The organism is Acidithiobacillus sp. YTS05 (assembly GCF_024396695.1).
Taxonomy (GTDB): domain Bacteria; phylum Pseudomonadota; class Gammaproteobacteria; order Acidithiobacillales; family Acidithiobacillaceae; genus Igneacidithiobacillus; species Igneacidithiobacillus copahuensis.
Genome location: NZ_CP094359.1, coordinates 2300642 through 2356660, shown reverse-complemented (window position 1 = coordinate 2356660; position 56019 = coordinate 2300642). Strand labels below are relative to the sequence as shown.

Below are 56019 nucleotides of genomic sequence, written 5' to 3'. Positions count from 1 at the left end.
GCGGGAGTCCCAGCTCGGGGGCCAGCCAGTGCACCCAGAGGTGCGGTCCAGGCCAGCCGGGCGGAAACTGCAACCAGCCAATGCCAATGCTTGCCGCCGCCAGGAGGGCCAGGGGGATCTTCATCCCCCAGCCCATCTGATACGGCCCTTCCAGTTCCGAGGGCTTGCCCTCGAAGACCAGAAAATACAGACGGAAGGCGTAACCCGCCGTCAATACCGCGCCGCTCAGGCCGAGGGCGTAAGGAACGCCACCGCCCGCTACCAGGAAGCTGGCGTTGATGATCGCGTCCTTGCTGTAGAAGGCCGCAGAAATCAGAGGCACGGCGGCGAGCGCAAAGACCCCGGCGAGAAAGGTCCAGCGCAGGAAGGGCTGGCGGTATTTGAGCCCGCCCATATGGCGGATGTCGTGATCGTCGGCGTAGATCAGGATGATGGCGCCGGAGGCCATGAACAGCAAGGCCTTGAAACAAGCGTGCACGAGCAGGTGAAAGAGCCCGAGGCTGGGGGCACCGATGCCCACCCCCATGAACATATATCCCAGCTGACTGATGGTGGAATAGGCGAGGACGCGCTTCACGTCGACTTGTGCCAGACCGCAGGAGGCTGCAAAGAATGCCGTCCAGGCGCCGAGCACGGCAATGGCCTCGAGCATGCCGGGGACGGCAGCAAAGAGCCCCAGCAGACGGATACAAAGGTAGACCCCAGCGGTCACCATGGTCGCCGCGTGGATCAGCGCGGATACGGTGCTCGGGCCGGCCATGGAATCCGGAAGCCAGATATGGAAAGGGAACTGCGCCGACTTCGCATAGGCGCCGATCAGGATCAGGATGCTCGCCGCCAGTAAGAGGGCAGGCGCAGGTTGCGCCGTGACCAGAGGTAGAAGGGTACTGATGCTCAGGGTATGGTACTGGGCAAAGAGCAAAAAGATGCCCAGCAGCAGTGTGGTATCACCAATGCGGGTGACGACGAAGGCCTTGCGCCCCGCCCAGGCATTCTCCGGTTCGCGGTACCAATGCGAGATCAATGCATAGGAACACAGACCCACGGTCTCCCAGCCCAGATAGAGCAGCAAGAGATTGTTCGCCATGGTCAGGATGAGCATGCCGGCAACGAAGAGATTGAGATAGAAATAGTAGCGTCGCTCGCCGTAGTCGCCGCGCAGATATTGCTGGGAAAACAGGTGAATCAGAAAACCGACGAAACTGGCGATGGAAATCATCACCAGGGTCACGTCATCCACCCGCAGGGTCAGATCCACACGAAAATCGCCCACCGCCATCCAGGTCCAGAGCCGATCGAGCAGGGCGGGCTCGGCGCCCGGGCCGAGCCAGATAGCGAGTACCACCAGAGAAGAAAGTAAGGGCATGGTGGCGGCCAGGCGTCCACACCAGCGCGGCCCGAGCCGTTCGCCAAAAAGGGCGTTGATCAGGGCGCCGAGTAGGGGAAAGCCCGGGATGAGAAAGAGCCATTCAGTCATCTTGCTTCTCCCGTTCGCGCAACAGACGCAGGCCATCGACGTTGAGGGTGCCGAGTTCCCGGCGGACGCGCAGCAGCAAGGCGAGGCTTGGTGCCAGGGCGGCGCCGCTCAGGGCCATGATGAAGAGCGCCAGTACCTGACCGCTGATGGCGTGCCAGCGGGCACCCCCCGCCAGAGCCACCAGCAGGGCGGCGTTGAACAGCAGTTCTGCCCCGAGTAGCCAGAAAACCAAGCTGCGACGCAGCAGGATCAGGGCCAGACCCACAAAGAAGAGCAGGGCGGCGGCAGCCAGGGCGATCTCAATCATGATCTTTCTCCCCGGCGTGCAAGACCAGTACTGCGCCAATGACCACAAAGAGCAGCACCGCTACCGCTTCGCTCCACCATAGATTGGGACCGAAGAGGGCACGCCCCAGCAGGGCCGGCCCCAAGGCATGGATCGCAGTGGTGATGGGTTGCTGTTGCCAGAGCAGGGCCGCCAGCGCCAGGGCGAAGGCCAGCAGCAGCAGGGCGCCAAGGGGCCAGCCGCTACGCCAGCTCTGGCGGGCGGCGGCGGCCCGGGCCTCGGGCCCGATGAGCATGAGGGTAAAGAGAAACAGCACCAGGATGGCGCCCAGATAGAGTAGGATCTCCATCGCCGCCAAAAAGGGCGCACCGAGCAGATAAAAAAGGATGGCGAGGATGCCCAGGGCGGCGGCAACGGCGACTACCCCGTACATGGCGTCGCGCAACAAGAGCACCCCCAACAGCAAGGCGGCGAGCACGACGAGCAAGAAAAAGCCGAGGAAGATCATGGCAGGTTGCTCCGCGGATCGCAGTTTCTCGGCTCTGGGAGGGCTTGGGTGCGTACGCCGGCGTGGTCGTAATAGCGGTACTCGGGATGCTTGCCGGTGCCGTCGATGAGCAGGGCCTCTTTGTGGTAGACGAAATCACCACGTTCGGTCTTGGCAAAGGCGAATTCCGGCGAAAGCTGGATCGCTACCGTCGGACAGGCCTCCTCACAGAGTCCGCAGTAGATACAGCGGGCAAAATTGATGCGAAAGCTCTGCGCAAAGCGGCGACCATTCGGGCGATCTGCCCCTTCCAGGGCAATGCAGTGCGTTGGGCAGACCGCCGAACAGAGTTCGCAGGCCACGCAGCGTTCCTCGCCATCGGGATCGCGGGTCAGGATCGGGCGACCGCGCCAGCGCTCGCCCAGTTTGGGCTGCTGCTCCGGATATTGCAGGGTGTCCCGGCGGCGAAGCTGTCGCAGGGTCGTCCACAAGCTCGCCAGCAGGCCGTGCCACAGTCTCATAGCGTCCCCCACAGGGCGGCGGCGATGGCCGTCAGCAGCAGATTGAGGATGGCCAGCGGCAGCAAGGCGTTCCAGCCCCAATGCAGCAACTGATCGTAGCGTGGCCGGGGCAGGCTGGCGCGCAGCCAGAAAAAGATCCCAATGACGAAGCCGGTCTTGAGCAGCATCCACAACCAGCCCGGCAACCAGGGACCGCTCCAGGCACCCAGATAGAGCAGGCTGATCAGGGCGGCGATGAGCACCAGCCCAAGATACTCTCCCAGGAAGAAATAGCCGAAGCGCATACCACCGTACTCGGTGTGATAACCGGCGACGAGCTCACTCTCTGCCTCCGCGAGATCAAAGGGCAGACGCTGGGTCTCGGCAATGCCGGCAATGAAAAAGATCAGAAAGCCCAGTGGCTGATAGACGATCAGCGGCACCGGTTGACCCGCCGCACCGAGCCCCTGCAGGGCGAGACTGCCGGCCAGCAGGACCAGGGCGAGCAGGGCAAGGCCCATGGGCAGTTCGTAGCTGATCAGTTGGGCCACGGCCCGGATGGCACCATAGAGGGCAAACTTGTTGTTGGACGACCATCCCCCAAGAAATACCCCGTAGACGTGCAGGGAGCTGAGGGCCAGGATGAGCAGAAGACCGATCTCCCAGTCGCCCGCCCAGGAAATGCCCGGGGCCAGGGGAAGCACGGCAAAGCCCGCCAAGGCACTGAAGGCGACCAGAATTGGGGCCGTGCGATAGAGCAGGCCGCTGGCAAAAGGCGGGACGAAATCCTCCTTGCAGAGCAGCTTCAGCGCGTCGGCCAATGCTTGCCCAACTCCCAGAGGACCCAGGCGGTTGGGCCCCAGGCGATTTTGCAGCAGGCCCAACACCCGCCGTTCGGCAAAGACGAGAAAGCCAGCAATGCCCAGCAGCACCAGCAGGGTGACGAACATGGCGACGATTTGCGCAAAGAACAGCATCAGTCCAGCCACTCTGGATCGACGCCGTCGCCCGGGCGCAGGCCCAGGAAAACGAGTTCAGCACGCGGGATGGCGAGGACCTTCGCCGCCATGTCCGGCAGTTCGCGCAGCGGCAGGGTTCGGCTCGTGCCATCAGCGGCGCGGAGTCGCACCTGTCGTGCCTCTTGCTGCCCGGGAGCGATCCAGGCAGCACTGGCGGGGGCCAGGCTGTGCAGTTCCCGCGCGCCGTTGGCGAGCTCTTCCTCGCTGTAATGGCTGAAGCGGCAAACGCTCCAGCCCTGGTCCGTGGCGCGGGGTGGGGGCGCCGAGTGCAGACGGAAGCGGGCGCGCAGCTCTGCGGGCAGAAACACGCCAGGGTCCCCCGGCCGAGGTTCGGAACGCAGCAGAAAATCACGATGGAAGCGCAGACGCTCCTGCCAGCGTTCGGAAAGCCCGAGGCGCTCGGCAAGGGCGCGACAGAGCTCTACGGGACTGGGCAGGAGCTCCTCGCGCAGGGCACCCCCCGCCGCCAGCGGGAACGGCCCCAGCTCCGAGCGCCAGTGACGCTCTTCCCGGGCCGGGGTGTAGGCCACTGCCGCCGCTTGCAGCCGCCCCTCACCGTTGTAGTACAGCCCCGGGCGCTCGCTCAACGCCGCGCAGGGCAGGGTCAGCCAGGCATCGTCCCAGGATAGGCTGCGGCGGTGATCGATGAGGCTGAGATCGATGTCGCCGTGGCTCCGCCACCAGGGCCCATCCATTTCCTGCGGGTCCTGGCCGAGGGCCAGCAGATGGTCATAGTCGTGCCCGGCAAGGGCAGTACGCAGACGGCTGGCGTGACCATCGACGGCGTAAAAGGAGGCGCCCGGAAGGTTGCCCTGGCGATAGACCGGCAGGATGCCACTGCCATCCGGCCAGGTGCCGATTTCCCGGCGCAACAGGTGCAGAAGTTCGGGCCCCACCGACTCGCTGTCGATGAGCAGCAGGAAAGGCCGATGATGGCGTTGTCCCAGCCAGTCCCAGGCAGCATCGAGCAGATCCGCCGGGGGTAACAGACGATCCTCGCCAGCCAGCGCCGTCAGTGGACTGGGCAGGCAGCGCAGGAGGCTGATGGCCGCGCCGCGGTCGTGCGCCGCGCGCAGAAACAGAGGCAGGGTGGGCGCGACCCGATCCACCGCGCCGATGACGAGAATCTCTGCATAGGCGGAAATCCTGGCCGGTGCCGGCGGGTGTGGCAGGGCCAGGATCTCGCGTGCCTTGGCTTCCTCCCAGGGCTCGAAAAAGGCGGCGAAGGGGGCATCGAGGACACGCGCGAGGGCAAAGAGGGCCAGATTGCTGTCGAGATCCTCTCGCGGCGAGCCGAGGAAGGCGCTACGCCCTTCCGCCAGGCGTGCCGCCAGTCGGTCGAGGACGCTGTCGACATCCTGGCGGCGCCCCCCGGCCTGGGCCTGCCGCGGCCGATCCTCGGCGGCGACGTAGCGAAAGCCATAGCGTCCCCGGTCACAGAGAAAGTGCGGATTGATTTCGCCATGGGAGCGCTGGCGGACGCGCCGCAGGCGGCCGCGGGCGGCACCGGGTCGGGTATTGCAGCCGATACTACAGTGTGGGCAGATGCCGGCGCTTTCTTCCAGATCCCAGGGGCGCAGGTAGTCCTGATGGTAGACCTTGTCGGTAAACACCCCGGTGGGGCAGACCTCGGCGAGATTGCCGGCGAGGGGGCTTTCCAGTGGACCATCCTCCAGACGACCGAAAAAGACCCGATCGCGTGAGCCGAAAACGCCAAAGTCTTCGCCGCCCGCCAGATCCTGATAGAAACGCACGCAGCGATAGCAGGTGATGCAGCGATTCATCTCCTGACGGATCAGGGGACCCAGCTCCTGGCTCTGGTAGCGGCGCTTTTCTGGTTCGTATTCGCGGTAGGCATGGCCACTCGCCACCGTCATGTTCTGCAGATGGCACTGGCCCCCTTCGTCACAGATCGGGCAATCATGGGGGTGGTTGCGCATCAGCAGTTCGCTGATCAGTTGGTGTTCGTGCTGTACCTTGGCTTCTGCTCGCCCCAGTTGCAGATCGCGGCTGGCGGGCAGCAAGCAGGCCATGGTCAGGCGCGGGGGATGCTTGCCGTCGTGGGGATAGACCATCACCCCGCACTGGCGGCAGGCTCCCAGGCTGCCCATGGCCGGATGAAAGCAGAAATAGGGGATGCTGCTTTCCTGCCGATGTGCGAGGACGGCCTCCAGGACATTCTGCCCCGCGCGGAAGGGGATCGCCTCGCCATCCAGGTAAAAGACCTCAGCCATGGCGCACCGCGTAGGGACAATGCCCTTCTTGCACATGCGTGGCGATCTCGTCGCGGAAGATCACCATCCCCGATAGCAGCGGCATCAGGGCACCCGGGGCCAGGGCACAGAAGCTGTTGGGGGCGATCTCCTTGCCCAGAGTTTCGATTTTTTCGAGATCGCGCATTTCGCCTTCTCCTCTTTCGATCCTCTCCAGTAACCATAGCAGATAGGGCAGGCCTTCGCGGCAGGGGGTGCAAAAGCCGCAGGATTCGCGGGCGTAGAAGCGGGTGGTGGCGACGAGAAAATCGAGGGGGCAGTGTTGATCATCCAGGACGATACAACCACCGGTGCCCAGGCGCGAGCCGATTCTCGCCATGGCATCGAAATGCATCGGGGTGTCGAAATCCTGGGGCTGGACGAAGGGCGTCGAGGCGCCCCCGGGCAGTACGCCGCGAATTTCCCGTCCTGGCAGCGGCCCGCCCGCATGTTCGTAGAGAATCTCGCGCAGGGTCGTACCCATGGGTAGCTCAAAGAGCCCCGGCTTCTGCACTGGCCCACAGACGCTGTAGAGCTTGGTCCCCACCCCGCCATTGGCCCCCCAGCCCTGATAGGTCTCGACGCCCTCGCGCAGGATCCCAGGCAACTGGGCAAAGGATTCGGCATTGTTGACGGTGGTGGGTTGCTGCCAGAGTCCTTTCTGGGAGATGTGGGGTGGTTTCTTGCGGGGGTTAGGGCGGCGTCCCTCGATGGCGTTGAGGATGGCGGAGTCCTCCCCGCAGATGTAGCGTCCGAGGGAGAGATGGATGTCCAGTTGCAGCCGGCCGGCGGGCAGGTCCAGCAATTTCGCCGCCTCGGCAGCGGCCAGGGCGCGGGCGAAGACCTCGGCACCGGCCGTATATTCGCCGCGGATGAAAATGACCGCCTCCTGCACCCCCAAGGCATGGGCGGCGATCAGCATGCCTTCGAGAATCTGCTGGGGGGCACCAAAGAGCAGGGCGCGATCCTTGAAACTGCCGGGCTCGGTCTCATCCAGGTTACAGACCAGATAACGGGGCTCGGGGGCATCGAGGCCGCGCAGGCGCCATTTCACACCGGTCGGAAAGCCCGCGCCACCACAGCCGCGCAGACCGGATTTTTCCACCAGGGCAATCAAATCTGCCGGAGACATCTGCAGCGCCTGCGTGAGCCCTTGGTAGCCCCCCACGGCGCGATAGGCGTCGAGATTGGCCGGATCGTCACTCGCAAAGAGCATACTGAGGGGCTGAATGCTCATGACTCGCGCTCCCAGCCCTGGAGTAGCTGGCGCAGGGCCTCGGCGCTGAGGGGCGCAACCGTGTTCTTGCCATCGACAAAGGCCGCTGGCGCGCGCTCGCAGAGGCCCAGGCAGACATGCGGCAGGACGCTGTAGTGCCCGTTGCTCTGGCCGAGGGGCACGCCGCTCTGCGCCACCGCCATCCGCAACAATCCGGGTGCGCCGGCAAGATGGCAGGCGATGCTGTCACAGATGCGCAGCACATGGCGTCCGGGATCCTCGCGCAACACCAGGGGATAAAAGGTGCAGAGTTCCTCCACCCGCACCGGGCTGATGCCGCAGAGACGCGCTACCAGCTGCAGTCGCTCGTCATCGATCCAGCCGTGTTCCGCCTGCAGGATGCGCAACAGATCGCAGACGGCGGCCTCCGGATGGCTGCCCGCATGTTCCACCACCTGCTGCAAGCGGCTGAGCAGGGTTGTGGGTACGCTTTCAGCGGTCGAGGTCGGCGAGGACATAATCCAAGGATCCAATACTGGCGATGAAGTCGGGAATGGCGAGACCCTGCCCCAGCTCGGTGATCATCTGCACATGCGGAAAGGAGCCTGTGCGCACCCGCAGGCGCTGCGGGCGCGGGCCACCATCGCTGCAGACAAAATACCCCAGCATCCCGCGCGCCGACTCCCCCAGCCCCAGGGCCACCCCGGCGGGTGGGCCAAATTCCGCCGCCATCTGCTCGAAGTGGTGGATCAGGGTCTCGATGTCTTGCAGGGTGCGGTCCTTGGGCATCAGCGCCTCGGCAGCATCGCGCGCGAGCACCGGGCCGGAGGGCATCATCCTCAGCAGCTGGCGCAGGATAGTGATGCTCTCGTGAATCTCTTCCAGGTGCAGGGCGGTGCGGCTCCAGGCGTCGCCGTCGCTGGCGGTGGGCACGGCAAACTGCAATTGCGGATAGAATCCGTAGGGTTCGGTTTTGCGCAGATCCCAGGCGCTGCCGGTGCTGCGCAGGACGATACTGGTCGCTCCCCAGCGCTCGGCCATGGCGGTACTCACCTGGCCAATGCCGCGGGTGCGGGCGCGGAAGATGTCATTATCGATGCTGAGCGCTTGGGTATCGCGCAGGCCGGCTTCGACGCGATCAAGGACTGGGCGCAGCTTTTCTTGCCAGTCCTCCGGCAAATCCTCGGCTACCCCGCCAATGCGAAAAAACTGCGGATGCAGGCGTCCGCCGGTGAAGTCTTCGATCAGATCGAGGAGCAGGGAGCGGTCGCGAAAGGCATAAAACGCCGGACCCATGGTGCCGAGGTCATTGCCATAACTGCCCAACCAGACTAGATGCGACTCGATGCGGCAAATCTCTGCCAGCAGGGTGCGGATCCCTTCGGCGCGTTCGGGCACGCGGATGTCCGCCAGGGTCTCGACGGCGCGCAGGTAGGGCCACTCGCCGAGTACGCCACCCAGGTAATCGACGCGATCGGTATAGGGGATGAAATTGTGGTAGCTGTGTCCCTCGGCAATTTTTTCGACGCCGCGATGGTGATAGCCGATGTCGGGATCGACGCTCACGACGCGCTCGCCGCGCAGACGCAGGCGATAGCGCAGGATGCCGTGGGTGCCGGGATGGTGCGGCCCGACATTGAGCAGCATTTCTCCTTCGCCGGGGGCGTCTTCGGGATTGTAGACGGCGAGCTGCTCCTGCAGGCAGCCGCGCTCAAAGCGCAGGGGCGGGCGCTCGGTGGCGCGGAGAGGCTCGGCCTTGCGCAGGGGGTGTCCCTCCCAGTCTGGGCTCAGCAGGATGCGACGCAGATCGGGATGCCTGGTGAAGACGATGCCAAAGAGGTCATAGATCTCCCGCTCATACCAGTTGGCCGCGGGATAGATCGCACAACAACTGGGCGCCTTTTCGCCCGTCAGGGACACACGCAGACGCAGCCAGTCGCCGGGCTGCAGGCTGTGCAAGTGGTAGATCAGGCAGAGCTGACTTCCGCTTGCAGTCTCCTCTTCCCGCGCGGTCAGGTCGAAGAGAAGGCGCATGGCGGGCTCGCGCTCCTGCCGGAGGTAGGCCAAGGCGGGGAGGATCTGACTTTCCGGTAGCCAGAAATCCGGCAGCTCGTCGCGCGCGTCACCGGCAGGATGAGCGGCGAAGCGGCGCTGCAGGATCTCGGCGAGCAGCATCAGTTCTCCTGCGCCAGAACCCGGGCCGGGCGGGCGCGAATCTTCCGCTGCAAGAGCAGCAAGCCATCCATCAGGGCCTCGGGGCGCGGCGGGCAGCCCGGCACGTAGACATCCACCGGCAGGATCTGATCGAGCCCCTGTACCACGCTATAGACGTCATACATACCCCCGGAATTGGAGCAGGAGCCCATCGAAATTACCCACTTGGGTTCCAGCATTTGCTCATAAAGTTCGACGATCATCGGCGCCATCTTGGCAAAGACGGTACCGGAGCAGATCAGCACGTCCGCCTGCCGTGGCGAACTGCGGATCACCTCGGCGCCAAAGCGGGCCAGGTCGTGTCGCGGGGTAAGCGCCGCCACCATCTCGATGAAGCAGCACGAGGTGCCAAAGTTGAGCGGCCACAGCGAACCAGCGCGACTCCAGGCAATGATCTCATCCAGTCGTCCGGCAAAGAAGGCCAGTGGCCCACGCTTCATGTCCATCGTAGGCCTCCCATCGCCCATTCGTAGAGCCAGCCCAGGGCAAGAATGACGAGAAAGGCGATCCCACCCCAGAGTGCCGCCGGTGGCAGACCATGAAAAGCGACCGCCCAGGCGTACAGAAAGGCGCCTTCGAGCTCAAAGACCAGGAAGGAAACCGCCAGCAGATAAAAACGAATGGGAGTAGCGGGATGCGTGGCCGTACTGACGCCCAGGCCGCTTTCGAAAGGGATGTCCTTGTTGCTACTCGGATGGCGGCCGCCCAGGTAGCGTGCCAGCATCAACAGCCCGAGCAACAGGCCCAGTGCGAGCAGGGCAAATACGGCAACGGCGGCGGCATGGTGCAGGGGCATTCGGCTCTCCTTGCGACTTTGCTAAGAGTATAGTCAAGAAAAACGTGCCTGGCAGATCCGTCGCGCCGAGGCCTGGGATACGGATCTAGGCAAAGAAAATCGCCCACGACTGCACTATGCTGAAAGCAGCGGAGAAGCGAAGTGGGGCTTTCGTCCCAAGGAGATGACTATGGCGCTGTGGGATGAGTCGCAGGTGCAGGAGAGAATCCTGGATTATCTGGATGCGCACCAAATGCTGGCCAGCTTTACCAGTATTGGCGGGGTGGCCGTGCGGGATGGCGCCCACTGCCAGTGTCGATTGGTAGAAAGCGGTCAGGACCAGAATCTGCTCAGCTGTCTGGTCGATTTCGAGGAAGAAATCGGTTTTGGTGCCGCCGAGCGGCAACGCCTGCGTCAGCAGGGCGAGTTGCATGTGGTTCTGGGTAGTGATGGGGTGGTGCGCGATGCCTGGCTGTGCCGTGGGGGAAGCTGCTGAACCCTCACTCCGAGGCGTTTTCCTGCAACGCCCGCTCGATGCGGCGATCGGGGACCAACCAGAGGAATGCTACCAGCACATACATCGCCAAAGCCGGCCAGGGGTGACCCAGCGCCGCAGCGCCGATGCCTAGCGTATAGAATACCGGCGAAGCGTTTCCCTTCCAGTCGCGGCCAAGGACCGCGCGCAGCTGCGATTGCGCGCCCTGAAAGGCGATGATCTGGCGCTGGAGCAGCCAGTAGGCCAGGGCGGCGGCCAGCAAGACGATACCGTAGAGTAGCGCGGGCAGGGCGGCAAAGTGGTTTTCCCCCAGCCACGCGGTCATGAAGGGGAAGAGAGACAACCAGAAGAGCAGGTGCAAATTGGCCCAGAGAATGCGGCCATTGACCTTGGGGCACAGGTGCAACAGATGGTGGTGGTTGTTCCAGTAGATGCCGATGTACACAAAGCTCAGGATGTAGCTGACGAACACCGGTAGCACGGGCAGCAGGGCGCCGAGGGTCGGGGTCGAAGGTGGCCGCAAATCCAGCACCATGATCGTGATGATGATGGCGATGACGGCGTCGCTGAAGGCCTCTAACCGGGTTCTGCCCATAACGAGTCACGACATTCCATGGCAACAGATAGCCGCAGTGTCTCACCACTATTGCTAGCAAGCCAAGCGCGAAACACATAGATTATAGTAAATATAATAATTTATAATAAAAAATTATATTCTATATATGTATCTTGGATACTCTCTGCTCGTGCCCAATATCGGGTACAAGCAGGAGATCCTCCATGAATACCAACCTCTTGACTGCCGTCACGGGCGGTCTGTTGTTGATCACACCGCTTTTGTACATCTTGGCTGCCCTGCCCAAGGCGCTTCCCGGAGTGGTCTCGGCGCAGCGCTATCGGGCGCGGATCCAGTTTGTCTCCATCGCCGGATTTTTGCTTGCGCTGGCAGCAGTCGTGGGCTACGCCCTGGGCGCACAGGGAGACTTTGTCCTGTTCGCACTGCCCTTGCCGGCCACTGCGGCGCATCTCGACCTGTCGGTGCAGCTCAACGCCATGACCATGTTGCTGGCGCCTTTGGTGTCCTTTGTGTTGATGATCCTGGCGCGATTCAGTGTCGAATATCTGGACGGCGACCGGGCGCAGGCACGCTTCTTTCGTCTCCTTGCCCTCACCGGCGGTTTTTTTCTGCTGGTGACTATTGCCGGTAACCTGGGATTCTTCACCCTGGCGATCATTGCCACGGGCTTCAGCCTGCACCGTCTTCTCGATTTCTATGACGACCGGCGCAAGGCGATCATGGCGGCGCACAAAAAATCACTGTTCAGTCGTGCTGCCGATCTTTTTCTGCTGCTCGCCAGCGGCCTGACGGCGATTGGCGCGGGAACGCTGGAGTTCAGCAAGATCGCTGTCCTTGCCCAGTCTCCAGCCTTCCCCTGGCAGTTGCAGCTGGCGGCCTGGTTCCTGGTCTTTGCGGTGATCCTGAAAAGTGCCCAGTTCCCCTTCCATGGCTGGCTGATCCAGGTCATGGAAGCGCCAACCCCGGTTTCGGCCTTGATGCACGCCGGTGTGGTCTATAGTGGTGCCATTGTCGCCATGCGCATGAGTCCGCTGCTCCTGCGCGAGGAGTCTGCTCTGCTCTTTTTGGGAGTCATTGGCTTGCTGACCCTGGCGATTGCCTCGCTGGTCATGATCACGCAAACGGCAATCAAGTCCTCTCTGGCCTGGTCGACGGTGGCACAGTTGGGTTTCATGTTGCTGGAATTGGGTTTGGGGCTCTTTTATCTGGCCCTGTTGCACTTGTTGGGACACTCCTTGTACAAGGCGCACGCCTTCCTCAGTTCCAGTAGTGGGGTGGACCAGTTACGGCAGCTGAAGCCGCAGGCAGAGAAGGGCGGCTTTGCGACCTGGCTTCTCGGTACGCTGTTGGGTTTGGCGGCGTCTATGGGGTTGGCCCTGGCTTTTGCGCTGCAACCTCTCGGGCACCCGGTGACCCTCGCGATTGTGGTCATCATTGGTATCGCCATGTCGCAGATCTTCATCAAGGGGGCGCTGTTTCCCAGCTGGGGTAGCCGTGCCGGCGCAGCCGTTCTGGCGGTACTGATGATGCTGGTCTACTACGTGCTGCACATACTCTTTCATGGCTTCTTTGGGCCGGATTTCGCTGTCACCGTCAGCAATTCCGTCCACTACCAGGTCTTTGCCGCCTGGGTGATGCTGACCTTTCTGTTCCTCTCCTGGATTCAGGGGCCGGGAAGGATGCAGCTGCCGGTAGCCTGGCAACAGAGTCTCTATGTGGCCCTGTATAACGGCCTCTACGTAGACCTCTGGATCGAGAGGATTGCCTATCGGCTATGGCCAGAGAAGTTTGCCGTCGAAAAACAGGGACCGAGGATGGAGTTTGCGACCCTGGAGTCTGATGAGATCACGAATACTGCGGGAGGTGGACGATGAAAGAAGAGATCATGCAGAAGCAGTGGGAAGAGGCTGTACAGCAAGCCTGTGCCCGCATCGCGCCGGTTTGGCCTTTGGACTCCTTTGTTGCCGTCAACCCCTATTGGGGCTTCGTGGAACAGGATTTTGCCGAGACGGCGGTATATCTGCACCGTCTCTCCGGTGAAAAACTCTTCCTCGACCGCTCCTGGTTTCGCCAGCAGTGGGAAGCCGGCAAGATGCGCATCGAGGACGTGCAGGCGGCGGCCGCGGATTTCGCTCAGACCCTGAGCAGCAGTGAGGTGCATCGCTATCTTCGCCGCGAGGAGACGCCACCGACGCAGCCGCTGGCCCTGCTCAGCAATGTCCTGCACCGACCGGATGCCCCGGCCCTGGAAGACTTCCTGCTCGATCAGATCGGACAGTTTCTGGCGGCGTACTATGATCGCGGCCAGGCGGCCTGGACGCGTCCTGGTGCGGCGGACGAACAGGGGCTCTTCGATGCTTGGCGGCAGTATGCACTGCGCAATCGCAGCGCCAGTGTCATCGGCATTGGCGATATCCGCCGGATCCTGCTGCAGGTACCGAGGGAATCCGCGGCGGCGCGCCAGTGGGCCCTGGAAATTCTGCAGATCCCCGATGGACTGCTCTCCGACTACCTTCTCGCCTTGCTGAAGTCCATCGGTGGTTGGGCCAGTTGGTGCCGCTACCAGGTTTGGCAGGCGGAGTTGCAGGGGAAAAGTCGCAGCGATCTGCCGGAGCTCTTGAGCATCCGCCTGGTCTGGGAGGCGATGCTGCACGCCTTTGCCAGCCCAGAGAAGCGCAAGCAGTGGCGTAACGGGCTATGTCGTTGGCAACATGGTGAGATCCAGCCATTACAACGGGAGATGGATCTGCGCGAGGCGTGCCTGCGTGCCTTGGAAAAGAACTTTCGCCAGGGGATTGCGCGGCAGTTCCATCGCCGTCGGGAGGACTCACCGGTATCGTCTGCCACGCGTCCCCGCTTGCAGGCGGCCTTCTGCATCGACGTGCGCTCGGAGGTCTTTCGGCGCCACCTCGAGTCGGTTATGGAAGATGCGCAGACCATCGGCTTTGCCGGATTTTTCGGGGTGCCGTTGCAGTACCAGCGGGCGGGAGAATGCCATGCCCGTGGTCATCTCCCGGTCCTGCTGCCCGCCCAGATGACGGCGCAGGAGTCGCTGCCCGGCAATCTCCAGAAGAAGCGCCTCGGACGCCTGCGTCGGCGGGCGGAATGGAAACAGTTCAAGACTGCGGCAGCGTCCTGCTTTTCCTTCGTGGAGTCCTCTGGAGTGGCCTATGGCTTCCGTATGTTGAGCGAAAGCCTAGGCTGGCAACAACCCTCCCAGGCACCGGATCAGGCGGGGCTGAGCGCGGACGAGATGCGCCAGGTGCATCCGGTGCTTGCCGATGCGGCTTTCACCGGTAACGCGGAAGCCAAGGCGGAGGCCAAGACGGAGCTTGCCGAAAAAATCCTGCGCGGCCTGGGGCTGACGCAAAGCTTTGCCGAGCTGGTACTGTTGTTTGGACATGGCAGCACGACCACCAACAATGCCCACCGAGCGGGTCTTGACTGTGGCGCCTGTGCCGGCCAGACCGGGGAGGTCAGCGCCCGGGTGACCGTCGACCTGCTCAACGATGCGGCGGTACGCAGCGGGTTGCGGCAGCGAGGGATAGCTATCCCCTCCGACACCGTATTCCTGGCGGGTATGCACGACACTACCCTGGACCAGACGCAGTTGTATCCGTCTTCGCTGGCACCAGCACCGGAGTTGTTGCAGGAGGTACGCGAGGCCCTGCAGCGTGCTGGGGATCTCACCCGCCTGGAGCGGATCACCAAGCTCGTCCCCGGGGTAAGTGACTCGCAACAGGCCGAACGCTTGCTGACCTGGCGGGGCAAGGACTGGTCGCAGGTGCGTCCGGAGTGGGCCTTGGCGGGTAATGCGGCCTTCATCGCCGCACCGCGCTGGCGCACGGCGGGCGCCAATCTGGCAGGTCGCGCCTTTCTGCACGACTACGACGCGAAAAAGGACGCCGATTTTGCCGTCCTGACCCTGATCATGACCGCACCACTGGTGGTGGCGAGCTGGATCAATCTGCAGTACTACGGCTCGACGGTGGACAACCTGCGCCAGGGTAGCGGTAACAAGGTGCTGCACAATGTCGTCGGTGGGCTGGTCGGCGTTCTCGAGGGTAACGGTGGCGATCTGCGTGTGGGTCTGGCCGTGCAGTCGCTACTCGATGGCTACGAGCTGCGCCACGAGCCGCTGCGCTTGTCGGTGTTCATCGAGGCGCCGCAAGCGGCTATGGATCAGATCATCGCTGCCCACGCGGTGCTGACGAATCTGGTCGATAAACGCTGGATCATCCTCTTCCAGATCAATGAAGACAGCACATTGCACGAGCGGTTGCCGGGAGGGGGATGGCAGACACGCGCCATGTAAAAAAGCCAGATTACGTTCCTGATCCCTCGACGCCCGGCGCGAGGGATTTTTTTATGGTCGGCCAGATCTGTTCCAGTCGTTCCCCGATTTCCCCCTCCTTTTGCCGGGCGAACTGCAGGAATGCCTGCGTCGCCAAGGAGAGTGGCCTTTCCTTGGAATAGACCAGGTACCATTGCCGCAAAATCGGAAAGCCCTGGACATCGAGAACGCGAACGGGCCCTTGCGTGCCTTCCAGCGACAGCGAGTGCAAGGACAGGACGGCAATCCCCAGATGGCCGATGATGGCGTGCTTGATCGCCTCGTTACTGCCCAGTTCCATGCGCACATGGGGGTGAAAATCCTCTTGCTCGAAGACGCGCATGGTGGCTTTACGCGTACCAGAGCCCGGTTCGCGAAAGAGAAAGGGCTCGTTTGCCAGATCTGCCAGGGGAATGGAAATCCTGCCTACCAGAGGGTGATTGGCCGGCGCCATGACCACGATCGGGTTCAAGGCAAAGGCGATGGATTCGATGGAAGAATCCTCCTGCGGTGGCTCGCCCATGATGTAGGCGTCGTCCTCGCCCGCTTGCATGCGCTCGAGGATGCGGTCGCGGTTGGTAACCTGCAGGAAAAGATCGATTCCGGGATAGCGTTCGCCGAAGGCGCCCAGCAATTCTGGGGCAATGTATTTGGCCGTACTGACGACGGCAAGACGCAGATGGCCACGCGCCAGACCGTGACGTTCGGATATGGCCGTCTCCAGGTCGTCCAGACTTTGAAAGATGCTGCGGCAGCAGGCGTATAGGTCCTCGCCGACGGGGGTCGGGCGCAGGCCCCGTCCGACTTTTTCAAAAATCGGCTCCCCCAGAGTTTCTGCCAGGGTTTTCAGCTGGATCGATATGGTGGGTTGGGAGACAAAGAGCTCCTCTGCCGCCTTGCCAACACCACCAAGCCGCACTACCGCTGCAAAAATCTGTAACTGACGCAGACTCAGATTGCGTAGCAGCCTGTTTGCCATGCCGATTACCGGCTAACGGTAGAGTGCCGCTTGGCCCTGGCGTTGCCGGGTCTGGCTGGGGCGGGCACCCTTGGCTGCTGCTTGACGGACGACCTCGTCCGGATCCTGCAAAAGCATCTGTCGTTGGGTTTCGTTGAGAAGAGGATTGCGGGCGATCGCGTAGCGCACATTGGGGTCTCTGTCGCTACAGAAGGCCGCGACCTGCTCGGGGCTCAGATCGGGGCGCTTGGCAATGCACAGACGAATCACATAGTCGTCGTCTGCGGCAAACTGAGCCACTTCGCTGGGCCGGAGATCCTGGCGCCGGGCAAAGTAGCAGCGGGTTTGCACCCACTGCTCCCGGGCCAGGGCCTGCCGGTACAGATCAGGAATTTCTGGGGCCAAGGCCCAGCGCAGCCGGGCCTCCAGATCGAGACTACGCCAGGGTGGCAGATCCCATGTGTCGCATTCCTGCATCCGTTACTGCGGGTTGCAGGTGTAGCCCGGCGGGCAGGAGGGGGGTGGGGTATTCTGGATACAGTTGTATCCCGGTGGGCAGTTGGCCGGCTGTTGCTGTTGGTTTTTGGAGACTGCATAGCCTGCCAGCCCCCCCAGTCCGGCACCAATCGCCGCTCCCGTCAGGGGGCTGCCGGATTGGTTGCCAATCACAGCACCGGCAACGGCACCCAAGGCGGCGCCTGCAGCAGTGTCGGTGGTGGTTTTGCTATTGCCCAAAGGGCTGCTGTTGTACCCATAGGGGTTGCCATAGGGATTGTTCGCACAACCGGCCAGCAACAACGTAGCCAGCATCATGCCCAACCATTTTTTCATCGTCTTTCTCCTCGTTCTCTTTGTCACCAGTTGACGTTGAGGCGCTTAGCACGAAGCGTGCCCGATATGCATCTCTGAAAAATCAACGTATTTGCTCGCGTCAAAACGATCTGTTGTCGGGACTTGGCGACATTAGCCCACAGAACTGGCCATCCGCTTGCGATACTGGCTCAGATCCTTGGCGCTGCGAATCGGTACGTCGAGGAGCGCCGACAGATTGCGCAGGATGCCATTGACCACCTTGCCCTCCCAGATCGTGTCGAAGTGAATCTGATTGTCGAGCCAACGTTCCAGCCAGCCGGGATCGGGGAGATGACTCTGCACGCTGTCCTGCGGATACATCTCCTTATTGACGTGCAGGTTGGTGGGATGCAAGGCCTTGGCGGTCTTGGTATTGGCCATGAGCACACCAATCTTGGCAAAGGCCAGGCGGGCTGAGTCGCCCACACGCTCCACCGCCCGACGCATGTACTTGAGGTAGATGCCGGCGTGCCGTGCCTCATCCTTGGAAAGCGTTTCATAGATGAACTTGATGACTGGTTCCTGGTGCCACTCGGCAGCGGCCTTGTACCAATGCGTCAGACGAATCTCACCGCAGAAATGCAGCATCAGGGTCTCCATTGCCGGCGCTGGATCAAACTCGAAGCGCACCTCATGCAGCTCTTCCTCGGTGGGCAGGTATTCGGGCGCGAAGCGGCGCAGATATTCCATGAGCACCAGGGCATGCTTCTGTTCTTCATAAAACCAGATCGACATGAAGGCCGAAAAATCCGAATCGTCGCGATTGTCGCGCAGAAACATCTCCGTGGCAGGCAGGGCCGACCACTCGGTAATGGCGTTCATCTTGATGGTTTGTAGATGCTCTGGGGCGATCTTGCTGGCGTCGAACTGATCCCACGGGATGTCCTTCTCCATATTCCAGCGGGCGGCCTCCAGGGCTCTGAACATTTCGGGGTATAGCATGGTACCAACCTCTCTCGAAAAACCTTGCCTGTCAAACAGGAGTATTTCTCATTCTACGGCAAAGTGCCGGTAAAGAAATACCCCCAAATTGCACAATGGCAAAGAAAAAACCCCGCCAATGGCGGGGTGGAGTGTCAGCACCGCGGGCTTTAGTCGGCTTGCCGGCGCAGAAAGGCAGGGATGTCGAGATCGGCATAATCTGCCACCGGGCGTGGGGCGCTGCGCTGGTCAGTACTGGTTGCGGCACTGCGCGTCGCTTGCTGGCGCAGGGCTGCAGGGCGATCCAACTGGCGCCAATCGACGGCGTTGGCGGGCGTGGTCACTTCCGGGCGCAGACGGTTGTTTTCTACCGCCAGCCGCACCGGCTCGCGCTGCAGACCGGTGGCGACCACAGTGACGCGCATTTCCCCTTCCAGGTTTTCGTCGATCACGGTGCCCACCTTGACGTTGGCATCGTCCGAGGCGTAGCTGCGGATCAGCTCACCGACTTCCTCGAATTCACCAAGAGACAGGTCGTTGCCGGCGGTGATGTTGACGAGAATGCCACGTGCGCCGGAGAGGTTGATGTCATCCAGCAGCGGGCTGCTGGCGGCGCGGTTGGCGGCATCGCGGGCGCGGCTTTCGCCACGGGCGGCGGCCGTACCCATCATCGCCAGTCCCATGCCGGACATCACCGTGCGCACGTCGGCAAAATCGAGGTTCATCAGGCCGGGACGGGTGATCAGCTCGGAAATGCCCTGCACTGCCCCCATCAAGACGTTGTCGGCAGCGAGATAGGCATCGCGCAGGCTGATCTGCTTGCCTAGTACCGCCAGCAGTTTTTCGTTGGGGATGATCACCAGCGAATCGACATGCTGCGCCAGTTCATCGATACCGGACAGGGCATATTGCTGGCGCTTTTTGCCTTCAAAGTTGAAGGGTTTGGTGACCACGCCGACGGTCAGGATGCCCATGTCGCGGGCGATGGAAGCGACCACGGGCGCTGCACCGGTGCCGGTCCCGCCACCCATACCCGTCGTGATGAAGAGCATGTCGGTATTTTCGAGCACGCCGCGGATCTCCTCGCGGCATTCCTCCGCCGCCTTGCGCCCGATCTCGGGGTTGGCACCTGCGCCCAAGCCGCGGGTCAGTTCACTGCCCAGCTGCAAAGTGCGCTGGGCATGGGAGTTGCGCAAGGCCTGGGCATCGGTATTGGCGCTGATGAATTCCACGCCTTCCAGCCCGGTCAGGGCCATGTTATTGATCGCGTTGCCACCACCGCCGCCTACCCCGATGACCTTGATGACGGCTCCTTCCTGCTGCATTTCGTTCAATTCAAACATTGTCGATTCCTCTTGCTGGATCTGTGGGATGGGGGACTCAGCCGAAGCTGGTCTGTACCCAGTTGCGCAATTTGCCAAAGACGCCGCCCATGGCCGCGGCGCGATGTCCTTCGTCGCGCACCGTACTGGTGGCGGCAGCGGGCTGTTGCACCGGCTCGGCCTGGCCGGCCAGCCCGTTGTGCATGCCATACATGACCAGACCGACGCCGGTGGCATGCCAGGGGGCGCGCACCACCGTTTCCATCCCGGCCAAATGCATGGGCTCGCCGGTGCGCACCGGCAGGTGCAGAATTTCCTCGGCCAGTTCGGCCATGCCCTGCAGGCGGCTCGAGCCACCGGTGAGTACGACGCCGGCGGCGACGAGGTCTTCAAATCCGGTGCGACGTAGTTCGGCCTGAATGAGCTCGAAGAGTTCGCGCACGCGCGGCTCGATGATGTCGTTGAGCACGCGACGGGAAATGGTGCGCGGGGGACGGGCACCGACACTCGGCACCGGGATGTCGTCGTCCTGTTCGATCAGGTCGCCCAGGGCACAGCCATAGAGCTTCTTGATCTGTTCGGCCTCGACGGGTGGGGTACGCAAGCCCAGAGCGATGTCGTTGGTGATCTGGTCGCCGGCAATGGGAATGACCGCGGTATGGCGTACGGCGCCATCGCGGAATATGGCGATGTCGGTGGTGCCGCCACCGATGTCGACCAGGCAGACGCCCAGCTCCTTTTCATCCGCGGTGAGCACGGCATCGGCGGAAGCCAGTTGTTCGAGCACCAGGCCCTGCACCTGCAGGCCGCAGCGTTCGACGCACTTGGCAATATTCTGCGTGGCGCTGATGGAGCCGGTGACGATGTGGACCTGCGCTTCCAGGCGCACTCCCGACATGCCGATGGGTTCGCGTACCCCTTCCTGACTGTCGATGGTGAATTCCTGGGGTAGCACATGGATCACATTCTGGTCCTGCGGAATGACGATGGCGCGCGCAGCGTCCATCACCCGACCGAGATCATCATTGCTGACTTCCTTGTTTTTGATGGCGACGATGCCGTGGCTGTTATAGCCGCGGATGTGTCCGCCAGCGATACCCACGACCGCGCCGTGGATCTGTACCCCGGCCATGAGTTCGGCTTCCTGTACCGCGCGATTGATGGCCTGCACGGTAGATTCAATGTCGACGACCACGCCCTTTTTCAGGCCACGGGAGGGGTGCTGGCCAACGCCGATGATTTCTGCCTCGCCCGTGGAGCGTGCTTGCGCCACGATACAGGCGACCTTGGAGGTACCAATGTCCAGACCAACGATGAGTTCTTGATTGCCGCGTTTCATTTCCTTTCACTCCTTGGGGCTGCCGACCCCTCACTGACACTCGTAGAAGCCGCCTCCGGCAAGGCGACCGCGAAACCGTTGTTGTAGCGCAAATCCATGCTGGCGCCGGGCACCAGGTACTGCTTGATTTCCGGGGCGACGCTGACCCAGCGTTGCACACCTTCCATGATCTTTTCCCGACCAAGCACCAGTCGGACCCCATTACTGAGGATGCAACGCCAGCCACCGCGTGGGTCGAGCTCCAGGGCGCGTACCTGCAGATGCAGAGGTGCCAGGGTCTGATCCAGCTTTTGCCGTTCTTGTAGCATTTGTAGTCCTGCATCCGCCGGACCAAAGAGGGCAGGGAGCTGTTGCGGGATCTCGTTTGCGGGTACCGGATAGACTTTACCGTCTTTCCCCAGGACCTCGCCGGCGCCCCCCAGCCAGCGGGCTACTGGCTGCACCCCCTGCAGGTCGATCGCGATGCGATCGGGCCAGACCCGGCGTACATCGGCATTGGCTACCCAGGGCACCTGCTGCAGGGCGTCGCGCACTTGCGTGAGATTCACCCAGAGAAACCCCTGTCCGAGGAATGGCGCAATGGCGCGGTTGATTCGATACACCGGGATCTTGGATGACAGTCCTTCGATGTGGATGGTAGCGATGGGCATCAGCGCGGGCTGACGTACCCAGTCCCAGGCCTGCAAGGCGCCGAAGCCAAGAGCGAGCAACAGCCCACCCCCGAGGCTTGCGCGTAGGGTCTTGCCCCAGGGAAAGGGCCGGCTGGGAGCGATGGCCGCAGCTGGCTTTTGACTCTCTTGTGGTGGCGGCGCCTTGGCGACCGGTTCCCGTCGGTATCCTTGCAAATCGCGAATGGCACTTACCATGATTTCACTCCCTTCCCCGCGTTGAGGATACGTCTGCATAACTGGCCAAAATCCCAGCCGATGGCCTGTGCCGCCATGGGCACCAGACTGTGACTGGTCATACCGGGAACGCTGTTGATTTCGAGCAAGGCCGGCGCCCCGTTTGCATCCACCAGGAAATCCACCCGGCCCCAGCCGCGGGCACCGATTTCGCTGAAGGCCTGCAAGGCAAGATCCTGCAATTGGCGGTCCAGGACATCGCCGAGACCCGAAGGCAAGAGGTAGCGGGTGTCGTTGGCAATGTACTTGGCGTGGTAATCATAAAACGGGCCATTGGCCTCGATGACGATCGGTGGCAGAGCCTCGCCACCGACGATGGCGACGGTGACTTCCTTGCCGCTGACGGCGGCTTCCACCAGCACTTCGCTGTCGTGGGCGAAGGCCGCGCCGAGGGCGCTTTCCAGCTCCTGGGTGTTGCCAGCGCGGCTGACGCCAATGCTGGAGCCGCCGCGGTTGGGCTTGACGAAAAGCGGCCAGCCCCAGCTGGACAGACTGTTGGGCAGGGCGTCATCGGCGCGCAACAGCATGCCGCGGGTGGTGGGGAGGCCAGCGCTTTGCCAGAGACGTTTGCAGCGCCACTTGTCCATCGACAAGGCGCTGGCGAGTACCCCGCTGCCGGTATACGGGATGCCCAGGTTGTCGAGATTCGCCTGCAGATGTCCATCTTCGCCGAAGGCACCATGGCAGACGTTGAAGGCCATGTCGACGCCCGCATCGCCCAGTTGCGCGGCGATGTAGTGCGGCTCGACGTCGATGCCGCAGGCGTTCAAGCCCGCATCCTGAAGGGCTCGGAGTACCGCCGTGCCACCGCGTAGGGAGACCTCGCGCTCCTCCGAGGGGCCGCCGTAGAGTACGCCAATACGCTGCTTTTTCGACATCCTGTCCTCATTCATCAAAATCTTCTCCCAGCACACGCATTTCTGGCTGCAAGACAACGCCGAAGCGACGGCGCACCGTTTCCTGCACTTCCATGACCAAGCCCTCGATTTCCCGTGCGCGCGCCTGTCCGCGATTGAGAATGAAATTGGCGTGTTGCGTGCTCACTTCGGCATCGCCGATGCGACGTCCCTTGAGTCCTGCCGCCTCGATCAAACGCGCCGCATGGTCGCCAGGGGGATTGCGGAAGACCGAGCCGCAACTCGGCCAGGACAGGGGCTGGGTCGCCGCCCGCTGGCTCTGCCAGGCGCGCAGCTGAGCGCGCAGTGCATCGGGTTCTCCGGCGGATAGACGCAGCCCGGCGCGCACAAAGCAGGCATCGCCCTGGCCGCGTACGGAGCGATAGCCCACCTGAAACGCGGCTGCAGGACGGCGCTCCAGCTCACCGTTGCGATGGAGCAGTTCGACCCACTCCACCAGGGGCCAGGTTTCTCCCCCATGGGCACCGGCATTCATGGCCAGACAACCGCCCAGGGTGCCGGGAATCCCGGCGAGAAATTCCGCACCGGCGAGACCATTGCGGGCGGCGAAATGGGCGAGTTTGACCGCCGAAATCCCGGCCTCGGCAACCAGTTCGCTATGCTCGCCGATCGTCATTTGATCCAGTCCATGGGCAAGACAGATGACCGTCCCGCGCAGGCCGGCGTCGCGCACCAGGACGTTGCTACCGAGGCCCAGCCAGGTGATCGGCCCGTGGGAAAAATTCCGCAAATAGCCGACCAGATCTTCTATGGTGTCGGGGATATAGAAACGCTCTGCTGTACCCCCTACCCGCCAGCTGCTATGGCGTGCCAGAGACTCACCGAGACGCAGACGACCACCGATCATGCCTGCGCCCCCTTGCCAAAAATCGCATCCCAAGCCCCGGCAAGCTGGCTGATATTCCCTGCTCCCATACAGAGCAGCACCGCATTCTCGGGTAGCAGGAGCGGGATTTGTGCTGGCTGCTGCAGGGCGCCGGGGAGATGTATGGCATCGGCTCCCTGCTGTTGCAGGGCGGCTACCAGGCCGGCACTGTCGGCGCCGCTGATGGGGGCCTCTCCCGCCGCATAGACATCGAGCAAGATACTGCGGTCGGCCTGCGCCAAAACTTCCACGAAATCGGCGAAGAGATCTCGAGTACGGGTAAAGCGATGTGGCTGAAAGAGCAGTACCAAGGGGCGTTGCGGCCAGATCCGGCGCGCCGCGGCGATGGTGGCGGCCAGTTCCCGCGGGTGATGACCATAGTCATCGACAATGGTGTACCCCTGCCAGTCGCCGAGCAGCTCGAAGCGCCTGGCCACCCCCCGGAACCCAGCCAGGGCCTCGGCGATGACTTCCTGGCTGACTCCCACCTTGCTGGCGATGCCAATGGCTGCCAGGGCATTGAGGACATTATGCTCGCCGGGGATATTCAGTTGCAGGTCGAACCAGTGCACCGCCTGACCATCCACGCGGCGCCAGATCTCGACCTCGCTACCCAGACCGCGATAGCGAATGTTGCGTGCCTGCAGGTCACTATCCTCGGCCAGTCCATAGCCCAGCACCGGCGTGCGCAACTCCGGCAGCAAGCCGCGCACCATGGGCTCATCAGTACAGAGTACCGCCAGGCCATAGAACGGCAGACGCTGCAGAAACTGCAGGAAAGCGGCGCGCAATTGCCCCATGGTATTGCCGTAGGTCTCCATGTGGTCAGCATCGATATTGGTGACCACTGCCATTACCGGAGACAGGTACAAAAATGAGGCATCGGACTCGTCCGCCTCCGCCACCAGATACTCACCGCTGCCAAGAGCAGCGTGGGTTCCGGCACTTTTCAGACGTCCGCCAATGACAAAGGTGGGGTCCAGCCCTGCTGCCCCGAGGATGCTGGCCACCAGACTGGTGGTGGTGGTCTTGCCGTGGGTACCAGCGATGGCGATCCCCTGCTTGAAGCGCATTAGCTCCGCCAGCATCTCCGCGCGACGGATGACGGGGATACGCTGTTCCCGCGCAGCGACGATCTCGGGGTTGTCATCGTGGATGGCGGAGGAGACGACCACCACATCCGAACCGCGCACATTGGCGGCCGCGTGACCACTGAAGATGCTCGCGCCCAGATCGCTGAGGCGCAGAGTCGCTGGGCCGGGACGCAGATCGGAGCCGGAGACGGCGTAGCCCAGATTGAGCAGGACCTCGGCAATACCGCGCATGCCGGCACCGCCGATGCCCACCAGATGGATTTGCCGCACCCAGTTACGCATGTGCAATTCCTCCGCAGGCATCGGCGACATCTTGGGCGGCGTTTACCCGCGCCTGACGGCGGGCCGCCTCGGCCCAGCGCAGTCGCAGTGACGGATCCTCGAGCAGTGGCAACAGAATGCTGTGCAATTGCGCCGCGTCGAGTCCCTCCTGACGCAGCATGCGACCGGCTCCGGCGTCTTCCAGAAAGCGGGCATTGGCCGCCTGATGATCATCTACGGCAAAGGGGAAGGGAATCAGCAGACTGCCAAGGCCGGCGGCGCATAACTCCGCCACCGTGGCCGCGCCGGCCCGGCAAATCGCCAGATCGGCCCAGGCGAGGGCCGTGGCCATATCGTCGATGAAGGCATCGACCCGCGCCGGGACATTTGCGGCAGCATAGGCTGCCTGGGTCTTTTCCAGATGCGCCTTGCCGCATTGGTGCCAGATTTCCGGCCGCTGCGCCGGCGGCAGTTTGATCAGGGTGGCGGCGCAGATCTCGTTCAGCACCTGGGCGCCCTGACTGCCCCCCATGATCAGAATCCGCGCTTTGCCCTGATGTTGCGCAAAGCGTAGCGCTGGCGCGGGTAAAGCGGCAATTTCCGCGCGTACCGGATTACCCACCCAGCGGGCCTTCTTGAGCCCGGTATCGGGAAAGCCGGCAAAAATCTGGGTAGCCAGGGGCGCGAGCAATCGATTGGCGAGTCCGGGAATGGCATTTTGCTCATGCAGGCAAAGGCGCTGGCCCAGGCTCCAGGCGGCAATCCCGGCAGGGGCCGAGACGTAGCCCCCCATGCCCAATACCGCTTCGGCGCCGCACTGGCGGAGGATCCTGCGCGCCTGTAGTACCGCTCGCCCCAGGCGCCAGGGTGCGCTCAGCCAACGCTTCCATCCCTTTCCGCGCAGGCCCTGCATGTCCAGTTGGTGGAGAGGATAGCCGGCGGCGGATACCAGCCGCTGTTCCATACCCTGCGCCGTGCCGATCCAGTCGACGGCGACGCCTCGCGCACGCAACTCCTGCGCCACGGAAAGGGCGGGGAAAATGTGTCCGCCGGTACCGCCGGCAGCGATGACGACGCCCCTAGCCATGTGCCACCTCCTCAGCCTTTACTTGCTGCACCTTCGCCTTTTTCGCCAGCGGCGGATAGCGGCGGCTCACCGCGAGCACCACTCCCAAGGTGGCGCAGAGGAAAACCAGGGCGCTACCGCCATAACTGATCAAGGGCAGGGCAAAGCCCTTGGTCGGCAGGGCCCCGAGGTTTACGCCCAGGGACATCACCGCCTCGCCACCAAACCAGATCAGGGTGCCGTAACAGAACAGGGCATAAAAGGCATCACCGGCGGCGGCGGCGCGGCGACCAACGCGATAGATGCGCCAGCAGGCCACCGCATAGAGGAAGATCAGGGCCCAGATACCGATCATCCCGAGTTCTTCGCCGATCACCGCCGGGATGAAGTCAGTGTAGGACTCCGGCAGGTAAAAATACTTCATGATGCCGTTGCCCAGTCCCACTCCAAACACACCACCGCGACCAAAAGCAATCAGAGATTGCACCAACTGGAAGCCGCTGCCATAAGGATCGGCCCAGGGGTTGGAAAAAGAGGTAATGCGGGCAAGACGATAGGGAGCAGATACGGCAAGTACCCCCAGGGCCGCACCGGAGGCGATGCCAGCAATGAGCACGTAGCGCATCGGCAACCCACCCAGGAAAAGCAACGTGCCGGTGATCGCCACGACCATGAAGAAGGAGCCAAAATCCGGTTGTAAAAGTAGCAGTACACCGAGGACAAAAAGCAGGATGAAGATCGGCCATAGGCCGTCCTTGACGCTGCCGAGCAGCTCGCCCTTGCGCACCACATAGCGGGACATGAACAGGAGCAGGGCAAACTTCAGCAGCTCTGAGGGTTGCAAGCGGACGATCAGAAAATTGATCCAGCGGTGTGAACCATTCACCCCCACGCCGATGACCGGCACAAAGACCACCAGCAGGGCAATGAGGGAGATGCCCATGAGCGGAAAGGTCATCCGCTCCCAGAATTCCAGCTCGACGCGGCTGATGTAGTACATCCCAGTGAGTCCGAGGATGGCATAGAGCACCTGCCGTTCCGCAAAAAACAGTGGGTTGCCGGTTTCCTGTTGGGCCACCGGAGCGCTGGCCGAGTAGACCATCACCAAGCCAAAACAGAGCAGGATGATCAGGATCCACCACAATACGGTGTCGGCTTTGCCGTTTTCCGCCAACCACCAACTCGGCTTATGCATGGGAAGCTCCTGCCAGGGCATGGACGGCAGCGGCAAACTGCTGTCCGCGGTCATGATAGTCCTGGAACATATCGAGGCTGGCGCAGGCCGGCGAGAGCAGTACCTGATCTCCAGGTCGGGCGAGGGCGGCGGCCTGCCGCACGCATTCCGCCATGCCGCTGCGCCCGGTACGCCGGATGGGCAGCTTGCCAGCCAGGATTCTGGCCAGTTCCTCTTCCGAATTTCCCAGCAGCACAGCGCCACGCTGTCCGACACAGGCTGCCGTAAGAGGCTCGAGATCAGCACCCTTGGCGTCACCGCCGAGGATCAGGACCAAGGGGCCGGAAAGGGCCTCGATGGCGCGCAGACTGGCGCCAAGATTGGTGCCCTTCGAATCATCGAAATAGTCGACACCATCTGCCGTCGCCACCCACTGCAGGCGATGCGGCAGACCAGTGAAATTCTGCAAAGCCTGTCGGATGGCCGCCTGCGGAATCCCTGCCGCGCGTGCCAACAAGGTCGCGGCCAGGGCGTTCTCCTGATTGTGGCGTCCGGGAATACGGAGTTCATTGACGGGAAGGAGCACCTTGCCGTCGATGACGATCTGCCCGTCGACAATCTCGCCTGCGGCACCGGGCCCAAAACGGCGTACTGTGACTTGTGTCGAAAACTCGCTGGGAAGCCTTTGCAACTCCGCATCCTGGCCAGGCAGTACCAGAGTGTCGCCAGCACCCATGCACCGAGCGATGCGCCACTTGGCGGCGACATAGCGGGCAAAATCGCCATGCCAGTCCAGATGATCCGCGCTGATGTTGAGGATGGTCGCGGCACGCGGGCGCAGGCTCTCACAGTATTCCAGCTGGAAGCTGGACAGTTCGAGAACGTAGAGTTCCGGCTCCGTGCCTCCTTCCTGCAGCAGCAACTCCAGGGCCGGGGTGCCGAGGTTCCCCCCCACCGCCACCTGCATCCCTGCTGCCCGCGCCATTTCGCCGACCAGGGTGGTGACGGTGCTTTTGCCGTTGCTGCCGGTGATGGCGATGACCGGCCCCTGCGCCTCTTGCGCGAAGAGCTCGATATCGCCCCAGAGCGGAATCCCCGCGCGCCGCGCTGCCGCCAGGGCTGGGGTCAGGGGTGATAATCCCGGACTGCAAAGCACGTGCTCATACGGCAAAAAGGCATCTTCCGGCCAGTCACCAAAATGGATCTGGACTCCAGGATACCGTTCCCGCCAGGCTTGCGCGTCCAATGTTGCGCGGGTATCCCACAAGGAGCAATCCGCTCCTCGCGCCAAGGCAAAACGGAGCAGGGATTCCCCAGTCTTGCCCGCCCCTGCTATCGCCATCTTGCGTGCTCGCCAGTCGGTCTTCTTCATCGGATTTTCAAGCTCGACAGGCCAATCAGCACCAGGATCACGGTGATGATCCAGAAACGGACGGCAACGCGCGGTTCCGGCCAGCCTTTCTTTTCGTAGTGATGATGGAGCGGCGCCATGCGGAAGACGCGCTTGCCGGTCAGGCGGAAAGATGCGACCTGGATCATTACCGATAGCGTCTCGACCACGAAGACCCCACCCATGATCACCAGCACCAACTCCTGCCGGGCGACGATGGCAACGATGGCCAAGGCGGCTCCCAGGGCCAGGGCGCCGGTATCGCCCATGAAGACCTCGGCAGGATAGGTATTGAACCAGAGAAAGCCCAGTCCTGCTCCCACCAGCGCGCCGCAGAAGATGATCAACTGGCCTGCACCTGGGACGAAGGGAACCTCGAGATAGTTGGCGAAAACCGCGTTGCCTGCCACATAACTGAAGATGCCCAGAGCCCCAGCCACCATCACCGTGGGGACAATGGCGAGTCCGTCGAGACCATCCGTAAGGTTGACGGCATTGGAGGTACCGACAATGACGAAATAGCTGAAGACGATGAAGCCGATGCCCAGTGGAATCAGTACGTGTGGGACGAAAGGCACGATCAGGCTGTGGGGTAGACTCCCCTGGCCCCAGAAATACAGGGCCGTGGCAGCAGCGATGGCGAAAAGCGACTGCAGGCCATATTTGCCGCGCGCCGAGAGGCCCTTGCTGTTTTTGCGGCGCAACTTGCGCCAGTCGTCGATGAATCCCACGAAGCCAAAGGCGAGAGTCGTCAGCATGGCAATCCAGACCATGGGATTGCCGAGGTCGGACCAGAGGAAGGTGGTCAACAGTACGACCAGCAGAATCAGCGCCCCACCCATGGTCGGGGTGCCTTGTTTACTGAGATGAGTCTCCGGCCCGTCGTTGCGCACCATCTGTCCAATCTTGTACTGGCGCAGTCGGGAAATGACGATGGGACCCAGACCCAGGGACAAGACCAGGGCGGTGAGGATGCTCAAGACCCCGCGCAGGGTCAGGTAAGAGAAGACGTGAAAGCCGTGATAGACGCCTTGCAGCTGGAGCAGGAGATAATAGAGCATTTCAGCCAGCCTCCTGCCGCAGGGCCGTAACCACCCTTTCCATATGAGCGGCACGAGAACCCTTTACCAGCACCGTGACATCGCCCGCCAGCACTGGCTGCAGGGCGGTAACGAGGGCGTCGATCTCGGCAAAGTGGCTGGCGCCGCGGCCGAAGGCCTCCACTGCTGCCGCGCTCAGGGGGCCCGTGGCGAAGAGCCCATCAATGCCCAGTTCGCGCAGGCGTTTCCCCGCCTGGGCGTGGTAACTGCGCGCCTCCGGGCCCAATTCGCCCATATCCCCTAAAACCAGAAAACGCCGACCTGGTTGCTGCGCCAGGACCTGCATCGCTGCCTCCAGGCTCGCCGGGTTGGCGTTGTAGCTGTCGTCCAGGAGACGGCTGCCCTGCCGCCCCGCGACCCACTGCAGGCGCCCAGAGACGCCGCGCAGCTGGGCGACGCTACGCACAATGGCAGCGATCGGGGTGTCGAGGGCCAGGGCAGCAGTAACCGCCGCCAGGACATTGGCGCCGTTGTGCCGGCCGGGCAGGGGAATCTGCAGATCAAAGGTTCCCTGCGGTGCCCGCACCTGCATCTCTCCGCCCGTCGCACTCGCCTGCCAGGCGCCGCGAACGCGCGCAGGCCGGTCTTCCAGACTGAAACGCCAGACCTCTCCAGGCGCCTGCGCTGCCCATTCCTCACAAAAGCGATCATCTCCATTGAGCACGGCGATACCGTGGGGGCCCAAGCCCTCGAGGATTTCCCCCTTGGCCGCCGCGATGGCCTCTACCGTCCCCAGGTTTTCGAGGTGCGCCGTTCCGGCATTGTTGATGAGCACCAGGTCCGGTGCCGCCAGACGGCTCAGCACCCGAATCTCTCCGGCATGGTTCATCCCCATTTCGACTACCGCGTAGCGGTCCGTCTGACTGAGGCGCGCCAGGGTCAGGGGAACGCCGATATGGTTGTTGAGGTTGCCCTGGGTGGCGATGCCGTGACCGGTTTCCTGCAGGATTGCCGCCAGAATCTCCTTGACCGTGGTCTTGCCGCAGGAACCGGTGACGCCAATGACCTTGGCGGGACAACGCTGGCGCCAGGCGGCGGCGAGGTCTTGCAGCGCCTGCAGGGTATCAGTGACCAAGACCCCGGGCTCCGCCATCGCCCGGCTGACGAGCACGGCCGCGGCGCCGTTGCTGCGTGCCTGGGCAACAAAGTCATGGGCATCGAAATGTGGCCCAGAGAGGGCAACGAAGAGCGCGTCGGGTTGCGCGCTGCGGCTATCGCTACTGAGTCCGCGAATCCGCAGTTCTGCCGGGCTACCAGGGAGGGTTTTCCCATGACAGATCTTGGCGACTTCCCGGAGACTCAGCTCGATCATTGACGTAACGCCTCCTCTGCGTGCTGCGCGTCAGCGAAGGGCTGTTTCTGACCGCCGCGATCCTGATAGCTCTCGTGACCCTTGCCAGCGATCAGTACCCAGTCGCCAGACTGGGCATCGGCGATCGCCAGCTGGATGGCGCGTGCCCGATCATGTTCTACGGTCGCCCGACCGCTCGGAATTCCGGTCAGAATCTCGTTGGTGATTTGTTCCGGGTCTTCCATGCGTGGGTTGTCGTCGGTGACGATCACCCGATCCGCCAGACGCGCGGCAATGGCGCCCATCTGCGGACGCTTGCTGCGATCGCGATCGCCGCCGCAACCAAAGACCAGCGTGATCTTCCCCTTGGCAATGGCACGCAGGTCTTGCAGGACGGCATCCAGGGCATCCGGGGTGTGAGCGTAATCGATCATCACCCGCGCCTTGCCCGGTACGGCCGGCAGGCACTGGTAACGTCCTACCGGCAGGCTGAGGCGGGCAATCTGCTCGTCTTCGATCTCCCAGCCGAGAGCTGCAGCGCAGGCCAGGGCTGCCAGCAGATTGTAGGTGTTGCTGCGCCCGAGCAGAGGACTGCGCAGGCGGCGTCTGCCCTGGGGTGTATCCAGCTCCAGCAGTGTACCGCTGGCCCCCGGATGGTAGTCGCGCACCTGGATGGCAGCCGCGCCAAATCCATAATCCAGTACCTTTACCTGCGTTGCGATGGTTTGCCGCAGTTGCGCAGTGAAGGGATCATCGGCATTAAGGACGGCGTATTGCAGTTCCGGCGTCTGAAAGAGCCGCGCCTTGGCTGCCCCATAACTCGCCATATCGCCGTGAAAGTCGAGGTGATCCTGGGTCAGGTTGGTGAAGACCGCAACGTGGAAGGGGACCGCAGCTACCCGGCCCAGGGCAAGGGCGTGGGAGGAAACCTCCATACTGACCGTCTGCGCCCCGGCAGCACGCGCCGCGACCAGCAGGCGCCATAACTCGACCGCTTCGGGGGTGGTGTTGGGCAGTGCCCGCAGCGCATCCACCGGCCCATAGCCGAGGGTGCCGATGATCTGCGCTGGTGCTGGCGCCAGCTGGGCGATCAGCCGCGTCACACTACTCTTGCCATTGGTCCCGGTCACGCCAATAAGCCGGGGGGCGGCGTCCGCGTCCCAGCAGTAATGACGCCGCAAAGCCAGCCCCAGGAGGGCGCGGGCATCGGGGCGCGACCAGAGCGGTCCGGCTTCGGTGTCGCGAAACCCTTCCTGTTCCGCCTCGACGATGGCAGCGGCGGCGCCCGCCTGCCAGGCCTCGGGCAGAAAGTGCGCCGTGGGTCCATGGCGGGTCTCCAGAGCGACAAAGAGCCCCCCTTTGGGCAAGCGGCGGCTGTCACTGTCGATGCCGGTTATGGGAATGGCTCGTGCTGGCTGCAATTCCGGGAGGAGACGGTCGAGGGTTTCAGTGCTGGACATCACCCGCTCCTTCTGCCCAGCGCTGCTGTTCGGCAATGCTCCGTGGGCGGATAGCCTGGGCGCTTCCTGCCTGCGGCGGAACACCGGCGTTGCGCAAGGCCACGCTCATGGTGCTGCGAAAGATCGGTGCCGCGACGACACCGCCATAGCGCCAGCCTTGGGTAGGGTCGCGCACTGTCACCGCCATCACAAAACGCGGATTCTGTGCCGGCGCAAAGCCGACGAAGCTAGTATTCACCTGATGGCGATGAAACCCACCTTTGCCGTTGGCCATGGCCGCCGTGCCGGTCTTGCCAGCTACCGTGTAGCCGGGGATGGCAGCGAGAAAGCCGGTACCCCCGGGCGCGACGACCCCGGCCAGCCAACTGCGCAGCTCGGCGGCGGTACTGGCCGCCATCACTCGGCGTTCCTCGCCTTGTTGCCCCTTGAGCAGGTGTGGTTGGACGTAGACACCACCATTGGCGATTGCCGCATAGGCGGCGGCCAGCTGCAGGGTATTCACCGAGATGCCGTAGCCGTACGCGATCGCCGCATGCGCCGCTGGCCCCCATTGTTGATAGGCGGGCAAGCGGCCGGCGCTCTCGCCGGGCAGGGCCAGGCCCACGGATTGGCCGAAGCCAGCGCGGCTGAGCAAACCATAGAGATCTGCTGCAGGGGTGCGCAGCGCAATCTTGGCCGCGCCGATGTTGCTGGAATATTTCAGAATTTGCGCGATGTCGAGGGTGCCATGCCGGGCGTCATCCTGAATGCAATAGCTAGCGACGCGAAAGCAGTTGGTGTCGACATCGAAGCGGCTGCTGGCCTGGATGCTGCCGCTATCCAGGGCCGCTGCCACGGCAAAGGGCTTCATTACCGAGCCGGGTTCGAAGGTGTGGGTGATGGCGCGATCCGTGGCACCGGCGGGATCATAGTGTTCCCGATCGTTGGGATTGCTCGCGGGGTAGTTGACCATTGCCAGGATGGCACCACTGTGGGCGTCGAGAAGGACCGCAGAGCCTGAGTGCGCGGCGAAACGTTGTACGGCAGCCGCCAGAGCCGTGTAGGCGGCATACTGCAGGCGGCGATCGATCGTCAGGGTCAGGGGCTGGCCTGGGTGGCTGACATTTTCCGGGGCGCTGGACAGCAGGTGCCCATGATTATCGCGCAGAACTTCGCGCTGGCCGGCCTGGCTGCGCAGGACGTGATCATAGGCCAGTTCCAGACCTTCACTACCAGCCCCTTCGATATTGGTAAAACCCAGCAATGGACCGGTGATCTGCCCGCTGGGATAGAAGCGTCGGTACTCCTGCAATTCATGCAGCCCGGGGATGCCCAGGGCCAGTGCTCGTGCAGCCAGTTGCGGGTCGACCTGCCGAAGCAGGTAGGCAAAGGCACTACCACTGTGTTGCAGGCGTTTGCCAATCTCTGCGGTCGATATTCCCAGGACCTTGGCCAGCTCTGGCCAGCGCGCCTGCTGTTGCGCAAAAACCTTGGGGTCTACCCAGAGGGTGCTGCTGGGCACCGATAGGGCCAAGGGCTGACCATAGCGGTCGAAGATCTCCCCGCGCGCCGGCGCCGGCATGGGCAGCTGCCGCTGGTAACGTTGCTGACCCTGGGCACGCAGGAAGCCGCTCTGCTCCACCTGCGTCTGCCAGGACTGGTAGAGAATGGCACAAAATCCAGCGCCCAATACCCCGAAGATCAGGCGCGGTCGCCAGCTGGGCAGGGAGGATTGCGCCAGGGCATTCACTGGGCTTTCACCATGACGATTTGGCTGTTTTTCGGTGCCTCCAGCCCTAGTTTCTGATGCGCAATGTCACCAACACGGGTATCGGAAGCCAGCGTTGCTTGCTCCAGTTGTAGCTGCCCCCAACGATTGTTGAGGGTAAAAATGTGATTTTGCAGGGCCTGCAGATGAATGAATTGCGCCCGACTGTTTTCGCGTGCAGCCACGATGCCGAAGAGGGTGAGAGTGATCAGCGCGACGAGAAGGATGGTGCTACGACGCATGACAATACTCCGGATTCTTGGTAGCGGTACGCAACACGGCGGAACGGGCGCGGGGATTTTTGGCGATTTCTGACTCCTGTGCACGAATAGCGGGGCTGATCTCGACCCAGGGCTGGGCGGGCAGTTCCGCGGCGCGCAAAGGCAGGCGGGGATCAGGGCGCGCTTCATGCGCGCGGAAAAAGCGCTTGACCAAGCGGTCTTCGAGGGAGTGAAAGCTGATGATGGCGAGCCTTCCACCGGGGCGCAGGGCAGTCAAGGCCTGGGGCAGGAAGCGCTGCAGTTGGCCCAGTTCGTCATTCACCTGGATGCGAATGGCCTGGAAGCTCCGGGTAGCGGGATGGATTCCTTTCCCTGCAGGGAGCAGATCAGCGATCAGCTCCGCAAGCTCGCGGGTACGCAAAAGAGGCGCGTCTTGACGCCGGGCGATGATGGCTTTGGCAATCCGCGTTGCCGCTTTTTCCTCGCCATACTCCTGCAGCACGCGCCGCAGCTCCCGAAACTCCACCTGCGCCAGCCACGCGGCAGCAGACAGCCCCTGACTGGGGTCCATGCGCATATCGAGCGGGCCATCGCGCAAAAAGCTGAAGCCACGTTCGGCCTCGTCCAGTTGCGGCGACGAAACCCCCAGATCGGCGAGGATGGCATCCACCCGCCCAAGCCAGCCGCGGGCCTCCAGCAGTTGCGCCAGGGCGTCGAAGGGGGCCTGGACCAAGTCCACCCGCGGATCGTCGGCAAAGCGTTCGCCCAGCGCCTGAATGGCCGCGGGATCGCGATCGAAGATACACAGCCGATCATCGACGGCCAGCTGCGCGAGGAGCAGGGCGCTATGACCACCTCTTCCTCCGGTAACATCCACCAGGCGCCGCGGTCCTGGAGCCTGCCAAACCGGCTGCAGTGCCGCAAGCACCTCGTTGGGCAGAACTGGCTGGTGAGCGCCGCTCATAGCTGCAAATCTCCAAGGCTCGCGAGCAGGTCCTCATCAGGCGATAGAGTCTGCTGTTGCTGCCACAACTCTGCATCCCAGATCTCGAACTTGCTGACTTGCCCTACCAGCACCACATCGCGCTCGATCTGTGCGTATTGCCGCAGGTTGGCGGATAGGAGGATGCGGGATTGGTTGTCGAGACGGAGTTCTTCTGAGTGGCCGATGAAGAGGCGCTGGAAGCGGCGGACGCTGGCCTGGGTGCTGGGGAGGGCGGCTACCTGTCGTTCGACTTCCTCCCAGCGCGGCAGAGGATAGGCCCAGAGGCAGCGTTCGGCCGCTTCGTTGGTGGGGTTGATGGTGAGCACGATTTGCCCGTCACAGAGGGCGTTGAGCTGGTCGCGAAACCGCGCCGGCACGCTGAGACGTCCCTTGCTGTCGAGAGTATGACAATGCGTGCCGCGAAACATGACCGGGTGGCTCTCCGTTGTTTACCACTTTGCCCCACTTCTTCCCACGTTGCTAAGGGTAAGGACGGGTCTTGTTTGTGTCAAGGCAAAAACGCTTATAATTTCTGTATCTTAGCGATTCCTGAAGTGATTTTCGCGCGATTTCTGAGGAAAAGTCGACAACCGTATGAATTTAAGAAAGATTTCGCCTGAAAGGCGAGAATGGCTAGCGGGTGGGGAAAAGTGGAGTGAGTCGGTAAGCCGGGTTCTGTCGTGGACGACCATTCCTCTAGGCCGGCCCTTACGAGCCGGCTCCAGCAACCTACCCGCGCACGCTGCGGGCCACAGCTTGGTGCGCCTATTTGGTCTTGCTCCGGACGGGGTTTACCCTGCCACTCCCGTTACCGGGAGCGCGGTGCGCTCTTACCGCACCTTTTCACCCTTACCGGCGTTTACACGCTTTGGCGGTGTATTTTCTGTGGCACTTTCCGTAGGCTCACGCCTCCCGGCCGTTAGCCGGCGTCCTGCCCTGTGGAGCCCGGACTTTCCTCCCCGGATCGCTCCGCGGCGGTCGTCTGACTCACTCCACAGCGCACTATACGCACTTTGCGGCGCCGTACAACTCGGCACACTCCGCCAGACCGGAACTATACTCTCAATACAACGTGATCTGAGGAGAGACTGTCATGATCGATGATACATTTCTGGATGAAGTGCGTGAGCTACCGTCCGTGACCCCCATGGAACGGGTGGTGGCGTGGTCGGTGTTTCGCACGAGGGACGCGGCGCGGCAATTGCTGGAGCATGTCCATTTGGCACCGGGTCAGGCACTCGTGGGTGGGCATGGCAAGGACAGCGTGGCGGAGTATTGGTGGGTGGGGGTACAGGTGCAGAACCTGGAAGGCTGGGGCCACAGTGCCTCCATAAATAAACATGGGCGCATGGGCGACTAGCCCAAAGCACGGAATCAGCGCTGTAGGGCGGCGAGTTCGGCGGCATACTGTTCCGCGACGCGGCGCCGCTTCACCTTCAGCGTGGGGGTCAGGGTGCCGCCACTTTCGCTCAAGGGCTCGCGCAGGATGGCGAAGCGCCGCACCTGCTCAAAACTCGGCAGGCCTTGCAGGGCCTGATGAACGGCTTGCCGGAGCGCGTGTTCGAGCTGCCGCGCATCGACACTCTCCCCCAAAGTGTCGCGTACGATCTCGGGATTCGGGTAGAGCAGCGCAATCAGATACGGAAGGTGGTCGCCAAAGACGACCGCCTGAGCGATGAGCGGCTGGCTGCACAGCCGCAGCTCGATCTTCTGCGGCGCAATGTTTTCCCCGGCACTGTTGACGATGATTTCTTTTTTGCGTTCGGTGATGTGTAAATATCCATCGACATCCAGCTCGCCCACGTCACCAGTATGCAACCAGCCCTCCACCACCGTCTCGCGGGTGGCGGCATCGTTGTTCCAGTACCCCTGCATAATGGACGGACCGCGCACCAGGATTTGCCCATCGTCGGCAATGCGCAGCTCGAGATTGGGCAGGGGCTTGCCCACGCTTCCCGGGTGGATGGCATTGAGGGGGTTGGCAGCGATGACCGGGCTCGCCTCGGTCATGCCATAACCCTCGAGAATGGGCAGGTCGAGTCGCAGAAAAAACTGGGCGATGGTAGGGTCCAGAGCGGCGCCGCCGGAGACGAAGTACTGCAGGCGCCCGCCGAGCTTCTTGCGCAGCTGTTTGCGCAGCAGATAACTGCTTGTCGCCTGTTGCCAGTGCGCCGCCGTTTTTCCTTCCAGCCCCATGCCCTGGCGTAGAAATTTCCCCAGCCAGTCATGGCGATCGTTGAGAGTCCGCAAAGTGCGTTCGTAGAGCACTTGAAAAATGCGTGGAACAGCAATCAACAGATCGGGATGGGTAGTGGCCAGATCGCGCAGCACAGTATCGGGCCGTTCGGCATAGGCGGTCTCCAGACCCAGCAGATAGCCGCCAAAATGGCCGGTGGCACGTTCAAAGACATGGCTGAGCGGGAGCACCGAAAGCAGTCGTTGCCCGGCGCGTAATGGTACCAGGTGCAAAAAGCCCTCGATGTTGCTGAGAAAGTTACCGTGACTCAGCATGACGCCCTTGGGCCAGCCCGTGGTTCCCGAGGTATAGACGATGCTGGCGAGGTCTTGCCGTCGCAGGGGGTCTGCGGGGAACGCGGGTGCCTCCTCATCGCCCCCGAGGGTGTCCAGGTCTTGCCAATCGGCCAGCCCCGCCGCGGCCTCCTGCAGAAAGACATGGCCGGGCGCGACACCCCAGGCCGCGGGTTCCAGACGGCTGTAGATCTCCTGATTCTGCAACAGGATCACACTGGGGCTGCAGTCCCCCAGAACATAGTGAATCTCGCGTGCCCCGAGGCTTGCGTAGAGGGGCACGGTAACCGCACCAATGCTGAGAATGGCAAAATCGAGAATGGCCCAATCGACGGAATTGGCGGCCATGAGCAGGACCCGGTCACCCCGGCGTACTCCAAGCCGGATCAGTCCCCGTGCGCGGCGCCGCACGCTTTCTGCAAAGTCGGCGGCGCGCAGGGGAAGGAACTGTTCACCCACCCGCTGCCAGGCGATATTTCCGTCGGGATCGCGCTGGCAACGGGCGAAGAGTCCGGCCGCGAGGTGATCGAGACCGGTTACCGAAAGCGCCATCAGCGCAGCGCTTTTTCTGCCGGGGTCAGGCTACGCTGGAAACTCTCCAGCGCAAAAATCTGTTCCGCATAATCTTGGGTGGCCCTGGCCGCCTTGGGAATCTCGATGCCCAGGCTTGGCAAGCGCCACAGCAGTGGTGCCAGGGCGCAGTCGGCGATAGACAGCTCATCACCGAAAAGGTAGCGTTGCTGGCTGAATAGGGTGCTGAGTTGGGCCAGGGAGCGACGCAAAGAATCCTTGGCGGCGACTTTGTCCTGCTCGCTGTAACCCGGCCGGAACAGGGGGTTGAACCAGTCGCGATCAAACTGCATCAGTCCCACCCGGACGCGTGCGCGCGAGATGGGATCGGCAGGGATCAAGGGGGGATGCGGAAAGCGCTCGTCGAGATATTCGATGATCAAGAAGGACTCGATGACGGCCAGGTCACGGTCGACCAGGGTGGGCACTTCGCCATAGGGATTCAGCGCGAAGAGGTCTTCCGGCTTGTCAGCGAAGTCGATATCGACTACCTGATACTCCATGGCCTTTTCTTCCAGTACGAAGCGAACGCGATGGGCAAAGACGCAGTCCTGCGCGGAATACAGCGTCATCAGGGTCTTCTTGTTGCTCGGTGTTGCCATGCAAGGGTCCTCAAAATGTCTAGTGGGGTGTTTCGCCGTAATATCGGAGCATTTAGTGTATCAGAACGTGTGGGGGATTGGGTGGGGAATCGTGAACGGATGTCAAATTTGATTGCGCAGCCCTGAAGGGTGGCATTACACTGGCGCGACAGAATTAAGTTGTAACTTCGCAACAGTCGTTGTATCGTTGGCTCTAGTGAAACGTGGGAGGGCGATCCCGGCGATCGCAAAAAGGTAGATGATTCAACAGCGCACTCTGAAAAACATGATTTGGGGCACCGGGATTGGCCTGCATAGTGGCAAGAAGGTGTATCTTGGTTTGCGCCCAGCGCCAGTGAACACGGGAATCGTCTTCCATCGCAGTGACCTCCCCGGCAAGGCCTACATCAAGGCCGATCCTTTGCATGTGGTCGACACGCGACTGTCTACCAATATCGGCGATGGGGAAATTCGCGTCGGCACCATCGAACATCTGATGTCTGCCCTGGCCGGCCTCGGCATCGACAATGTGTATGTGGATCTGGACGGTGCGGAAGTCCCGATCATGGACGGTAGTGCCGCGCCCTTCGTATTCCTCATCCAGTGCGCCGGGGTGGAGGAGCAGAATGCTCCGAAACGTTTCATCCGCATCACCGAGACCCTGGAAGTGCGTGATGGCGACCGTTGGGTACGTCTCGAGCCCTTCGATGGCTTCAAGGTCAGCTTTACCATCGACTTCGATCATCCCGTGGTACGCAATGGCGGCCAGGAAGTCAGCGTCGATTTTGCCCACACCTCCTATCTGAAGGAAGTTTCGCGGGCGCGCACCTTCGGCTTCATGCGCGAGGTCGAAACGCTGCGGCGCATGGGTCTGGCCTTGGGGGGCAATCTCGATAACGCCATCGTCGTCGATGACTACCGCGTGCTCAATGAGGATGGCCTGCGCTACGCCAATGAGTTCGTCCGCCACAAGGTCCTCGACTCCATTGGCGATCTCTACCTGCTAGGGCATCCGTTGCTGGGACATTTCTCTGGTCACAAGGCCGGGCATGCCCTCAACAATCAGCTTCTGCGCCTGCTCCTGCAGCGCGAGGATGCCTGGGAATATGTGGATTATTCCTCGCCGGAGAAGGCGCCGTTTTCCTTTGTGGATTCCCTGGCGGCGGTCCCTGCCTGATCCAGGGTCCGGACCAGTCGTTGGAGGGCGGCGCCGAGGGCGCCGTCGCTGTTTTCTGCCAACTCGCGCAGGGCGTCCGGCGCGGGTCCGGAGATGCGGGTGGCGGCAGGCGGCCGCGACGCAGACGCTTGCGATTGCCGTGGGCGCACCGTGGCCACGATCCGTTCCGCCGGATACTCTGGAAAACGCGCATTCCAACGCTGACAGATGCGTTTCTGGTGGCGTCGTAACCAGGCCAGCCAGACGCTGCTCTCCACCAAGACCTGCAAGGTGCCGTCGCGCCAGTCCACGAGCCAGGTGCGTTCTTGGGCTTCCAGGCTCAGCAGCGCATTCCAGTCCTGCTGCCGGGCGTGCAGCTCCTGTCCGTGACGAAACACGGCTGCGAGCGCCGGGCCGATCTGATCACGGGCGCGACGTTTCGTCCGTGCGGGCTTCGTGCTACCCTCGGGCATATTTTTTTGACTTAGAGTTTTGGCATTCATGCTGGGAACCATCATCCGTCATGTGGTGGGCAGTCGCAACGACCGCCTGATCAAGAAAGCCCGCGCTGTAGTTGCCCGGATCAATGGCTTGCAGGAACAGGTTCACGCCATGAGCGATGCCGAGCTACAGGGGCAGACGGCGCGACTGCGCGAGCGGGTCGGGAACGGGGAGCCCCTGGACAGTATCCTGCCCGAGGCCTTTGCCACCGTACGCGAGGCGGCGCGGCGCGTTATGGGGCTGTTTCACTACGATGTGCAGCTGATCGGCGGTTACATGCTGCACGAGGGCAAGATTGCCGAGATGCGCACCGGCGAGGGCAAGACCCTGGTCGCCACTCTGCCGGCCTACCTCAATGCCCTGACCGGCAAAGGCGTTCACGTTGTGACGGTCAACGACTATCTGGCCAGTCGTGATGCCGAGTGGATGGGGCGCGTGCACCGCTTTCTGGGCCTGTCCGTTGGGACCATCATTGCCAATCTTTCGCCCGAGGAGCGCCGTGCGGCTTACGCTGCCGACATCACCTATGGCACCAACAACGAGTTTGGCTTCGACTATCTGCGTGACAATATGGCCTTTTCGCCCGCCGAGCGAGTGCAGCGCGGCCTGCATTACGCCATTATTGACGAAGTCGACTCCATCCTTATCGACGAGGCGCGCACGCCGCTGATCATCAGCGGGCCCACCGAGGAAAACACCGATCTCTACCAAAAAGTCGACAAGCTCATCCCGCAGTTCGTTGCCGACGAAGACTTTACCATCGATGAAAAGGCCAAGCAGGTGCTGCTCACGGAAGAGGGCGTCGAAAAGGCCGAGCAACTGATGCTCGATAATGGCTTGCTGCGCGAGGGGAACCTCTACGACGTCCAGAACGTCAGTCTGGTGCATCATCTCAATCAGGGTTTGCGCGCACATCATATCTACCATCGCGAAACGGACTATATCGTTCGCGACGGTGAGGTCTGCATCGTCGATGAATTTACCGGCCGCATGATGACGGGCCGGCGCTGGTCCGACGGCTTGCATCAGGCGGTGGAGGCCAAGGAGGGGGTGGAGATCCAGAACGAGAGCCAGACCCTGGCCTCCATCACCTTCCAGAATTATTTCCGTATGTACGAAAAATTGTCGGGCATGACTGGCACTGCCGACACCGAGGCCTTCGAGCTCAACCAGATCTATGGCCTGGAAGTGGTCGTCATTCCCACCCACCGACCCATTCAGCGCAAGGATCTGGCCGATCAGATCTACCGTACGGCGGCGGAGAAATGGGATGCGATCACCGCCGATATCGAGGCCTGTCGAGAGCGCGGGCAACCCGTTTTGGTGGGTACGACTTCTATCGAACACAATGAGTATTTGTCGCGCTGTCTGCAACAGAAAAAAATCCCCCATTCCGTGCTCAATGCCAAGCAGCACGAGCGCGAGGCGGAAATCATTGCCCAGGCGGGAAAATCCGGTGCCGTGACCATTGCCACGAACATGGCCGGCCGCGGTACGGATATCGTTCTCGGTGGCAATGTCGAGCATCAGATTGAGATGATCGAGGCACGCGAAGACCTCGACGATGCCGCCAAGGCAGCGCAAGCCCAGGACCTGCGCGATGGCTGGGGAGCGGAGCACGACAAGACCCTGGCAGCCGGCGGTCTGCACATCATTGGTACGGAACGTCATGAGTCGCGGCGGGTGGACAACCAGCTGCGGGGACGTGCCGGGCGCCAGGGCGACGTTGGTAGCAGTCGGTTTTATCTGTCTCTGGAAGATCCGCTCATGCGGATCTTTGGCAGTGATCGCCTGGGCGGACTGATGCAGAAGCTTGGCATGCAGCCGGGGGAGGCCATCGAGCATCCCTGGGTGACCAAGTCCATCGAAAACGCCCAGCGCAAGGTTGAAGCGCGCAATTTCGATATCCGCAAGCAGTTGCTCGAATATGACGACGTCGCCAATGAACAGCGCAAGATCATCTACGCCCAGCGCAACGCCTTCATGGACAGTGACAATTTGCACAGAGAAGTGGAATCCCTGCGGGTTGATGTGCTCGATGCTCTGCTCGATGACTATGCCCCGGCGGGCGTCATGGAAGAGCAGTGGGACATTGAGGGGCTGGAACTGGCCCTGGAACGGATTTTTGCCGAAAAGTTCCCAGTAGGAGAATGGCTGGCAGCCGATCGCACCTTGAATCATGAGGGCCTGCAGGAACGCATCCTGGAGGCGGTGCACGCCCGCTGGCAGGAGCGCGAGGCATTGATGGGCGAGGAAATGGCTCGTCATCTGGAAAAGAGTGTGACCTTGCAGGTGCTCGATAGCCAGTGGAAAGATCACCTCGCCAGCATGGATCACCTGCGCGAGGGTATTCACCTGCGTGGCTATGCGCAGAAAAACCCCAAGCAGGAGTACAAGCGCGAGTCGTTGACCTTGTTCAATGCCATGCTGGCGCGGGTGCGCGAAGAAATCGTCAGCACCCTGTCGCATGTGCAGGTCAGCCCGGTTAGCGAGACGCCTGCCGAGGCCATGGATTGGAGCAGTCTCTTCCCGAGCCCGCCGACGAATCAGGGTCTGGTCTTCCAGCACCCCGATCTGCCGGGTGGCTCCAGTGCAGACGAGGACCGCGACCTGTCCGCCGTAGCGGCCCTGGGTGGGGCGGCGGCGATGCCCATACACGTGCAAAAGGTGGGTCGTAACCAGCCTTGCCCATGCGGTTCCGGCAAAAAATATAAACACTGTTGTGGTCGCCTCGGCTGAGAGACTGTCATGCCCGTTGCCCTTGATCCTCCCCGTTCCCTCCTGCCGGTTGCCGGCGTCCGCCTTGCCATAGCCGAGGCCCAGATCCGCTATGCCGCGCGTCGCGACCTAACCTTGATGGAGCTCGCCCCCGGGACGCAGGTGGCGGGTGTCTTCACCCGCAACCGGTTTCGTGCGGCGCCGGTCCTGGTGGCCGAGGAACACCTCGCCACCGGTCAAGGCATTCGTGCCCTGATCATCAATACGGGTAACGCCAATGCCGGGACCGGGGCGGCGGGACTGCGTGCTGCCGAAGATAGCTGCCGGGTGGTGGCTGCGGCATTGGGTTGTACGGCGCAGCAGGTCCTGCCGTTCTCCACCGGGGTGATCGGAGAGCCGATCGACCTGGCGGGCAAGATTGCGGCAGCCTTGCCGGGCTGTCTGCCAGCGCTGGCCGAGGATCGCTGGCTGGAGGCCGCCGATGCCATCCGCACTACCGATACGGTGGCCAAGGGCGCCTCGCGACAGCTCAATATTGCCGGCAAAGAGGTCACCGTCACCGGTATTGCCAAAGGCTCCGGCATGATTCGGCCAGATATGGCGACCATGCTCGCCTATATCGCTACCGATGCCGCCCTTGCACCGGAGGCCCTGCAGCCGATCTTGAAGCAGGCGGTGAACCGCTCCTTCAACCGCATCACCGTGGATGGCGACATGTCCACCAATGATGCCTGCATGCTCATCGCCACGGGGCGGGCGGGGAATCTGCCCCTGGCGCTGGGTGAGGCAGACGCCCTGATCGACGCCATCACCGAGGTGGCGACCGAACTGGCGCAGGCCATCGTCCGCGACGGTGAGGGTGCCAGCAAGTTCATCCCCATCCGGATCAGTGGCGGACGCAGTGTATCCGAGTGTCTGCAGGTGGCGTATCGCATGGCCCATAGTCCCCTGATCAAGACCGCCTTTTTTGCCTCGGATCCCAACTGGGGCCGACTGCTCGCGGCCATCGGTTCGGCGGGAGTGGAAGATCTCGATGTCGAGCGGGTACAGATTCATCTCGGCGATCTGTGCATCGTGCGCAATGGTGCCCGTGCTGCAGAGTACAGCGAAGAGGCGGGGCAGGCGGTCATGGCGCGGGCGGAGATCCCCATCCATGTCGATCTTGGACGCGGATCGGCCCAAGAGCAGATCTGGACCTGTGATCTTTCCTATGACTATGTGCGCATCAATGCCGATTACCGGAGCTGAGTCGTGGCGGTAGTCCCCGTCGCTACGGGGGTCTTGCAGCGGGATGATGGCCGGGTGCTGGTTTCTTTGCGTCCCGAGGGCAAACCCTGGCCGGGATTTTGGGAGTTCCCGGGGGGCAAGATCGAGCCCGGCGAGACAGCGGAGGCGGCCCTGCGGCGGGAGCTGGAAGAGGAGATCGGCGTCCAGATTGGTCCCCCCGAGACCTTTCTGCGGCGCGATCATCCCTATCCCGAGCGCACCGTGGCTTTGCACTTCTTTCGGGTGCGGAGCTGGCAGGGGGAGCCCTACGGGCGAGAGGGGCAGCAGATTCGCTGGGTCTACCCGTGGGAAATTGCAGCACTCGATTGTCTTGCGCCCAATCTGCCGGTGGTCGCCAAGTTGCTCGCCGAAGAGCTCCCGCAGCCGCCGCTTTGGCTGATTGCGGACCCCGCGCGGCTGCCGACTTCCCGCTTTTTGCCGGCGCTGCAGTCCGCCATCGCTGCTGGCCTGCGTGCCGTGGTGTTGCGGATCAAGGAGACGATGCCAGCGGAACTCGCAGTGGCGATGCCCGGGTTTCTGGAGCAGGCCCGCGATAGGGGCGTAGGCTTTTTCCTCAATCATCCTGAACCGGCCCCGGACTGGCCCGTTTCCGGCCAGCACTGGACGGAAGCCCGCCTGCAGGCGGCAACGGGGAAGCCATCGCAACCCTTTGGCGTTTCCTGCCACGGGGGGGGGTGCCTGGCGCGTGCCGCACGGTTGCAGGCGCGGTATGCCTTTCTCTCTCCGCTGTTCGCCACCCAGACCCATCCCGACGCGTCGGCCCTGGGGGTCGAGCGCTTTGCCGAGATGATTGCGCCTGCGGCGGTTCCGGTGATTGCCCTAGGGGGGATGACGCCGGAGCGGGTCGCGGCTGCGCGTGCTGCCGGCGCCTCAGGGATTGCCGTCCTGTCGGGAATTTTGGAAGCCGAAGACCCCGCCAGCGCCACCCGTGCCTTTCTCGATGCCTGGAATACCCATGCCTGAACTGTCGGTCGTCATCCCACTCTACAACGAAATTGACAATGTCGAGCCCTTGGTGGCGGCCCTACATGCCGCTTTGGGCGCGGCCGATGTCGAGGTCATCATCGTCGACGATGGCAGTCGCGATGGCAGTGCCGCCGCCCTCGATCGTGCCCAGGCGGAATGGCCAGAGGTCCTTACGGTGTTGCACCTGCAGCGCAATTTTGGCCAGACGGCGGCGATGCAGGCGGGAATCGACGCCGCTCGCGGCGAGGTCATCGTCACCCTCGACGCCGATCTGCAGAATGATCCGCAGGACATCCTGCCCTTGGCGCAACGGCTCCTCGCGGAAAACCTGGATGTGGTTGCCGGCTGGCGCAAGAACCGACAGGACGGGCTCTTGCTGCGCAAGATTCCCTCGCGCATCGCCAACCGCCTCATCCGCCGTCTGACCGGCGTGCGCCTGCATGACTATGGCTGTACCCTCAAGGCCTACCGCGCCTCGGTCCTGCAGGGGGTGCGACTGTATGGAGAGATGCACCGCTTCATCCCTGCCTGGCTCTCTACCCTTACCTACACCGACCGTATCGTCGAGGTGCCGGTGCGTCACCATCCGCGCCGGGCAGGCAAGAGTAAGTACGGCATCAGCCGTACCTTTCGCGTGCTGGTCGACCTGCTCTTCGTCAAGTTTTTCCTCGGTTACAGCCAGCGTCCCATGCACTTCTTCGGGGTGATCGGACTGTTTTCCCTGTTCATTGGCTCGGGCATGTTGATCTACCTTTTTATCGATAAATTTGCCGAGGGAGCCGCCATCTCCGGGCGGCCCATGCTGATCGCCGGGGTGCTCTTTTTCCTTGCCGGACTGCAGTTCCTCAACACCGGCATCGTCGCCGAAATGCTGTCGCGCATCTATTTCGAGGGGCAGGGGAAGACCACCTACGTGCTGCGTAGCCGGAAATCCGATCCAGTCTGAGATGGCCTGCATTCCCATTCTGACCTACCACAACATCGCGCACGCCCCAGTGGGGGCGCGGCTGCGCAGCCTCTATGTTGCGCCGCGCCGCTTTGCCTGGCAGATGGGGCTTTTGGCGCGAGCCGGCTATCAGGGCCTGTCCCTGCGGGATGCGCTGCCCTATCTGCGGGGGGAAAGCAGTGGCAAAGTGGTGGTAATTACCTTTGATGACGGCTATCGCGACAATGTGGACAGCGCCCTGCCGATCCTGCAGCGCTGGGGATTCACCGCCACCTGTTTTGTGGTATCGGCCGCGCTGGGGGCATTCAATCGTTGGGATGCCGAGCAGTTGCGAGTGGAAAAGCCGATGATGTCCCTGTCGGAGCTCGAACACTGGCGCGATGCGGGTATGGAAATTGGTGCGCACACGCAAAATCACGTTCATCTGCCGGCTCTGGCAGACGCCGACGCGGAGCAGGAGATCTCCGGCAGCAAGGCAGAACTGGAGGCGCAGTTGGGCCAAGAGATCATGACGTTCTGTTATCCCTATGGTGAAATGGGCGCACGCGAGCGGGAGATGGTCGCGCGTTCTGGCTTTGCCGCGGCGGTGACCACGCGGCGCGGAAGAGCGCAAAGCGATGCGGACCTGTTCGCCCTGCCGCGCATTTCCGTGGGGGGGCATCATTTGCCGCATGTATTCCCGTTGCAGCTTTGGACAGGATATGAAGATCGTCCGCGTTCCTGATGCACAGGTGGGTGCAGGAGAAGGATTCTGAGCGTCCGTTTGCTATGGGTGGGGACCAATCCCGGTGGCGGCGGTACCGAAACCCATATGATCACCCTGCTGCGCGCTCTCGCGCAGCTAGGGGTCGATGCCCACGCGCTGGTGCACCCCCAGGGCAAAATTGCCGCCGCCCTACAAGGCGAAGCGGTTTCTCTCCATTATGGGACCTTCCGCAACAGCGCCGATCCGCATGGGCTTCGGGCCCTGAATCGTGGTCTTCGCCAGTTGCGACCGGACGTTCTGGTCGGCAGTTTCAGCAAGGAATATTGGCCGTTGGCCCTGCTCAGCCGCGCCCATGGCGTACCGCTAGCGCTCTTTCGCCACATGGACCTGCGCCTTCGCCCCAGCACCCGTTGGCTCCTTTCCCACTGGCCGTTGCGCCTCTTTGCTGTCTCCGCCTACCTCCGCGAGCGCCTCATCGCTCAAGGTCTGCCCGAAGAACGCGTCGAGGTTCTGCGCAATCCCTTGTCCCTTGCCGACTTTCAGCGTGAGCCCGAGGCGCGGTCGGCGCGGCGCCAGGCTTTGGGGTTGCGGGAGGAGGATTTTCTTGTCGGTTTTGTCGGGGCCTGGCATCGCGGCAAGGGCGTTTTTGTGCTCGCTGACGCAATCGATGCCGCCCATGCCCAGGATGCGCGGGTGCATGGCTTGTGGATTGGTGGCGGCCCGCATGAAGAGGCGTTGCGCGAACGCTTGGCGGGTCGAAGCTGGCAGCACGTCATCGGTTGGCAGGAACGAGTCACCCCCTGGTATAGCGTCATGGATACCCTGGCTCTGCCGTCCATCGAACCGGACACCTTTGGTCGGGTCCTGGTCGAGGCCCAGGCTTGCGCCACCCCTGTTCTTGGCGCGGCAATGGGAGGAATCCCGGAGAGTTTTGCGGATGGTGTATCGGGGTTTTTGCTGCCCGCCGGGCAGAGTGATGCATGGCGCGATGCCATTCTGCGTCTTGCCTCTGATCGAGGGCTGTGCCGGCAGCTCGCCGCCAACGGGCCGGCTCAGGTCGAGCGCTTTGCTGCCGACGCCATCGCCCGCGAATTTCTGGCCACCCCGGGGCGATGACAGTCGAGAGTCGGAACCTTATGATAGTTTCTGGAAATTTGCGGAAGTTCTCCGTGGAGAGAATGTCATGAAAGCGGCCCTGGTTACACCGTTGCCCATGCAAGAATACCTGGAAGGCGAGCAACGATCGGAAATCCGCCATGAGTATGTAGCCGGACAAGTCTATGCCGAGGTGGATCTGCCGAAAGGGAAGGCGACGGCCTGATCTCCCACTATGCCAAGGCCTTTACCACTCCATCCTCGTCGCATCATCCTCATCAAGTCCCACAGCGCGGGTATCGGCGACATTCTGCGCAGCTCCGCAGCCTGGGCGGTCCTGAAAAGGCGTTGGCCCGAAGCCGAGCTGCATCTGATTTTTCTCAGCCGTTGGCCGGGCTACCCGAGCGAGGAACTGATTGCAGAGCATCATCTCCTGCAGAGCGCCCACTTTCTGCCCTTGCAGGAAGGGCGCTTTGCCGGGATGCGCGGTGTGGGTCCGCAGGGCTGGCGCAGTCTGCTGCCGGAATTGCGCCGTCTGGGGAGAGAAATTTCGGCGGATCTGATCATCGATCATGAACCGCACGGTATAGAAAGCAGTGTTGCCAGTCGGGTTCTGCGCGCTCAGTCCCCGCACGCGGTGACGGTGGGGGTGGCGCAGGTGGTGGGACGGGGATGGTTCTACGATCATGCAGGTCCCAGTCTGGCGCGCTATGCCAAAGAACGTGGACTGGCGCAGCCGATGGACTATACCGAGCGCGATTTTGCCGCCCTGGCTGCCTTGGGTTTGGAGCGCCAGGGGCAGCCAATTGTGCTTCAGGTAGGCGAGCCGGGACATCTCTGGCAACGCGCCCATCCCAAAGACGAAGAGGAGCTTCGCATTGGGCTCAATATTGGCTGCGGTACCCCGGATGCCTTACCCAGAAGACCTGATCTGGATACTTTGGTGGAGGCTTTGGGACGCCTTTGGGAGAATCGTCCGTACCGTCTGTTGCTTACCGGGGCCGCGAATGAAAACGAAATCAATGAGGAGTTTCGGCAGCGCTATCAGGCTCGGTGGGGCAGTTCGACGATGATGGAAAACCTCGCAGGCACCGCTTCTCTCTCCATGTTGAGCGGTATCATCGATAGTTGTGATCTCTTCGTTTCGAGTGATTCTGGTCCCTACCATATGAGTGTCGCTTTGGGAAAGTCCACCATCGCGCTGTTTCGCCAGCCCTATCCTGAGGCCTGTCATCAGAACGGCCAGTTGCAGATACTGGTGGCGCCTGCCGCTGATGTATTGCTGAAAACACTCCTGCAATCCCTGGAAACCTGCTGAGAGAACTATGCGCCTACGTATTTCCGATCCCTGGATGTTCAGCCTCTATGCCCTGCCGCTCTTTCTGTTTCCGCTGAGCACCGCAGGATCCGGGATTGCCATGGGGCTACTGATCATAGCCTATGCGATAAGTGGTCATTGGCGTAACTGGCGCCAGATCGGTGCGCGGCGCTGGTACCTGCCCTGGCTGCTGCTGATGGCCTGGTCCGCCATCGGCCTGCTCTGGACTAGCAACATGTTCTTCGGTCAAAAGGTGACAGTCTCCACCTTTGACGCGATCTTCGCGTTTATCGGTGCGACCTTGCCATGGCAGGAACGTTGGGTGAAGTGGGTGATTCGTTGGTTTTTGGCGGGAATTCTGGTGAATGAGATATTGGCCTTCCTCATGACCTGGAAAATTCTTCCCTGGCACAATACCGATGCGATTCCCTATACCGGTTTCTGTGATCACATTTTTCTGTCCCTCATCATCGCCCATGCCGTTCTCTGGCTGATCTACGATCAAAAAATACAATGGAATTTTTCGCGCTGGATCAACTGGGTTTTGATCTTTCTGTTTGCTTTGCAGATGGCGCTGACGCCGGGGCGCTCCGGTCAGGTGCTCCTGATCTTGTTGTTGCCCATTGCCCTGTTCTTGCTTTATCCGGGGCGTTGGCGCTGGGCCTTGCCGCTCGCGGGGGCGCTCGGGGCGCTGCTGTTGCTGGTCATCCCGGAAGTCCGCCAGCATCTGCTGGTGGGCGTGCAGGAGCTGGTGACCTTCTCGCCGACGCAAGCGGATGTGCAGACGAGCTGGGGGATTCGCCTCGTTGCCATCTGGGCTGGTGCCTTGCTGTTCTGGCTGCATCCAATCTTTGGGGTGGGTACCGGAGACTTTTATCCGGCCGTTCTGCATTTGCAGGCGCAGCATCTTCTTCCCGCCACTCCAGGCTTTATCATGAATACCGCTGCCAATAGTTTTCTGAGTGAAGCGGCCAGTTTGGGACTCATTGGCCTGATATTGTTTCTTTGGGTCCTCTGGGCCATCGGCAAGGAGTCCTGGCAGGCGCGTCAGACGCCCCAAGGTTGGTTCGTCCTGGCCTATTTTGCGATTTATGTGATCGGTGGTCTGTTTGACTCCCTCAGTTGGGGCTATGCCGACGCGGTGAACATTGCCCTCTTTGCCGGCATGCCTTTGCTCGCGCGCTGGTCGCCGGATCCTCGGCGATGAGCCAGCGGCCCCTGTCTGTGGTCTACGTGACGCAGGATTGTGCCGTGGCACTCCAACGCTCGCTCCAGAGCATCGACGATTTGGCTGATGAGATTCTGGTAGTGGATGGCGGCTCCCGGGACGACACCATGGAGGTGGCAAGAGCGGCGGGGGCGCGGGTGCTGCAGCATTCTTGGGCCGGTTTTGCGGCGCAGCGTCAATATGCCGTGGAGCAGGCCGCCAACGATTGGATCTTGATGTTGGATAGTGACGAACTGCTCACGGACTGCGGCAGAGAGGAGATTCGCCAGGTACTGCAGCAAAAACCGGAGGCAGCCGCCTATTTGCTGCCCCGTTACAGCGTCTTTCGCAGTCGGAGAATCCGCCATGGCGACTGGCGCCACGATGTGGTTATCCGTCTTTTTGATCGTCGCCAGGGCCAATACGATCTGGATGAGCTGGTGCACGAGGCCTGGCGTAGTCGAGGAAAGACCGCGCAGATCTCCTGTCCCTGTCTGGAACACCATTCGTATGTTTCCTACGCCCAGCTCCTGGCGAAGGCGGGGCGCTACACCGAACTCAACGCGCAGAAGGTGGTGGCGCGGGGGCGCTCGGTGGGCCCCTGGGCGCCTATGAGCCATGCCCTCTGGGCCTTCTTTCGTGGCTATGTGTTGCGCCTGGGATTTCTGGATGGAGTGGAGGGCGGGGCCATCGCCTGGACCACTGCCCTTGGCGCTTACTTCAAATATGCCATTGCCCGTGATCTGCTGGCGGCCCAGGCTGGGAAGCGGCGATGAGAGTGTTGCTGGTGCGCCTGAGTTCCCTGGGGGATGTGCTGCACACCTTGCCGGCCATTACCGATTTGCAGCGCCACGGGCAGGACGTGGAACTCGACTGGCTGGTCGAGCCTGCCTTTGCCCCGATTGCCCGCTGGCATCCCGGAGTGCGAGAGGTCCTGCCTTTTTCCCTGCGGGAGAGGCAAGGAGGAATTGGCGCATTGCTCGGACGACTCCGCCAGCTGCGTCGGCGACTGCGCACCCAGCGCTATGATCTCGTCATCGATAGCCAGGGGCTCTTCAAGAGCGCTCTGCTCGCCCGTCTGGCGGGGACGACCGTTGCTGGGCTCTCGCCCAGGAGCGCTCGGGAACCCTTGGCGACCTATCTGTACGGCCAGCGCTACGCGGTCCCCTGGGGTCCAACGGCCATTCAGCGTAACCGCGAGCTCTTTGCCCAGGTCTTTGCCAGCCCCCGTCCGTCAGGACTGGCAGACTTTGGCTTGCAGAAACAGGCGGCAGCCTGGCGCGCGGAAAATGTCGCATTATCCGCAGGGAAGAGTGCGCCACCCTTCGTTCTGGGCTTGCACGCCACTTCCCGTGCCTGGCAAAACAAGGAGTGGCCCCTACGCTACTGGATTAGTCTGGCCCATTCCCTGGCCGATGCCGGCTATGAGCTCGCCTTGCCGGCCATGGGCGCGCGTGAACAGGAACGGGTAGCGACCATTGCTGCTGCAGCCGACAATGTCCGGGCCCTGCCACAGATGGATCTGGAGGGCTTGGGCCAGGTCATGCTGCAGGCGCGTGCCTTTGTCGGTATGGATACGGGGCTTTCCTACCTGGCCGCGGCATTGGGTCTGGCCGGCGTGACCTTGTATGGCCCCACGGCTTCTGAGCAGGAGAATATGCCCGGCTCCGCGCAAGCGACACTGCAGTCCACGGAAAACTGTGCCCCTTGTGGGAGTACCCGCTGTCGGCGGATCCGTCAGCCCGAAGAGCCCATTCCTTGTCAGGAAGGAATGCAGCCGACAATGGTTTGGGAACGTTTGGCCCCATTGCTGGAGCGATCATGATTGCCGGAAGCCAGTTAGACAAAGCAGAAACCCGTCGCTATCGGCGACACCAGTTCTGGACCGATCACGGCATCTTTCGCGAACTGTTCTATGCCAATTTTCACGAGATTGCACCGGGGCTCTTCCGCTCGGCGCAACCAGCACCCTGGCAACTGAGCCAGTGGCAGGCGCAGCACCACTTCGATGCGGTGCTGAATATCCGCGCGCCGGCTCCCGAGGAGGCCCATTTCCGCCTGGAGCAGGATGCCTGCGATGTCCTCGGAATCGCGCACCTGCCGATTCATGGTTTCGGTTCGCGGGACCTGCCGCAGAAAGACTCCCTGCTGGCCTTCCTGGATCAGATTCCGGAGCTGCCCCCCAGGCTTCTGGTCCATTGCAAATCGGGGGCAGATCGCGCCGGCTTTATCTGTGTGTTGTTACAACACCAGCGCTACGGGATGCCTTGGGAGGAGGCGCGCAAGGAGCTACGGCTCTGGCCGTACGGCCACATCCGCCATGCCAATACCGGCATCCTCGACTGGTTTTTTGCCTGCCTCCAGGCGGATTTGCGGCAGGAGCCGGGACTCACGCTGCGGGACTGGGTGGCGACGCGCTATGACCGGGAACAAATACTGGCGAATTTTCGTCCGTGGTATCGCCTCGACTGGCTGACGGATCGCATCCTGCGGCGAGAATGATGTCGCGCCTCTACCGCCTGCTGACCCGTCTGCTCCCACCGCTGCTTCTGCTCTTTACCTGGCAGCGGATGCTGCGCCGATCGGCCTATCGCGCCCAGTGGCAGGAGCGCTTTGGTTTTGTCCCGCGGCGCAATGATCGTCCCCTATGGATTCATGCGGTCAGCGTGGGCGAGGGGATGGCTGCCCTGCCATTGATCCGCCAGTTGCGCGAGCGGCACCCTGATCTGCCGATTCTCGTCAGCAGCACGACGCCGACGGGGCGGGCGCTGCTGGCACGGGAGCTGGCGGGGATGGTCACGCAAGTCTATCTTCCCTATGACCTGCCAGGGGCGGTGCGGCGCTTTCTGGAACGTAGCCAGCCGCGCCTGGGGGTGCTAATGGAGACGGAGCTCTGGCCCAATCTCCTGCAAGTGGCCCGCCAGCGAGGCATTCCGATGATGCTCCTGAACGGTCGCCTGTCTGCTCGCTCGCTGGCCGGTTACCGCCGCTTTGCCTCGCTCTTTGCCCCGGCCCTTGCGGGTCTGGACTGGGTTGCTGCGCAAAACCCGGACGACGCGCAGCGCTTTGCCGAGCTCGGCGCGACCAGGGTCAGCGTAGCAGGGCAAATGAAGCTTGACCTGCAGATCGATGCCGGTCAGCGGGCGCGGGGGGCGAGCTGGCAGGAACGCTTTGCGGGCAGACGTGTTTGGGTCTTTGCTTCGACCCATCCCGGCGAAGAGGAGCTGGCGTGGGCTTCGTTGTCGAGCTTGCGCAAGATCGAGCCAAAGCTACTGCTGGTGCTGATTCCTCGGCACCCGGAGCGGGGTGATGCCGTGGCGGAACAACTGCGGAGCGTCGGACTATCGGCGCCGCGCCGTAGCCAGGGAGAGTTTCCCGGAGCCGACGATCCCGTCTATCTGGTCGATACCTTGGGCGAGTTGATCGACCTCTACGGCGCAGCGGATCTGGTCTGGATCGGCGGCAGTTTCGTCGCCCGGGGTGGTCACAACCCCATCGAAGCGGCAGCTTGGGGCAGGCCCATCATCGTCGGCCCACATATGGAAAATTTTTTCGACACCCTGCGTTCTTTGCAAGCGGCAGATGCCATCTGCCAGGTGGCGAGTGCAGAGGAAGCTGTGCGCCGCAGTGCGGAGTATCTCGCCGCCCCCGACCTGGCCCGCGCCCTGGGGGAACGTGCCGCCACCTGGCAAGCGAAGCAGGGCGGTGCCGTCGCGCGCGCCCTGGCGGCTATCGAAGAGCGTCTCTAAAGCTGGCTGCGGCCGGCTAACGCCGCCGCCAGACGGTGACTTGGGCGATGCTGTGCTGGTATTTCCGCGCCGTTTCGCGAATTACGAAGGGCAGATCGCGGGGATAGCCGGGAAGCAGATCGAAAGTTTCTTCCAGGTTTTCCTGCAAGCCTTGCAGGCTGTCGAGGATTTCCCCATCCCGGCGTATTCCACCAAGCCAGTTTTCCTTGGGAGTGAATTCCCCCAGCCAGGTGTAGGGAGAACTGATCACCAACAATCCACCTGGGCGGATGCGCACGGCCATCTCGCGCAGGAACTTTTGCGGATCGCGCAGGCGGTCGATCAGGTTAGCGGCGAGGACCAGATCGAAATCGCGATGGATCGGCTTGAGGTTGAGAGCATCCCCCTGCAAAAACTGACACCGGCTGGCAGTCGCCGCCAGACCCAGGGCGTTGAGATCTGCCCAATGGTGGTTCTGCAATTCTCCTTCCTCGGCGATGGCATAGGGAAAACGCAGCTTTTCCTGCAGGCGTGCCGCGACCTGCACGAAGCGGGTGGAAAAATCGATGCCGAGAACGCTCTCTGCGCGAGTTGCCAGAGCGAAGCTGCTCCGCCCTACGGAGCAACCGATATCGAGAACACGCTGTGGCCGCCCCGCGCCCCATTCGGCCAAGGCCAGATCCGCGATGGCTTGGGCATAATTGGCGACGCCAAAATAGTCGGGACCAAAATGAAAGTGGCAATACTGTGCCACCGCAACATCGCTCTCATAGATCGGGACCTCGGACAGGGGATTGTCCGAGTGCACATAGCGAAAGCCTGCGTGCTGGAAAAAATGACGCCGGAAGGCGTAACGAGCCTCGCTTTGCGTCTCGTTGCCCAGACTGATGAAGGAGCCGCCCTTGATCAAGTTATGGCGCTGGTCAAAGGTCGGCACGGTGAAGTCATCGTAATACGGGTGCACACGGAAACCCGCGAAAGGATAGATGGGAGTTTCCGTCCACTGCCAGACATTGCCGACCACGTCGCAGAAATCGCCGTGTCGGAAGCGATCGACGGGGCAGGGCGAGGCACCATGGGCAAGCCCGATCTGGGCCGGTGCCATTTCGCCCCAGCTGTCGCTGTCGCCAAGCCCGGAGAGATCGCGCAGACGGCGCCATTCGTCCTCGCTTGGCAGGCGCAGATTGGCGCCGGTCTGTTCTGACTTCCAG

Annotated in this window: 54 protein-coding genes and 1 other RNA gene (2 of these 55 only partly in view); 18 read left to right on the top strand and 37 right to left on the bottom strand. The window is 62.3% G+C overall.

Features of this window, described 5'->3' with window-relative positions; translation table 11 throughout:
• The 11 genes in view from nuoL to MQE22_RS11585 are tightly spaced (each overlapping or abutting the next) and all read right to left on the bottom strand, a layout consistent with a single transcriptional unit that may run on beyond the window.
• Positions 1 to 1477: the 5' portion of an NADH-quinone oxidoreductase subunit L gene (nuoL, locus tag MQE22_RS11635; protein ID WP_215873073.1), read on the bottom strand. Its footprint begins 389 nt before the window's first position; only the first 1477 of its 1866 coding nucleotides appear in the window; the start codon lies at positions 1475 to 1477; the stop codon falls past the left edge of the window.
• The gene (locus tag MQE22_RS11630; RefSeq protein ID WP_215873072.1) at positions 1470 to 1784 is read right to left on the bottom strand and encodes an NADH-quinone oxidoreductase subunit NuoK; all 315 of its coding nucleotides are present in this window, start codon (positions 1782 to 1784) and stop codon (positions 1470 to 1472) included. The genes nuoL and MQE22_RS11630 overlap by 8 nt, the downstream gene beginning before the upstream one ends.
• Complete coding sequence (locus tag MQE22_RS11625; protein WP_215873071.1) at positions 1777 to 2271, bottom strand: NADH-quinone oxidoreductase subunit J family protein; 495 nt, start codon at positions 2269 to 2271, stop codon at positions 1777 to 1779. Before MQE22_RS11625 ends, MQE22_RS11630 begins: the two co-directional genes overlap by 8 nt.
• Positions 2268 to 2771, bottom strand: coding sequence for an NADH-quinone oxidoreductase subunit NuoI (gene nuoI / locus MQE22_RS11620; protein WP_215873070.1), 504 nt, complete (start codon positions 2769 to 2771; stop codon positions 2268 to 2270). The genes MQE22_RS11625 and nuoI overlap by 4 nt, the downstream gene beginning before the upstream one ends.
• Positions 2768 to 3739: an NADH-quinone oxidoreductase subunit NuoH gene (nuoH, locus tag MQE22_RS11615; protein ID WP_255789749.1), complete on the bottom strand. Its 972-nt coding sequence runs from the start codon at positions 3737 to 3739 to the stop codon at positions 2768 to 2770. Before nuoH ends, nuoI begins: the two co-directional genes overlap by 4 nt.
• The gene (locus MQE22_RS11610; RefSeq protein ID WP_215873069.1) at positions 3727 to 6003 is read right to left on the bottom strand and encodes a 2Fe-2S iron-sulfur cluster-binding protein; all 2277 of its coding nucleotides are present in this window, start codon (positions 6001 to 6003) and stop codon (positions 3727 to 3729) included. Before MQE22_RS11610 ends, nuoH begins: the two co-directional genes overlap by 13 nt.
• On the bottom strand, positions 5996 to 7258 hold the full coding sequence (locus MQE22_RS11605; RefSeq protein ID WP_226827833.1) for a complex I 51 kDa subunit family protein: 1263 nt from the start codon (positions 7256 to 7258) through the stop codon (positions 5996 to 5998). The genes MQE22_RS11610 and MQE22_RS11605 overlap by 8 nt, the downstream gene beginning before the upstream one ends.
• The gene (locus tag MQE22_RS11600; RefSeq protein ID WP_215873068.1) at positions 7255 to 7755 is read right to left on the bottom strand and encodes an NADH-quinone oxidoreductase subunit NuoE family protein; all 501 of its coding nucleotides are present in this window, start codon (positions 7753 to 7755) and stop codon (positions 7255 to 7257) included. Before MQE22_RS11600 ends, MQE22_RS11605 begins: the two co-directional genes overlap by 4 nt.
• Positions 7730 to 9412 (bottom strand): NADH-quinone oxidoreductase subunit D, encoded by a 1683-nt coding sequence (locus MQE22_RS11595; RefSeq protein ID WP_215873067.1) that lies wholly within the window; start codon positions 9410 to 9412, stop codon positions 7730 to 7732. Before MQE22_RS11595 ends, MQE22_RS11600 begins: the two co-directional genes overlap by 26 nt.
• Positions 9412 to 9897, bottom strand: a complete 486-nt coding sequence (locus tag MQE22_RS11590; RefSeq protein ID WP_215873066.1) for an NADH-quinone oxidoreductase subunit B — start codon at positions 9895 to 9897, stop codon at positions 9412 to 9414. Before MQE22_RS11590 ends, MQE22_RS11595 begins: the two co-directional genes overlap by 1 nt.
• Positions 9888 to 10247, bottom strand: coding sequence for an NADH-quinone oxidoreductase subunit A (locus tag MQE22_RS11585; RefSeq protein WP_215873065.1), 360 nt, complete (start codon positions 10245 to 10247; stop codon positions 9888 to 9890). Before MQE22_RS11585 ends, MQE22_RS11590 begins: the two co-directional genes overlap by 10 nt.
• Positions 10248 to 10416: 169 nt before the next feature.
• On the opposite strand from MQE22_RS11585, the gene MQE22_RS11580 reads away from it, so the two are divergent.
• Entirely contained in the window at positions 10417 to 10722 is a 306-nt protein-coding gene (locus tag MQE22_RS11580; RefSeq protein WP_215873064.1) for a hypothetical protein, read from the top strand.
• 4 nt (positions 10723 to 10726) lie between these two features.
• Here MQE22_RS11580 and MQE22_RS11575 read toward each other — a convergent pair whose 3' ends face one another.
• Complete coding sequence (locus MQE22_RS11575) at positions 10727 to 11317, bottom strand: TMEM175 family protein (RefSeq protein ID WP_215873063.1); 591 nt, start codon at positions 11315 to 11317, stop codon at positions 10727 to 10729.
• A gap of 185 nt (positions 11318 to 11502) precedes the next feature.
• Here MQE22_RS11575 and MQE22_RS11570 point away from each other — a divergent pair, with 185 nt between their 5' ends.
• Together MQE22_RS11570 and MQE22_RS11565 are read left to right on the top strand one after the other, a co-directional pair.
• Complete coding sequence (locus MQE22_RS11570; RefSeq protein ID WP_255789748.1) at positions 11503 to 13173, top strand: proton-conducting transporter transmembrane domain-containing protein; 1671 nt, start codon at positions 11503 to 11505, stop codon at positions 13171 to 13173.
• Positions 13170 to 15614, top strand: a complete 2445-nt coding sequence (locus MQE22_RS11565; RefSeq protein WP_255789747.1) for a YbcC family protein — start codon at positions 13170 to 13172, stop codon at positions 15612 to 15614. The genes MQE22_RS11570 and MQE22_RS11565 overlap by 4 nt, the downstream gene beginning before the upstream one ends.
• A gap of 10 nt (positions 15615 to 15624) precedes the next feature.
• On the opposite strand, the gene MQE22_RS11560 is transcribed toward MQE22_RS11565, so the two are convergent.
• From MQE22_RS11560 to rnpB, 21 genes are all read right to left on the bottom strand, one after another.
• Positions 15625 to 16611, bottom strand: a complete 987-nt coding sequence (locus MQE22_RS11560) for a LysR family transcriptional regulator (RefSeq protein WP_255789746.1) — start codon at positions 16609 to 16611, stop codon at positions 15625 to 15627.
• Positions 16612 to 16623: 12 nt separating this feature from the next.
• Positions 16624 to 17067 carry a hypothetical protein gene (locus tag MQE22_RS11555; protein ID WP_255789745.1) on the bottom strand — a complete coding sequence of 148 codons (444 nt, stop codon included), beginning with the start codon at positions 17065 to 17067 and terminating at the stop codon, positions 16624 to 16626.
• A gap of 3 nt (positions 17068 to 17070) precedes the next feature.
• The gene (locus MQE22_RS11550) at positions 17071 to 17421 is read right to left on the bottom strand and encodes a glycine zipper domain-containing protein (RefSeq protein WP_255789744.1); all 351 of its coding nucleotides are present in this window, start codon (positions 17419 to 17421) and stop codon (positions 17071 to 17073) included.
• Between the two features lie 132 nt (positions 17422 to 17553).
• Positions 17554 to 18384, bottom strand: coding sequence for a ferritin family protein (locus MQE22_RS11545; RefSeq protein ID WP_215873057.1), 831 nt, complete (start codon positions 18382 to 18384; stop codon positions 17554 to 17556).
• 149 nt (positions 18385 to 18533) lie between these two features.
• Positions 18534 to 19706, bottom strand: a complete 1173-nt coding sequence (gene ftsZ, locus MQE22_RS11540; RefSeq protein WP_215873056.1) for a cell division protein FtsZ — start codon at positions 19704 to 19706, stop codon at positions 18534 to 18536.
• Positions 19707 to 19743: 37 nt separating this feature from the next.
• Complete coding sequence (gene ftsA / locus MQE22_RS11535; protein ID WP_215873055.1) at positions 19744 to 21024, bottom strand: cell division protein FtsA; 1281 nt, start codon at positions 21022 to 21024, stop codon at positions 19744 to 19746.
• A complete protein-coding gene (locus MQE22_RS11530) occupies positions 21021 to 21890 on the bottom strand; it encodes a cell division protein FtsQ/DivIB (RefSeq protein ID WP_215873054.1) in 870 nt (289 codons plus the stop codon). The genes ftsA and MQE22_RS11530 overlap by 4 nt, the downstream gene beginning before the upstream one ends.
• Complete coding sequence (locus MQE22_RS11525; RefSeq protein ID WP_215873053.1) at positions 21884 to 22807, bottom strand: D-alanine--D-alanine ligase; 924 nt, start codon at positions 22805 to 22807, stop codon at positions 21884 to 21886. Before MQE22_RS11525 ends, MQE22_RS11530 begins: the two co-directional genes overlap by 7 nt.
• Before the next feature lie 7 nt (positions 22808 to 22814).
• Positions 22815 to 23693 (bottom strand): UDP-N-acetylmuramate dehydrogenase, encoded by an 879-nt coding sequence (gene murB / locus MQE22_RS11520; RefSeq protein WP_215873052.1) that lies wholly within the window; start codon positions 23691 to 23693, stop codon positions 22815 to 22817.
• A complete protein-coding gene (gene murC / locus MQE22_RS11515; RefSeq protein WP_215873051.1) occupies positions 23690 to 25087 on the bottom strand; it encodes a UDP-N-acetylmuramate--L-alanine ligase in 1398 nt (465 codons plus the stop codon). Before murC ends, murB begins: the two co-directional genes overlap by 4 nt.
• A complete protein-coding gene (murG, locus tag MQE22_RS11510) occupies positions 25080 to 26153 on the bottom strand; it encodes an undecaprenyldiphospho-muramoylpentapeptide beta-N-acetylglucosaminyltransferase (RefSeq protein ID WP_215873050.1) in 1074 nt (357 codons plus the stop codon). Before murG ends, murC begins: the two co-directional genes overlap by 8 nt.
• A complete protein-coding gene (gene ftsW, locus MQE22_RS11505) occupies positions 26146 to 27327 on the bottom strand; it encodes a putative lipid II flippase FtsW (protein ID WP_215873049.1) in 1182 nt (393 codons plus the stop codon). The genes murG and ftsW overlap by 8 nt, the downstream gene beginning before the upstream one ends.
• Complete coding sequence (murD, locus tag MQE22_RS11500; protein ID WP_215873048.1) at positions 27320 to 28678, bottom strand: UDP-N-acetylmuramoyl-L-alanine--D-glutamate ligase; 1359 nt, start codon at positions 28676 to 28678, stop codon at positions 27320 to 27322. Before murD ends, ftsW begins: the two co-directional genes overlap by 8 nt.
• On the bottom strand, positions 28675 to 29757 hold the full coding sequence (gene mraY, locus MQE22_RS11495; RefSeq protein ID WP_215873047.1) for a phospho-N-acetylmuramoyl-pentapeptide-transferase: 1083 nt from the start codon (positions 29755 to 29757) through the stop codon (positions 28675 to 28677). Before mraY ends, murD begins: the two co-directional genes overlap by 4 nt.
• Position 29758: 1 nt before the next feature.
• Positions 29759 to 31108, bottom strand: coding sequence for a UDP-N-acetylmuramoyl-tripeptide--D-alanyl-D-alanine ligase (locus MQE22_RS11490; protein ID WP_215873046.1), 1350 nt, complete (start codon positions 31106 to 31108; stop codon positions 29759 to 29761).
• Complete coding sequence (locus tag MQE22_RS11485) at positions 31105 to 32547, bottom strand: UDP-N-acetylmuramoyl-L-alanyl-D-glutamate--2,6-diaminopimelate ligase (RefSeq protein ID WP_215873045.1); 1443 nt, start codon at positions 32545 to 32547, stop codon at positions 31105 to 31107. The genes MQE22_RS11490 and MQE22_RS11485 overlap by 4 nt, the downstream gene beginning before the upstream one ends.
• Positions 32534 to 34276: a peptidoglycan D,D-transpeptidase FtsI family protein gene (locus MQE22_RS11480; protein WP_215873044.1), complete on the bottom strand. Its 1743-nt coding sequence runs from the start codon at positions 34274 to 34276 to the stop codon at positions 32534 to 32536. The genes MQE22_RS11485 and MQE22_RS11480 overlap by 14 nt, the downstream gene beginning before the upstream one ends.
• Positions 34273 to 34536 (bottom strand): cell division protein FtsL, encoded by a 264-nt coding sequence (ftsL, locus tag MQE22_RS11475; RefSeq protein ID WP_215873043.1) that lies wholly within the window; start codon positions 34534 to 34536, stop codon positions 34273 to 34275. Before ftsL ends, MQE22_RS11480 begins: the two co-directional genes overlap by 4 nt.
• Complete coding sequence (gene rsmH, locus MQE22_RS11470; protein ID WP_215873042.1) at positions 34526 to 35479, bottom strand: 16S rRNA (cytosine(1402)-N(4))-methyltransferase RsmH; 954 nt, start codon at positions 35477 to 35479, stop codon at positions 34526 to 34528. The genes ftsL and rsmH overlap by 11 nt, the downstream gene beginning before the upstream one ends.
• Positions 35476 to 35928: a division/cell wall cluster transcriptional repressor MraZ gene (gene mraZ, locus MQE22_RS11465; RefSeq protein WP_215873041.1), complete on the bottom strand. Its 453-nt coding sequence runs from the start codon at positions 35926 to 35928 to the stop codon at positions 35476 to 35478. Before mraZ ends, rsmH begins: the two co-directional genes overlap by 4 nt.
• Positions 35929 to 36148: 220 nt before the next feature.
• Positions 36149 to 36494, bottom strand: an RNA gene (rnpB, locus tag MQE22_RS11460) — RNase P RNA component class A.
• A 99-nt stretch (positions 36495 to 36593) separates the two neighbouring features.
• Here rnpB and MQE22_RS11455 point away from each other — a divergent pair.
• The gene (locus tag MQE22_RS11455) at positions 36594 to 36860 is read left to right on the top strand and encodes a hypothetical protein (RefSeq protein ID WP_215873040.1); all 267 of its coding nucleotides are present in this window, start codon (positions 36594 to 36596) and stop codon (positions 36858 to 36860) included.
• 14 nt (positions 36861 to 36874) lie between these two features.
• Here the strand turns inward: MQE22_RS11455 and MQE22_RS11450 are convergent, their stop codons facing one another.
• A complete protein-coding gene (locus tag MQE22_RS11450) occupies positions 36875 to 38581 on the bottom strand; it encodes an AMP-dependent synthetase/ligase (protein WP_215873039.1) in 1707 nt (568 codons plus the stop codon).
• A complete protein-coding gene (locus tag MQE22_RS11445; RefSeq protein WP_215873038.1) occupies positions 38581 to 39201 on the bottom strand; it encodes a glutathione S-transferase N-terminal domain-containing protein in 621 nt (206 codons plus the stop codon). Before MQE22_RS11445 ends, MQE22_RS11450 begins: the two co-directional genes overlap by 1 nt.
• Before the next feature lie 238 nt (positions 39202 to 39439).
• Between MQE22_RS11445 and lpxC the strand changes: the two genes are divergently transcribed.
• The gene (gene lpxC / locus MQE22_RS11440; RefSeq protein WP_215873037.1) at positions 39440 to 40357 is read left to right on the top strand and encodes a UDP-3-O-acyl-N-acetylglucosamine deacetylase; all 918 of its coding nucleotides are present in this window, start codon (positions 39440 to 39442) and stop codon (positions 40355 to 40357) included.
• Here lpxC and MQE22_RS11435 read toward each other — a convergent pair.
• The gene (locus MQE22_RS11435; RefSeq protein WP_226827830.1) at positions 40294 to 40839 is read right to left on the bottom strand and encodes a DciA family protein; all 546 of its coding nucleotides are present in this window, start codon (positions 40837 to 40839) and stop codon (positions 40294 to 40296) included. The genes lpxC and MQE22_RS11435 overlap by 64 nt on opposite strands.
• Here MQE22_RS11435 and secA point away from each other — a divergent pair.
• The 13 genes from secA (at position 40838) to MQE22_RS11370 (ending at position 54829) form a co-directional block, all read left to right on the top strand.
• Positions 40838 to 43576, top strand: coding sequence for a preprotein translocase subunit SecA (gene secA, locus MQE22_RS11430; protein WP_215873036.1), 2739 nt, complete (start codon positions 40838 to 40840; stop codon positions 43574 to 43576). The two genes, MQE22_RS11435 and secA, sit on opposite strands and share 2 nt — an antisense overlap.
• Before the next feature lie 9 nt (positions 43577 to 43585).
• Positions 43586 to 44803, top strand: coding sequence for a bifunctional glutamate N-acetyltransferase/amino-acid acetyltransferase ArgJ (gene argJ, locus MQE22_RS11425; protein ID WP_215873035.1), 1218 nt, complete (start codon positions 43586 to 43588; stop codon positions 44801 to 44803).
• 3 nt (positions 44804 to 44806) lie between these two features.
• Entirely contained in the window at positions 44807 to 45805 is a 999-nt protein-coding gene (locus tag MQE22_RS11420; RefSeq protein WP_215873034.1) for a Nudix family hydrolase, read from the top strand.
• Positions 45798 to 46754: a glycosyltransferase family 2 protein gene (locus tag MQE22_RS11415; RefSeq protein ID WP_215873033.1), complete on the top strand. Its 957-nt coding sequence runs from the start codon at positions 45798 to 45800 to the stop codon at positions 46752 to 46754. Before MQE22_RS11420 ends, MQE22_RS11415 begins: the two co-directional genes overlap by 8 nt.
• Position 46755: 1 nt before the next feature.
• Positions 46756 to 47478, top strand: a complete 723-nt coding sequence (locus MQE22_RS11410) for a polysaccharide deacetylase family protein (RefSeq protein WP_215873032.1) — start codon at positions 46756 to 46758, stop codon at positions 47476 to 47478.
• A gap of 48 nt (positions 47479 to 47526) precedes the next feature.
• Positions 47527 to 48576, top strand: a complete 1050-nt coding sequence (locus MQE22_RS11405) for a glycosyltransferase family 4 protein (protein WP_255790304.1) — start codon at positions 47527 to 47529, stop codon at positions 48574 to 48576.
• 67 nt (positions 48577 to 48643) lie between these two features.
• A complete protein-coding gene (locus MQE22_RS11400; RefSeq protein ID WP_215873031.1) occupies positions 48644 to 48781 on the top strand; it encodes a hypothetical protein in 138 nt (45 codons plus the stop codon).
• Between the two features lie 9 nt (positions 48782 to 48790).
• The gene (locus MQE22_RS11395) at positions 48791 to 49873 is read left to right on the top strand and encodes a glycosyltransferase family 9 protein (RefSeq protein ID WP_215873030.1); all 1083 of its coding nucleotides are present in this window, start codon (positions 48791 to 48793) and stop codon (positions 49871 to 49873) included.
• Positions 49874 to 49880: 7 nt separating this feature from the next.
• Positions 49881 to 51080 (top strand): O-antigen ligase family protein, encoded by a 1200-nt coding sequence (locus MQE22_RS11390; protein WP_215885433.1) that lies wholly within the window; start codon positions 49881 to 49883, stop codon positions 51078 to 51080.
• Complete coding sequence (locus MQE22_RS11385; protein ID WP_215873028.1) at positions 51077 to 51856, top strand: glycosyltransferase family 2 protein; 780 nt, start codon at positions 51077 to 51079, stop codon at positions 51854 to 51856. Before MQE22_RS11390 ends, MQE22_RS11385 begins: the two co-directional genes overlap by 4 nt.
• A complete protein-coding gene (gene waaC / locus MQE22_RS11380; protein WP_215873027.1) occupies positions 51853 to 52905 on the top strand; it encodes a lipopolysaccharide heptosyltransferase I in 1053 nt (350 codons plus the stop codon). Before MQE22_RS11385 ends, waaC begins: the two co-directional genes overlap by 4 nt.
• On the top strand, positions 52902 to 53582 hold the full coding sequence (locus MQE22_RS11375; protein ID WP_215873026.1) for a protein-tyrosine phosphatase family protein: 681 nt from the start codon (positions 52902 to 52904) through the stop codon (positions 53580 to 53582). The genes waaC and MQE22_RS11375 overlap by 4 nt, the downstream gene beginning before the upstream one ends.
• The gene (locus MQE22_RS11370) at positions 53579 to 54829 is read left to right on the top strand and encodes a 3-deoxy-D-manno-octulosonic acid transferase (RefSeq protein ID WP_215873025.1); all 1251 of its coding nucleotides are present in this window, start codon (positions 53579 to 53581) and stop codon (positions 54827 to 54829) included. Before MQE22_RS11375 ends, MQE22_RS11370 begins: the two co-directional genes overlap by 4 nt.
• A gap of 16 nt (positions 54830 to 54845) precedes the next feature.
• Here MQE22_RS11370 and ovoA read toward each other — a convergent pair whose 3' ends face one another.
• Positions 54846 to 56019, bottom strand: the 3' portion of a protein-coding gene (ovoA, locus tag MQE22_RS11365; RefSeq protein WP_215873024.1) for a 5-histidylcysteine sulfoxide synthase. Its footprint extends 944 nt past the window's final position; 1174 of the gene's 2118 nt are visible here — the last part of the coding sequence; its start codon lies beyond the right edge, outside the window — the gene reads right to left on this strand; its stop codon occupies positions 54846 to 54848.

Coding starts and splice junctions, on each gene's coding strand:
- MQE22_RS11630 (WP_215873072.1), bottom strand. CDS start 1,784: ATGATTGAGATCGCCCTGGCTGCCGCCGCCCTGCTCTTCTTTGTGGGT.
- MQE22_RS11625 (WP_215873071.1), bottom strand. CDS start 2,271: ATGATCTTCCTCGGCTTTTTCTTGCTCGTCGTGCTCGCCGCCTTGCTG.
- nuoI (WP_215873070.1), bottom strand. CDS start 2,771: ATGAGACTGTGGCACGGCCTGCTGGCGAGCTTGTGGACGACCCTGCGA.
- MQE22_RS11610 (WP_215873069.1), bottom strand. CDS start 6,003: ATGGCTGAGGTCTTTTACCTGGATGGCGAGGCGATCCCCTTCCGCGCG.
- MQE22_RS11605 (WP_226827833.1), bottom strand. CDS start 7,258: ATGAGCATTCAGCCCCTCAGTATGCTCTTTGCGAGTGACGATCCGGCC.
- MQE22_RS11600 (WP_215873068.1), bottom strand. CDS start 7,755: ATGTCCTCGCCGACCTCGACCGCTGAAAGCGTACCCACAACCCTGCTC.
- MQE22_RS11595 (WP_215873067.1), bottom strand. CDS start 9,412: ATGCTGCTCGCCGAGATCCTGCAGCGCCGCTTCGCCGCTCATCCTGCC.
- MQE22_RS11590 (WP_215873066.1), bottom strand. CDS start 9,897: ATGGACATGAAGCGTGGGCCACTGGCCTTCTTTGCCGGACGACTGGAT.
- MQE22_RS11585 (WP_215873065.1), bottom strand. CDS start 10,247: ATGCCCCTGCACCATGCCGCCGCCGTTGCCGTATTTGCCCTGCTCGCA.
- MQE22_RS11580 (WP_215873064.1), top strand. CDS start 10,417: ATGGCGCTGTGGGATGAGTCGCAGGTGCAGGAGAGAATCCTGGATTAT.
- MQE22_RS11575 (WP_215873063.1), bottom strand. CDS start 11,317: ATGGGCAGAACCCGGTTAGAGGCCTTCAGCGACGCCGTCATCGCCATC.
- MQE22_RS11570 (WP_255789748.1), top strand. CDS start 11,503: ATGAATACCAACCTCTTGACTGCCGTCACGGGCGGTCTGTTGTTGATC.
- MQE22_RS11565 (WP_255789747.1), top strand. CDS start 13,170: ATGAAAGAAGAGATCATGCAGAAGCAGTGGGAAGAGGCTGTACAGCAA.
- MQE22_RS11560 (WP_255789746.1), bottom strand. CDS start 16,611: ATGGCAAACAGGCTGCTACGCAATCTGAGTCTGCGTCAGTTACAGATT.
- MQE22_RS11555 (WP_255789745.1), bottom strand. CDS start 17,067: ATGCAGGAATGCGACACATGGGATCTGCCACCCTGGCGTAGTCTCGAT.
- MQE22_RS11550 (WP_255789744.1), bottom strand. CDS start 17,421: ATGAAAAAATGGTTGGGCATGATGCTGGCTACGTTGTTGCTGGCCGGT.
- MQE22_RS11545 (WP_215873057.1), bottom strand. CDS start 18,384: ATGCTATACCCCGAAATGTTCAGAGCCCTGGAGGCCGCCCGCTGGAAT.
- ftsZ (WP_215873056.1), bottom strand. CDS start 19,706: ATGTTTGAATTGAACGAAATGCAGCAGGAAGGAGCCGTCATCAAGGTC.
- ftsA (WP_215873055.1), bottom strand. CDS start 21,024: ATGAAACGCGGCAATCAAGAACTCATCGTTGGTCTGGACATTGGTACC.
- MQE22_RS11530 (WP_215873054.1), bottom strand. CDS start 21,890: ATGGTAAGTGCCATTCGCGATTTGCAAGGATACCGACGGGAACCGGTC.
- MQE22_RS11525 (WP_215873053.1), bottom strand. CDS start 22,807: ATGTCGAAAAAGCAGCGTATTGGCGTACTCTACGGCGGCCCCTCGGAG.
- murB (WP_215873052.1), bottom strand. CDS start 23,693: ATGATCGGTGGTCGTCTGCGTCTCGGTGAGTCTCTGGCACGCCATAGC.
- murC (WP_215873051.1), bottom strand. CDS start 25,087: ATGCGTAACTGGGTGCGGCAAATCCATCTGGTGGGCATCGGCGGTGCC.
- murG (WP_215873050.1), bottom strand. CDS start 26,153: ATGGCTAGGGGCGTCGTCATCGCTGCCGGCGGTACCGGCGGACACATT.
- ftsW (WP_215873049.1), bottom strand. CDS start 27,327: ATGCATAAGCCGAGTTGGTGGTTGGCGGAAAACGGCAAAGCCGACACC.
- murD (WP_215873048.1), bottom strand. CDS start 28,678: ATGAAGAAGACCGACTGGCGAGCACGCAAGATGGCGATAGCAGGGGCG.
- mraY (WP_215873047.1), bottom strand. CDS start 29,757: ATGCTCTATTATCTCCTGCTCCAGCTGCAAGGCGTCTATCACGGCTTT.
- MQE22_RS11490 (WP_215873046.1), bottom strand. CDS start 31,108: ATGATCGAGCTGAGTCTCCGGGAAGTCGCCAAGATCTGTCATGGGAAA.
- MQE22_RS11485 (WP_215873045.1), bottom strand. CDS start 32,547: ATGTCCAGCACTGAAACCCTCGACCGTCTCCTCCCGGAATTGCAGCCA.
- ftsL (WP_215873043.1), bottom strand. CDS start 34,536: ATGCGTCGTAGCACCATCCTTCTCGTCGCGCTGATCACTCTCACCCTC.
- rsmH (WP_215873042.1), bottom strand. CDS start 35,479: ATGAGCGGCGCTCACCAGCCAGTTCTGCCCAACGAGGTGCTTGCGGCA.
- mraZ (WP_215873041.1), bottom strand. CDS start 35,928: ATGTTTCGCGGCACGCATTGTCATACTCTCGACAGCAAGGGACGTCTC.
- MQE22_RS11455 (WP_215873040.1), top strand. CDS start 36,594: ATGATCGATGATACATTTCTGGATGAAGTGCGTGAGCTACCGTCCGTG.
- MQE22_RS11450 (WP_215873039.1), bottom strand. CDS start 38,581: ATGGCGCTTTCGGTAACCGGTCTCGATCACCTCGCGGCCGGACTCTTC.
- MQE22_RS11445 (WP_215873038.1), bottom strand. CDS start 39,201: ATGGCAACACCGAGCAACAAGAAGACCCTGATGACGCTGTATTCCGCG.
- lpxC (WP_215873037.1), top strand. CDS start 39,440: ATGATTCAACAGCGCACTCTGAAAAACATGATTTGGGGCACCGGGATT.
- secA (WP_215873036.1), top strand. CDS start 40,838: ATGCTGGGAACCATCATCCGTCATGTGGTGGGCAGTCGCAACGACCGC.
- MQE22_RS11435 (WP_226827830.1), bottom strand. CDS start 40,839: ATGAATGCCAAAACTCTAAGTCAAAAAAATATGCCCGAGGGTAGCACG.
- argJ (WP_215873035.1), top strand. CDS start 43,586: ATGCCCGTTGCCCTTGATCCTCCCCGTTCCCTCCTGCCGGTTGCCGGC.
- MQE22_RS11415 (WP_215873033.1), top strand. CDS start 45,798: ATGCCTGAACTGTCGGTCGTCATCCCACTCTACAACGAAATTGACAAT.
- MQE22_RS11410 (WP_215873032.1), top strand. CDS start 46,756: ATGGCCTGCATTCCCATTCTGACCTACCACAACATCGCGCACGCCCCA.
- MQE22_RS11400 (WP_215873031.1), top strand. CDS start 48,644: ATGAAAGCGGCCCTGGTTACACCGTTGCCCATGCAAGAATACCTGGAA.
- MQE22_RS11395 (WP_215873030.1), top strand. CDS start 48,791: ATGCCAAGGCCTTTACCACTCCATCCTCGTCGCATCATCCTCATCAAG.
- MQE22_RS11390 (WP_215885433.1), top strand. CDS start 49,881: ATGCGCCTACGTATTTCCGATCCCTGGATGTTCAGCCTCTATGCCCTG.
- MQE22_RS11385 (WP_215873028.1), top strand. CDS start 51,077: ATGAGCCAGCGGCCCCTGTCTGTGGTCTACGTGACGCAGGATTGTGCC.
- waaC (WP_215873027.1), top strand. CDS start 51,853: ATGAGAGTGTTGCTGGTGCGCCTGAGTTCCCTGGGGGATGTGCTGCAC.
- MQE22_RS11375 (WP_215873026.1), top strand. CDS start 52,902: ATGATTGCCGGAAGCCAGTTAGACAAAGCAGAAACCCGTCGCTATCGG.
- MQE22_RS11370 (WP_215873025.1), top strand. CDS start 53,579: ATGATGTCGCGCCTCTACCGCCTGCTGACCCGTCTGCTCCCACCGCTG.